This window comes from Candidatus Dormiibacterota bacterium, assembly GCA_035544955.1.
GTDB lineage: Bacteria > Chloroflexota > Dormibacteria > CF-121 > CF-121 > CF-13.
Window position 1 is genome coordinate 56,329 of record DASZZN010000018.1, and the last position, 56,145, is coordinate 112,473.

60 protein-coding genes (2 of these 60 cut by a window edge) are annotated in these 56,145 nt (G+C 65.8%); 27 read left to right on the forward strand and 33 right to left on the reverse strand.

All coding sequences use genetic code 11. From position 1 onward, the window contains the following. A protein-coding gene (locus VHK65_07275) for a response regulator transcription factor (GenBank protein ID HVS05952.1) crosses the window boundary here: on the forward strand, positions 1-8 show its final stretch. Its footprint begins 655 nt before the window's first position; 8 of the gene's 663 nt are visible here — the last part of the coding sequence; its start codon lies off the left edge, out of view; it ends in the stop codon at positions 6-8. Here the strand turns inward: VHK65_07275 and VHK65_07280 are convergent. The 3 genes from VHK65_07280 to VHK65_07290 all read right to left on the reverse strand — a co-directional run bounded on the left by VHK65_07280 (position 5) and on the right by VHK65_07290 (position 5,726). Then, positions 5-3,091, reverse strand: coding sequence for an efflux RND transporter permease subunit (locus VHK65_07280; protein HVS05953.1), 3,087 nt, complete (start codon positions 3,089-3,091; stop codon positions 5-7). The genes VHK65_07275 and VHK65_07280 overlap by 4 nt on opposite strands. A 90-nt stretch (positions 3,092-3,181) precedes the next feature. Continuing rightward, complete coding sequence (locus VHK65_07285) at positions 3,182-4,285, reverse strand: winged helix DNA-binding domain-containing protein (protein HVS05954.1); 1,104 nt, start codon at positions 4,283-4,285, stop codon at positions 3,182-3,184. Between the two features lie 19 nt (positions 4,286-4,304). Next, positions 4,305-5,726 carry a class II fumarate hydratase gene (locus tag VHK65_07290; protein ID HVS05955.1) on the reverse strand — a complete coding sequence of 474 codons (1,422 nt, stop codon included), beginning with the start codon at positions 5,724-5,726 and terminating at the stop codon, positions 4,305-4,307. Between the two features lie 76 nt (positions 5,727-5,802). Between VHK65_07290 and VHK65_07295 the strand changes: the two genes are divergently transcribed. The 3 genes from VHK65_07295 to VHK65_07305 are packed head-to-tail and all read left to right on the forward strand — an operon-like array spanning position 5,803 to position 7,909. Beyond that, positions 5,803-6,246 carry an MOSC domain-containing protein gene (locus VHK65_07295; GenBank protein HVS05956.1) on the forward strand — a complete coding sequence of 148 codons (444 nt, stop codon included), beginning with the start codon at positions 5,803-5,805 and terminating at the stop codon, positions 6,244-6,246. After that, positions 6,246-7,097, forward strand: a complete 852-nt coding sequence (locus tag VHK65_07300) for an amidohydrolase family protein (GenBank protein HVS05957.1) — start codon at positions 6,246-6,248, stop codon at positions 7,095-7,097. Before VHK65_07295 ends, VHK65_07300 begins: the two co-directional genes overlap by 1 nt. Positions 7,098-7,147: 50 nt before the next feature. After that, positions 7,148-7,909 (forward strand): hypothetical protein, encoded by a 762-nt coding sequence (locus VHK65_07305; protein HVS05958.1) that lies wholly within the window; start codon positions 7,148-7,150, stop codon positions 7,907-7,909. On the opposite strand, the gene VHK65_07310 is transcribed toward VHK65_07305, so the two are convergent. Continuing rightward, entirely contained in the window at positions 7,906-8,187 is a 282-nt protein-coding gene (locus VHK65_07310; GenBank protein ID HVS05959.1) for a cupin domain-containing protein, read from the reverse strand. The two genes, VHK65_07305 and VHK65_07310, sit on opposite strands and share 4 nt — an antisense overlap. Before the next feature lie 19 nt (positions 8,188-8,206). Here VHK65_07310 and VHK65_07315 point away from each other — a divergent pair, with 19 nt between their 5' ends. After that, the gene (locus VHK65_07315; protein ID HVS05960.1) at positions 8,207-9,484 is read left to right on the forward strand and encodes an MFS transporter; all 1,278 of its coding nucleotides are present in this window, start codon (positions 8,207-8,209) and stop codon (positions 9,482-9,484) included. A gap of 441 nt (positions 9,485-9,925) precedes the next feature. On the opposite strand, the gene VHK65_07320 is transcribed toward VHK65_07315, so the two are convergent. Then, a complete protein-coding gene (locus VHK65_07320) occupies positions 9,926-10,690 on the reverse strand; it encodes a PIG-L family deacetylase (GenBank protein HVS05961.1) in 765 nt (254 codons plus the stop codon). A gap of 61 nt (positions 10,691-10,751) precedes the next feature. Between VHK65_07320 and VHK65_07325 the strand changes: the two genes are divergently transcribed. Beyond that, positions 10,752-11,129: a hypothetical protein gene (locus VHK65_07325; GenBank protein ID HVS05962.1), complete on the forward strand. Its 378-nt coding sequence runs from the start codon at positions 10,752-10,754 to the stop codon at positions 11,127-11,129. Between the two features lie 220 nt (positions 11,130-11,349). On the opposite strand, the gene VHK65_07330 is transcribed toward VHK65_07325, so the two are convergent. Genes VHK65_07330 through VHK65_07340 form a run of 3 tightly spaced genes read right to left on the reverse strand, consistent with a single transcriptional unit; the run spans position 11,350 to position 13,633 of the window. Then, positions 11,350-12,333 carry an MBL fold metallo-hydrolase gene (locus VHK65_07330; GenBank protein HVS05963.1) on the reverse strand — a complete coding sequence of 328 codons (984 nt, stop codon included), beginning with the start codon at positions 12,331-12,333 and terminating at the stop codon, positions 11,350-11,352. Positions 12,334-12,342: 9 nt separating this feature from the next. Beyond that, the gene (locus VHK65_07335) at positions 12,343-12,690 is read right to left on the reverse strand and encodes a hypothetical protein (GenBank protein HVS05964.1); all 348 of its coding nucleotides are present in this window, start codon (positions 12,688-12,690) and stop codon (positions 12,343-12,345) included. A 46-nt stretch (positions 12,691-12,736) separates the two neighbouring features. Further along, positions 12,737-13,633 (reverse strand): radical SAM protein, encoded by an 897-nt coding sequence (locus tag VHK65_07340; GenBank protein HVS05965.1) that lies wholly within the window; start codon positions 13,631-13,633, stop codon positions 12,737-12,739. Positions 13,634-13,704: 71 nt separating this feature from the next. On the opposite strand from VHK65_07340, the gene VHK65_07345 reads away from it, so the two are divergent. From VHK65_07345 to VHK65_07360, 4 genes are read left to right on the forward strand one after another with little or no spacing between them, the layout of a single operon-like run. Continuing rightward, positions 13,705-14,481, forward strand: coding sequence for an electron transfer flavoprotein subunit beta/FixA family protein (locus VHK65_07345; GenBank protein HVS05966.1), 777 nt, complete (start codon positions 13,705-13,707; stop codon positions 14,479-14,481). Further along, complete coding sequence (locus VHK65_07350) at positions 14,481-15,452, forward strand: electron transfer flavoprotein subunit alpha/FixB family protein (protein ID HVS05967.1); 972 nt, start codon at positions 14,481-14,483, stop codon at positions 15,450-15,452. The genes VHK65_07345 and VHK65_07350 overlap by 1 nt, the downstream gene beginning before the upstream one ends. After that, positions 15,452-16,303 (forward strand): PIG-L deacetylase family protein, encoded by an 852-nt coding sequence (locus VHK65_07355; GenBank protein ID HVS05968.1) that lies wholly within the window; start codon positions 15,452-15,454, stop codon positions 16,301-16,303. The genes VHK65_07350 and VHK65_07355 overlap by 1 nt, the downstream gene beginning before the upstream one ends. Next, positions 16,300-17,061 carry an NAD-dependent deacylase gene (locus tag VHK65_07360; protein HVS05969.1) on the forward strand — a complete coding sequence of 254 codons (762 nt, stop codon included), beginning with the start codon at positions 16,300-16,302 and terminating at the stop codon, positions 17,059-17,061. The genes VHK65_07355 and VHK65_07360 overlap by 4 nt, the downstream gene beginning before the upstream one ends. On the opposite strand, the gene VHK65_07365 is transcribed toward VHK65_07360, so the two are convergent. Both VHK65_07365 and VHK65_07370 read right to left on the reverse strand, forming a co-directional pair. Beyond that, the gene (locus VHK65_07365; GenBank protein ID HVS05970.1) at positions 17,054-17,374 is read right to left on the reverse strand and encodes a hypothetical protein; all 321 of its coding nucleotides are present in this window, start codon (positions 17,372-17,374) and stop codon (positions 17,054-17,056) included. The two genes, VHK65_07360 and VHK65_07365, sit on opposite strands and share 8 nt — an antisense overlap. Next, positions 17,374-18,546: an aminotransferase class I/II-fold pyridoxal phosphate-dependent enzyme gene (locus VHK65_07370; GenBank protein ID HVS05971.1), complete on the reverse strand. Its 1,173-nt coding sequence runs from the start codon at positions 18,544-18,546 to the stop codon at positions 17,374-17,376. Before VHK65_07370 ends, VHK65_07365 begins: the two co-directional genes overlap by 1 nt. Positions 18,547-18,564: 18 nt before the next feature. Between VHK65_07370 and VHK65_07375 the strand changes: the two genes are divergently transcribed. From VHK65_07375 to VHK65_07400, 6 genes are all read left to right on the forward strand, one after another. Further along, positions 18,565-19,734, forward strand: coding sequence for an aminotransferase class V-fold PLP-dependent enzyme (locus VHK65_07375; protein HVS05972.1), 1,170 nt, complete (start codon positions 18,565-18,567; stop codon positions 19,732-19,734). A gap of 46 nt (positions 19,735-19,780) precedes the next feature. Next, complete coding sequence (locus VHK65_07380) at positions 19,781-21,046, forward strand: branched-chain amino acid ABC transporter substrate-binding protein (GenBank protein HVS05973.1); 1,266 nt, start codon at positions 19,781-19,783, stop codon at positions 21,044-21,046. Between the two features lie 40 nt (positions 21,047-21,086). Continuing rightward, positions 21,087-22,013, forward strand: coding sequence for a branched-chain amino acid ABC transporter permease (locus VHK65_07385; protein HVS05974.1), 927 nt, complete (start codon positions 21,087-21,089; stop codon positions 22,011-22,013). Continuing rightward, positions 22,010-23,254 (forward strand): branched-chain amino acid ABC transporter permease, encoded by a 1,245-nt coding sequence (locus VHK65_07390; protein HVS05975.1) that lies wholly within the window; start codon positions 22,010-22,012, stop codon positions 23,252-23,254. Before VHK65_07385 ends, VHK65_07390 begins: the two co-directional genes overlap by 4 nt. Then, positions 23,251-24,039 carry an ABC transporter ATP-binding protein gene (locus tag VHK65_07395; protein HVS05976.1) on the forward strand — a complete coding sequence of 263 codons (789 nt, stop codon included), beginning with the start codon at positions 23,251-23,253 and terminating at the stop codon, positions 24,037-24,039. The genes VHK65_07390 and VHK65_07395 overlap by 4 nt, the downstream gene beginning before the upstream one ends. Positions 24,040-24,103: 64 nt before the next feature. Further along, a complete protein-coding gene (locus VHK65_07400) occupies positions 24,104-24,769 on the forward strand; it encodes an ABC transporter ATP-binding protein (protein ID HVS05977.1) in 666 nt (221 codons plus the stop codon). A 3-nt stretch (positions 24,770-24,772) separates the two neighbouring features. Here the strand turns inward: VHK65_07400 and VHK65_07405 are convergent, their stop codons facing one another. After that, a complete protein-coding gene (locus tag VHK65_07405) occupies positions 24,773-25,555 on the reverse strand; it encodes a cupin domain-containing protein (protein ID HVS05978.1) in 783 nt (260 codons plus the stop codon). Positions 25,556-25,573: 18 nt separating this feature from the next. Here VHK65_07405 and VHK65_07410 point away from each other — a divergent pair, with 18 nt between their 5' ends. Genes VHK65_07410 through VHK65_07430 form a run of 5 tightly spaced genes read left to right on the forward strand, consistent with a single transcriptional unit; the run spans position 25,574 to position 30,453 of the window. Next, the gene (locus VHK65_07410; GenBank protein HVS05979.1) at positions 25,574-26,587 is read left to right on the forward strand and encodes an aldo/keto reductase; all 1,014 of its coding nucleotides are present in this window, start codon (positions 25,574-25,576) and stop codon (positions 26,585-26,587) included. After that, on the forward strand, positions 26,587-27,582 hold the full coding sequence (locus tag VHK65_07415) for an ornithine cyclodeaminase family protein (protein ID HVS05980.1): 996 nt from the start codon (positions 26,587-26,589) through the stop codon (positions 27,580-27,582). The genes VHK65_07410 and VHK65_07415 overlap by 1 nt, the downstream gene beginning before the upstream one ends. Beyond that, the gene (locus tag VHK65_07420) at positions 27,579-28,532 is read left to right on the forward strand and encodes a pyridoxal-phosphate dependent enzyme (GenBank protein ID HVS05981.1); all 954 of its coding nucleotides are present in this window, start codon (positions 27,579-27,581) and stop codon (positions 28,530-28,532) included. The genes VHK65_07415 and VHK65_07420 overlap by 4 nt, the downstream gene beginning before the upstream one ends. Positions 28,533-28,534: 2 nt before the next feature. Then, positions 28,535-29,314: an SDR family NAD(P)-dependent oxidoreductase gene (locus VHK65_07425; protein HVS05982.1), complete on the forward strand. Its 780-nt coding sequence runs from the start codon at positions 28,535-28,537 to the stop codon at positions 29,312-29,314. 35 nt (positions 29,315-29,349) lie between these two features. Further along, entirely contained in the window at positions 29,350-30,453 is a 1,104-nt protein-coding gene (locus VHK65_07430; GenBank protein ID HVS05983.1) for an acyl-CoA dehydrogenase family protein, read from the forward strand. Here the strand turns inward: VHK65_07430 and VHK65_07435 are convergent. After that, complete coding sequence (locus tag VHK65_07435; protein ID HVS05984.1) at positions 30,450-31,541, reverse strand: hypothetical protein; 1,092 nt, start codon at positions 31,539-31,541, stop codon at positions 30,450-30,452. The genes VHK65_07430 and VHK65_07435 overlap by 4 nt on opposite strands. 85 nt (positions 31,542-31,626) lie before the next feature. Here VHK65_07435 and VHK65_07440 point away from each other — a divergent pair, with 85 nt between their 5' ends. Both VHK65_07440 and VHK65_07445 read left to right on the forward strand, forming a co-directional pair. After that, on the forward strand, positions 31,627-32,100 hold the full coding sequence (locus VHK65_07440; GenBank protein HVS05985.1) for a hypothetical protein: 474 nt from the start codon (positions 31,627-31,629) through the stop codon (positions 32,098-32,100). Between the two features lie 125 nt (positions 32,101-32,225). After that, a complete protein-coding gene (locus tag VHK65_07445; GenBank protein ID HVS05986.1) occupies positions 32,226-33,599 on the forward strand; it encodes a CHRD domain-containing protein in 1,374 nt (457 codons plus the stop codon). Here the strand turns inward: VHK65_07445 and VHK65_07450 are convergent. The 3 genes from VHK65_07450 to VHK65_07460 form a co-directional block, all read right to left on the reverse strand. Next, positions 33,596-33,994, reverse strand: a complete 399-nt coding sequence (locus VHK65_07450) for a DUF5655 domain-containing protein (GenBank protein HVS05987.1) — start codon at positions 33,992-33,994, stop codon at positions 33,596-33,598. The two genes, VHK65_07445 and VHK65_07450, sit on opposite strands and share 4 nt — an antisense overlap. A gap of 89 nt (positions 33,995-34,083) precedes the next feature. Continuing rightward, positions 34,084-34,422, reverse strand: a complete 339-nt coding sequence (locus tag VHK65_07455; protein ID HVS05988.1) for a RidA family protein — start codon at positions 34,420-34,422, stop codon at positions 34,084-34,086. Between the two features lie 62 nt (positions 34,423-34,484). Next, positions 34,485-35,312 (reverse strand): enoyl-CoA hydratase family protein, encoded by an 828-nt coding sequence (locus VHK65_07460; protein ID HVS05989.1) that lies wholly within the window; start codon positions 35,310-35,312, stop codon positions 34,485-34,487. A gap of 41 nt (positions 35,313-35,353) precedes the next feature. Between VHK65_07460 and VHK65_07465 the strand changes: the two genes are divergently transcribed. Next, positions 35,354-36,193: an LLM class flavin-dependent oxidoreductase gene (locus VHK65_07465; protein ID HVS05990.1), complete on the forward strand. Its 840-nt coding sequence runs from the start codon at positions 35,354-35,356 to the stop codon at positions 36,191-36,193. A gap of 2 nt (positions 36,194-36,195) precedes the next feature. Beyond that, a complete protein-coding gene (locus VHK65_07470; GenBank protein ID HVS05991.1) occupies positions 36,196-38,286 on the forward strand; it encodes an FAD-dependent monooxygenase in 2,091 nt (696 codons plus the stop codon). Positions 38,287-38,309: 23 nt separating this feature from the next. On the opposite strand, the gene VHK65_07475 is transcribed toward VHK65_07470, so the two are convergent. After that, entirely contained in the window at positions 38,310-38,927 is a 618-nt protein-coding gene (locus VHK65_07475; protein ID HVS05992.1) for a cupredoxin family copper-binding protein, read from the reverse strand. Here VHK65_07475 and VHK65_07480 point away from each other — a divergent pair. After that, positions 38,866-39,900: an adenosine deaminase gene (locus tag VHK65_07480; protein ID HVS05993.1), complete on the forward strand. Its 1,035-nt coding sequence runs from the start codon at positions 38,866-38,868 to the stop codon at positions 39,898-39,900. The two genes, VHK65_07475 and VHK65_07480, sit on opposite strands and share 62 nt — an antisense overlap. Here VHK65_07480 and VHK65_07485 read toward each other — a convergent pair. From VHK65_07485 to VHK65_07545, 13 genes are read right to left on the reverse strand one after another with little or no spacing between them, the layout of a single operon-like run. After that, positions 39,873-40,280 carry a DUF3830 family protein gene (locus tag VHK65_07485; GenBank protein HVS05994.1) on the reverse strand — a complete coding sequence of 136 codons (408 nt, stop codon included), beginning with the start codon at positions 40,278-40,280 and terminating at the stop codon, positions 39,873-39,875. The genes VHK65_07480 and VHK65_07485 overlap by 28 nt on opposite strands. Beyond that, complete coding sequence (gene pucL, locus VHK65_07490; GenBank protein HVS05995.1) at positions 40,273-41,100, reverse strand: urate oxidase; 828 nt, start codon at positions 41,098-41,100, stop codon at positions 40,273-40,275. Before pucL ends, VHK65_07485 begins: the two co-directional genes overlap by 8 nt. Continuing rightward, the gene (locus VHK65_07495) at positions 41,097-41,516 is read right to left on the reverse strand and encodes a 2-oxo-4-hydroxy-4-carboxy-5-ureidoimidazoline decarboxylase (GenBank protein HVS05996.1); all 420 of its coding nucleotides are present in this window, start codon (positions 41,514-41,516) and stop codon (positions 41,097-41,099) included. The genes pucL and VHK65_07495 overlap by 4 nt, the downstream gene beginning before the upstream one ends. Then, the gene (locus VHK65_07500; GenBank protein HVS05997.1) at positions 41,516-41,824 is read right to left on the reverse strand and encodes a hydroxyisourate hydrolase; all 309 of its coding nucleotides are present in this window, start codon (positions 41,822-41,824) and stop codon (positions 41,516-41,518) included. Before VHK65_07500 ends, VHK65_07495 begins: the two co-directional genes overlap by 1 nt. Next, a complete protein-coding gene (locus VHK65_07505) occupies positions 41,821-44,010 on the reverse strand; it encodes a molybdopterin cofactor-binding domain-containing protein (GenBank protein ID HVS05998.1) in 2,190 nt (729 codons plus the stop codon). The genes VHK65_07500 and VHK65_07505 overlap by 4 nt, the downstream gene beginning before the upstream one ends. After that, a complete protein-coding gene (locus VHK65_07510) occupies positions 44,007-45,320 on the reverse strand; it encodes an 8-oxoguanine deaminase (GenBank protein ID HVS05999.1) in 1,314 nt (437 codons plus the stop codon). The genes VHK65_07505 and VHK65_07510 overlap by 4 nt, the downstream gene beginning before the upstream one ends. Beyond that, positions 45,317-45,787: a (2Fe-2S)-binding protein gene (locus tag VHK65_07515; GenBank protein HVS06000.1), complete on the reverse strand. Its 471-nt coding sequence runs from the start codon at positions 45,785-45,787 to the stop codon at positions 45,317-45,319. The genes VHK65_07510 and VHK65_07515 overlap by 4 nt, the downstream gene beginning before the upstream one ends. Further along, positions 45,778-46,656: an FAD binding domain-containing protein gene (locus VHK65_07520; protein HVS06001.1), complete on the reverse strand. Its 879-nt coding sequence runs from the start codon at positions 46,654-46,656 to the stop codon at positions 45,778-45,780. The genes VHK65_07515 and VHK65_07520 overlap by 10 nt, the downstream gene beginning before the upstream one ends. 10 nt (positions 46,657-46,666) lie before the next feature. Continuing rightward, positions 46,667-47,905 (reverse strand): Zn-dependent hydrolase, encoded by a 1,239-nt coding sequence (locus tag VHK65_07525; GenBank protein HVS06002.1) that lies wholly within the window; start codon positions 47,903-47,905, stop codon positions 46,667-46,669. After that, complete coding sequence (gene hydA, locus VHK65_07530) at positions 47,902-49,278, reverse strand: dihydropyrimidinase (GenBank protein HVS06003.1); 1,377 nt, start codon at positions 49,276-49,278, stop codon at positions 47,902-47,904. The genes VHK65_07525 and hydA overlap by 4 nt, the downstream gene beginning before the upstream one ends. Positions 49,279-49,282: 4 nt before the next feature. Next, the gene (locus tag VHK65_07535) at positions 49,283-50,185 is read right to left on the reverse strand and encodes a haloalkane dehalogenase (protein ID HVS06004.1); all 903 of its coding nucleotides are present in this window, start codon (positions 50,183-50,185) and stop codon (positions 49,283-49,285) included. Positions 50,186-50,208: 23 nt separating this feature from the next. Beyond that, positions 50,209-50,412 (reverse strand): hypothetical protein, encoded by a 204-nt coding sequence (locus VHK65_07540; protein HVS06005.1) that lies wholly within the window; start codon positions 50,410-50,412, stop codon positions 50,209-50,211. Then, the gene (locus VHK65_07545) at positions 50,409-51,773 is read right to left on the reverse strand and encodes an AMP-binding protein (GenBank protein ID HVS06006.1); all 1,365 of its coding nucleotides are present in this window, start codon (positions 51,771-51,773) and stop codon (positions 50,409-50,411) included. Before VHK65_07545 ends, VHK65_07540 begins: the two co-directional genes overlap by 4 nt. 59 nt (positions 51,774-51,832) lie before the next feature. Between VHK65_07545 and VHK65_07550 the strand changes: the two genes are divergently transcribed. Beyond that, positions 51,833-52,627, forward strand: a complete 795-nt coding sequence (locus VHK65_07550; protein ID HVS06007.1) for a tryptophan 2,3-dioxygenase family protein — start codon at positions 51,833-51,835, stop codon at positions 52,625-52,627. Here VHK65_07550 and VHK65_07555 read toward each other — a convergent pair. The 4 genes in view from VHK65_07555 to VHK65_07570 are tightly spaced (at most 27 nt apart) and all read right to left on the reverse strand, a layout consistent with a single transcriptional unit that may run on beyond the window. Then, the gene (locus tag VHK65_07555) at positions 52,624-53,070 is read right to left on the reverse strand and encodes a hypothetical protein (GenBank protein ID HVS06008.1); all 447 of its coding nucleotides are present in this window, start codon (positions 53,068-53,070) and stop codon (positions 52,624-52,626) included. The genes VHK65_07550 and VHK65_07555 overlap by 4 nt on opposite strands. Continuing rightward, positions 53,070-54,302 carry a kynureninase gene (gene kynU / locus VHK65_07560; protein HVS06009.1) on the reverse strand — a complete coding sequence of 411 codons (1,233 nt, stop codon included), beginning with the start codon at positions 54,300-54,302 and terminating at the stop codon, positions 53,070-53,072. The genes VHK65_07555 and kynU overlap by 1 nt, the downstream gene beginning before the upstream one ends. Before the next feature lie 27 nt (positions 54,303-54,329). Further along, entirely contained in the window at positions 54,330-55,604 is a 1,275-nt protein-coding gene (locus VHK65_07565) for a GNAT family N-acetyltransferase (GenBank protein ID HVS06010.1), read from the reverse strand. Then, positions 55,562-56,145 carry the 3' portion of a cyclase family protein gene (locus VHK65_07570; GenBank protein ID HVS06011.1) on the reverse strand. Its footprint extends 202 nt past the window's final position, so the window shows 584 of its 786 coding nt (coding positions 203-786); its start codon lies beyond the right edge, outside the window; the stop codon is at positions 55,562-55,564. The genes VHK65_07565 and VHK65_07570 overlap by 43 nt, the downstream gene beginning before the upstream one ends.

Genomic DNA, 56,145 nt, shown 5'->3' on the forward strand with positions numbered 1-56,145 from the left:
ATAGCTAGGCGATTCGGCCGCTGGGCGGCTCGACATCGAGGTCACGGATGGCGGCGATCGCTCCGACGCGCCCGCGCCGAGCAATCAGGCTGTACACCACCGGCACGACGACCAGGGTGAAGACGGTGGAGGTGATCAGGCCGCCAACGACCACGACGGCCAGCGACTGAGAAATCAGTCCACCACCGCCGCTGGTGCTCAGGCCGACGGCCACCGGGAGCAAGGCGACCACCGTGGCGACCGCGGTCATCAGGATCGGCCGCAGGCGGGTGGCCCCCGCAAGCAGCAAGGCGTCGTGCGTCGGCTGTGTTTCTCGGGCGCGCTCGGCGAAGTCGATCAAGAGGATGGCGTTGCTGACAACGATGCCGAAGACCATCAGCACCCCGAGCAGCGCGGGTAAGCCGAGCGCGCTGCGCGTGACGAGGAGGGCCGCGATGCCCCCGATCAGGGCCAGCGGCATGCTCACCAGAATCACGAACGGCGTGACGACCGACCTGAAGAAGATGACCAGGATGATGAAGACGATGGCGACGGCGATGCCTATCGCCTCGAACATCGACTGGAACGACTGGTTGATCTCTTCGCTCGTCCCTCCGGTGTCGAGCTTGACCCCGGCCGGAAGCGGCACCAGCTGAACCAATGCCGTCGCCCGCTGCGAGATGCCGCTCGTGTCGGTGCCGTTGATGACGGCGCTGACCGCGACCAGCCGCGTCCCATCACGCCGGTTGATCGAGTCCGGCGCCGTCTGGTTCGTGATGGTGGCGACATCCTTAAGGGCCGTTCCTGGTCCGACCGGCAGGCCGCCCAGACGATCGATGGTCACCGCCGCGGGATCCATCCGGAGGCTCACCGGCGGCCCGTTCCCGCCGAGGTTGCCTAGCGGCACGGCCGACAGAGCCTGTGAGACGAGCTGCGCGACCAGTCGCGGGCTGAGCCCGTGGGCCGACGCCTTCGCCGGATCGACGTCGACGGTGAGCTGTGGCTTGACCGCCGACAGGTCAGACTGGATGTTGCTCACCTCGGAGTCCTGCTGCAACTTGGCCAGGATCAGGTCGGACGCCTGGCGGAGGGCCTGGTCGTCCTGCCCGCTCGCTCGTGCCTCGAAGCGGTTCGAGCTCGGGCCGAACGACGCGATCGCCAGTTGCGCGTTGCCAATCCCATAAAGCGTGTCGAGCGTCTGCTGCAGTCGGTTGACGACTGCGCCCGACTGGCGCTTATCCTTGGTCAGCAGCAGCAGCCGCGCGTGGTTCGTCGAGAAGCCGGCGGAATAGCCGCCGTAGTCGCTACTGGCGACGGTGACCTGCACGAGCTTCACACCGGGGTCGGCCATGGCCGCCTGCTCGAACGACTTCATCTGTTCGACAGTCTGCTCGCTGGTCGTTCCAGGCGGCAGAGCAACCGTGCCCTGCAGCTGGTCGGTGCTGCCGAAGTCGAAAAAGTTCTTGGCCACGAGCGGCGAGGCGACCACGCCAACGGCCAGTGCAAAGAGCAGGGTCGCGGCGACCACCACGACGGTCTTCGTCAACCGGGAGGAGAGCGCCCACCCCAGCAGTGGCTCGTAGACCCGGTGGGACCAGTCCCGCCGGCCTGGCGCGAGCGCCGCCCGCCGCTGCAGCAAGAAGCTCACCAGCACCGGGATCAGCGTCAGAGCGACGAGCAGGGAGGCCAGCAGAGAGATCGTGACCGTAATCGAGAAGGGCAAGAAGAATTTGCTGATGATTCCGCCGACGAGGGCGATGGGAAGGAAGACGGCGACGGTGGTCAGCGTGCTCGAGATGACCGCCTTGGAGACCTCGCTCGCGCCGTTCAACGCCGCCAATCGAGGCGGCTCGCCCTTCTGCAGATGGCGATAGCTGTTCTCGAGAACGACGATGGCATCGTCGATGATCCGTCCGACGGCAATCGTCAGGCCCGCCAGCGTCAGGATATTGAGCGAGAAGCCGCCCACAGCCGTCCCGAGCAGCGCCACCAGAACGCTGGTCGGCAGTGAAACAGCCGTCACAAGCGTCGCCCGGATGCTGCGCAGGAAGAAGAAGATGGCGAGGATCGCGAAAAGCGCGCCCAGCAATCCCTCGAGCAGGAGATCGTTGAGGGATGCGCGGATCCCGGTCGCGGTGTCCTCGATCAGCGACAGCCGGTCGCTCGGGTCGAGGTGCAGGGCTGCCACCCGCGAATGGACGTCGTTCGACAGACTGATCGCATTCCCGTTCGGGTCGCGAATCACCTGGATGCTGAGGGAGGGCAGTCCATCCGTCCGCGTAATGCCATTCACCGGCGCCGGCCCCTCCTGCACGGAGGCGACCGCTCCCAGTGTCACGATCGACGGGGAGGCGGATCTGGCGCTCGGCGCAGCCGTGCCCACGGGGAGCGCTCGAAGATCGGCCGCGGTGTGCACCGTACTAACAACCTCGACAGGCAGCACGCGGCTGCCGCCCAGCGACTCGCCCGCCGGCACGTCGACCTGCGCGGCCTCCAAGGCCTGGGCCACCTGGAACGGTGCGAGTCCGTTGGCGGCGAGCTTCACCTGGTCGAGCGTGATGGCGATCGCGTTCTGCTCGCCTCCCACCACCTTCACCTGTGCGGCGCCCTGCGCCCCCTGAAGGGCGGGCGCAATCACTGTTTGTGCCTCGTGCGTCGCTCGGCTCAGGTTGCCATCGGCCGCTGCCAGCGAGTAGATGATGCTGGGAGCCGCGCTAAAGGAGAACGTTTGCACCAGCGGCTTGCCCACTCCGGCCGGGAGCTGCACCTGGCTCAGCCGCTGATTGACCGCATCGAGGTCGTCCTTGGTGTTCGAATCCACGTTGAACTGCACTACGACCTCGGAGAAACCCTGGCTCGACGATGCGAAGACGTGCTGCGCCTGCGGCAACCCGTTCAGCGCACCGGAGAGCGGAACACTGATATCTCGGTCGATCACCGCCGGATTTGCACCCGGGTCGCTGGTCACGATGAAGACGCTGGGGAAATCGACCGAGGGGAGGAGCTCCTGGTTGAGCCGGAAAATGCTGAAGATCCCGGCTCCCATGAAGAGGACCGCGAAGAGGATGACAACCGGCCGGTTGCCCAGGCACCAGGCGATGATGCGTCTCAAGCGCTCCTCCTCTTCGGGACTACGGTCGAGCCACCAAGTCTAGATCAGCACGCCCCGCCGTTTCTTGTGGAGCGGTATACCTATTTTTCCTCAAACCTGGCGCTGCGTGAAATTCACCATCAGGTGCAGGTCGAGGAACCGGCCGATATCGTCGACTTCCATCTCGATGCCGGCACGGACGGTCGGACCAATCGGTCCGAAGGGTTCGACGGTGACCTGGCCGCCTCGAAGGCCGGACTTGCGCAGGCTCCAGGCCGCCACGGCCCGGCCGTTGACGACGACCGCGGGGTGAAGCCATCCGCCACCGCGCTGCAGGCGACGCTGCAGGGGTCGGGGCACCGCGAGATCGCGTCGCCGATAGGCGAGCAGGTAAGTGTCGAACGCCGGCAGCAGCCGGATGTCGGTCTTGTGCGGCCTTTCCTCAAGCTTCAAACGCTCTTTGAGCAGGAGGCCGGGCTGTCCCTGCAGCGTGACCTCGACAAGACTTGCGCTGGCTCCATTGACGGCGGATCGCGCGTCGTCGATGGGTAGGCCCGACCAGGTGCTCAGGTCCTCGACCGTCGCCGGCCCGCAGGCCGCGACGTAGCGGCGCGCTAGCTCGGACAAGGCGGCCTCCCGGGAGGGCAACCGGTCCTGAGCGACCCAATCGTCGAGCAGCACATAGGTTGACTCGCCGTCGTCGCGATCGGGGCCGAGGCAAACGATGCCCTCAAGGGCGGCGAGCCCGATCAGATGGATCGGCGCCTGGGTCTTCGGATCGAGCGAGACCTGCCGGCTCCGTAGGTGAGCGGCCAGTTCGTATCGCGTGAGCGGGCCGGAACCCGTCAGGATCTTTCGGATCGCCGCGATACCCCTGCCTTTCAGGTCGTCGTCGAGGCCCAGCTGCGCGTGGCGGGTGCGGCGGGCTCGGGCAAAGATCGGACCCAGCAGGTGAAGCAGCCAGCGAACATCCTTCGCCGCGACGACGTGCAACGTGCCGCGCATCAGCCAGGTGCGGACGATCGAGCGGTCGCTGTCGAGGGCGCGCACCACCTTGCCCGCATCGAGCCCCGCGCTTCGAGCCCGCATGCCGAGCGTCGTCGCGCTCCAGTGCTGCGCCTGCAGGCCGACCACGTCGTGGAGGATCGTGGCCGGCGTCGCCCTTGTGGTTGCGCTATGAGTTAGCCGCTGAGCCGTAGCCCGCAGCCACAGCACGCGGCTGTCGGAGAGGACGTTAGCCGCCGGCGGGTCCTGCCTCGAGGCCGGGCTCCGTCATGCGCGAGGGATCCAGCAGGCGGTCCAGCTCCTCTGGTCCCAGCTTCGTTTGCTCGCGCGCCACCTGGCGAATCGTCTTGCCCGTCGCAAGCGCCTCTTTGGCGATCTTCGCCGCGGCGTCGTACCCGATCGCCGGCGCAAGCGCGGTTGCGAGCATCAGCCCTTGCTCGACCATCTGCGGACCCCGCTCGGTGGCCTTGATGCCTACGATGCATTGCCGGGCCAGGTTCTGGGCGGAGGCGGAGAGCAGGGCGATCGATTCGAGGAGTGAGAAGGCCGCTACCGGGATCATGAGGTTGAGCTCGAAGATGCTTCCTGACTGCGCCGCGACCTCGATCGTCTGATCGTTGCCCAAGACCTTTGCCACCACCATCGTCATCGACTCGATGATCACTGGATTGACCTTGCCCGGCATGATCGAGCTGCCTGGCTGCACTTCCGGCAGGGTGATCTCGCCCAGTCCGGCGCGCGGGCCCGAGGCGAACCACCGAATATCGTTGCCGATCTTCCAGAGGCTGACGGCGACGGTGCGAAGGGCACCCGCGGTCGACAACACCGCGTCCAACGTGGCCTGCGCCTGGAAATGGTTGTCGGTCTCTCGCACCAAGAAGCCGGTACGCCGGGTCAGATGCGACAGGACTCGCTGCGCGAACTCGGGGTGGGCATTGATGCCGGTGCCAACCGCGGTGCCGCCGAGCGGCATCTCGGCCAGCTCCTCCGCGGCGAGGCTGACCCGTTTGACCGATCGCTCGACCTGGCCGGTATAGCCACGAAACTCCTGGCCGAGGCGAATGGGAGTCGCGTCCTGAAGATGCGTCCGTCCGGTTTTGATCACCGGAGTGAACGCCTTGGCCTTCTGGTCGAGCGCATCCTTCAGGTAGGTGAGCGCCGGCACGAGCTCTTCGTGGATCGCGACCAGCGCCGCCAGGTGCATCGCCGAGGGGATGACGTCGTTACTCGACTGGCACTTGTTGACATGGTCGTTGGGGTGGACCGGCTGACGCGAGCCGAGCGGTTGACCGAGGATCTCGTTCGCCCGGTTGGCGATCACTTCGTTGGCGTTGGTGTTCGTCGACGTTCCGGAGCCGGTCTGGAAGACGTCCACGACGAAGTCCTTGTCGAACTTGCCTTCCTCGACTTCCTCGGCAGCCCGTTGGATCGGGTTGGCGATACGAGTCTCGAGCAACCCCAGCTCGGCGTTGACAAGCGCGGCCGCGCCCTTGATCTGAGCCAGCGCGCGGATGAAGCGGCGCGGGAGCCGCAGGTTGCTGATCGGGAAGTTCTGCTGGGCGCGCTCCGTGCTCGCCCCGTAATAGGCACCGGAGGGGACCTTCACCTCGCCCATAGAGTCGCGTTCGATTCGAGTTCCCTCCTCAGCCATCGACGTCATCCTAGCAACCGTTTGCCCGCGATCCTTCGCCTCATCGGAGCCTGAGCAATCGCGTAATCTGTAGGCCGTGCAGCCCCGCATCGTCTCGATCCAGCTCTGTCCTGGTCACCGGGAACCGATGAAGCCGGTGGCCACTGCGAACGTGATCGAGGGCCAGGGGCTCGAGGGCGACAAGCACGCGGGCGGCGCTCCCGACCGCCAGGTGCTCCTCGCGGATAAGGAGGCGCTGGACGCGGTCAACGTTCAACCGGGCACGATCAAAGAGAACCTGACCGTCGAAGGGCTCAATGTCATGGAGCTTCCGCCGGGCAGCCGGCTGCACCTCGGGGCGAGCGCGGTGCTGGAGATCACAAAAATTTGCGAGCCCTGTTTCCGAATGGACGAGATTCGCGACGGCTTACGCCAGGAGCTCGTAGGCCGGCGGGGCATGGTTTCGCGCGTGGTCCGGGGCGGGTCGATCCACGTCGGCGATCCAATCACAGTCGAAGAAGCACAGCCGATCGCTTCCTAGTGATCCGCGCGGTCGACCTGCACGTTCATCTGCCGCTGAAGGAGTGGCTCGATGGCAGCATGGGCCCCTACCGTGAGGCGGCGGCACGCTACTTCCGGAGCGAGGTCCACGAGCGTAGCGTCGATGAGCTCGCTGTCGAGTATGCCCAGGAGGAAGTCTTCGGTATCCTGCTCGCCTGGGATGCAGAGACGGCCACCCACCGGCCGCCGCTTTCCAACGACCTCGTCAGCGGGATCGTCAAACGCCATCCCAAACGATTCGCCTTCTTCGCCTCGGTCGATCCCTGGAAGCCAAACGCCGTCGAGGAGCTGGTACGCGCCGTCAAAGAGCTGGGGGCGAAGGGTGCCAAGTTCCATCCCTCGATGCAGGACTTCTATCCGAGCGACGAGCGGCACTTCAAGCTCTGGGAGAAGGCTTCCGAGCTGAAGATTCCGTGCCTCTTTCACACCGGCACCAGCGGCATCGGCGCGGGCCAGCCGGGCGGCCAGGGCATCAAGCTCGACCCGGCCAGGCCGATCCACCTGGACACGGTGGCGGCCCGATTCCCGGAGCTTCCCATCATCGCCGCCCATTTCGGCTGGCCCTGGCACCTGGAGCTGATCGCCATGGCGCTGCACAAGACCAACGTCTACATCGAGCTCTCCGGCTGGTCGCCGCGCTACTACCCCGATGAGTTGGTGCGCGAGATCGGAGGCCGCTTGCAGGATCGGACCCTGTTCGGCAGCGATTACCCCTTCATCAAGCCGGCGCGCGTCCTCGAAGAGCTGGACGCCCTCTCACTCAAGCCCGAGGCCAAGGTGAAGATCCTGCGCGAGAATGCCGCGCGCCTGCTAAAGCTGGAACTCCGCTAAAACCCCGTTGTACTGGTACGGTGGACGCTCTTCCGCTCGCCTCCGACCCCATGGGATTATTTGGGGTCCTGATCTTCATCGTCGTCATCCTGCTGGTTTTTGCCGTCTCCATCGCCACCACGTTGGGGCCGATCGCTCTGGTCATCGCCGCGATCGTCAAATCGTTCAGGAATTCGGCTCCAACCGGTTCGCCCGGGTTCGGGCCGCCGGGAACGAGCTTCACCGTGTCATCCGAGCGGCTGATCGCCGTGGACCCCGCGTCTCCAATGGCGCAGGCGTTCGGCGCGACGCTCCAGCAGGCCCTTGGCCAGCAGCTGGGGCAAAAACTGGGGCAAATGGTGGCGATGGCTGCGGCGCAGCATCCACTCGAGCTTCAACTGGCACCGATCGTCATGGCCGTTGAGGCGGCGCGGCGCCAGGGCAACGCGGCGCCGGTCCGGCCGTTCTTGACTGACCAGTTCGCCGCTCGATTTCCCTCCCAGGCAGGGCAGGGTGGCGTCCTTGGAGCCATCTCCCACATGGAACTCGCGAAAAAGGCCGGGGTGGCCACGGCAGACCATCTCCTCCTCCGGATCGATCGTGGCAGCATAGCCGTCCGCAGCGAATACTGGAGTTTCCAGCGGGACACGTCGGCGGTGCCCGATGGAACGCCGGTCGTATGTCCCAAATGTGGCGCGCCGACCGCCGAAGACCACGCGGGGACCTGTCGCTTCTGCGGCGCGACGTTCTCGACTGCCGCACCGACCCTGCCGCAACCGACCCGCTGGCTGCTCGACGATATCAGCAACGTTCCGCCGGCCGTTGCCGCCTAGCGCGGCAACGTTGCTTTCGCCTGACCCTCCCAGCAGCTAACGCCCTCCTCGCCGACCACCGCGCCATGTGGCGTCCCGGCCGGCAAGTCCAGGCGGTCTCCGGGCTTCATGACAATCGCCGGCTTCCCCGCGGGCGTGAAGGTGATAGAGCCATTTTCAACGTAGAGGATCTTTCGGTAGGGATGATTGTGAACGGCATACTGGGCCCCCGGCCCGTTGCTCCACCGGTAACAGTGGTCCGCCTCCGCCCTGAGCTTCTGTTCCACGCTGTCGCCCATCACTGCATAATGCACGTGGATGCCACGCGGCTACGCGCGATACGTGCTCGGCGTCATGGTCGGCATCAATTTCCTCAATTACCTCGACCGCTATATCCTGCCGGCGGTCGCAACCAGGATCCAGGCCGAGTTCCACCTCACCGATAGTCAGGTTGGCCTGCTGGGCAGCGCCTTCCTCCTCGTCTACGCGGTCGCCACGATTCCCTTTGGTATCTGGGCCGACCGGGGCGTGCGTAAGACGGTGGTCGGCATCGGCGTCACGATCTGGAGCCTGGCCACGCTCTTCACCGGCCTGGCCCGCAGCTATCTTCAGCTGTTTGTGGCTCGCGCGGTGTTGGGAATCGGGGAAGCGAGCTACTACCCGGCAGGCACCGCGTTGCTCGGGGACTACTTCAAGAAAGACGGACGAGCACGCGCCATGTCCGTCTGGGCGGCGGGAACCGCGGTTGGCATCGCCGTCGGTTTTGCCGGCGGCGGGATCGTCGCCAGCACGCTCGGTTGGCGAGCCGCGTTTTACATGACCGCCGTTCCGGGCCTGGTCTTCGCCGTCCTGGCCTTCGGGCTCCGCGAGCCGATGCGGGGCGCTGCCGAGCCGCGGGGCCCGCAGACCCAGAAGCCACCGCCGATCACCCTCACCACATTCGTCCGGCTCCTGCAGATCCCGACGTTACGCTCCACCATCGCGGCCGAGACCGCGCTCTTCTTCGTACTGGGGGGTGCCGCGTTCTGGCTCCCGACCTATCTGAGCCGACGCTTCGGCCTGGGAACCGCAAGCGCCGGGACGCTGGCGGGTGGCGTCCTCGTGCTCGGCCTGCTCGCCGGTTCGCTTCTCGGTGGGGTGATCGCCGACCGGCTGACGAAGGCGCGACAATCGGCCAGCAACCTGCCAGTCGGGATCGCGGGCTTCCTTGCCGGCGCCGTGTTCGTCGCCCTGGCGCTGCTGATGCCGAACCTGGCGCTGTTCATCCCGATGTTCCTCCTGGGTGCAGCGTGCCTCTACCTCTATAACGGCCCGTACACCGCGATCAAACAGAACGTCGTGCTACCGACCGTGCGAGCAAGCGCCGTGACGATCTCGCTTCTGATCGAACATCTTCTTGGAGATTCCTACGCACCTTTCGCCATTGGCAAGCTGTCCGACGCGCTTAACAGCCTGCAGCTGGCGCTGCTCATCCTGCTGCCGCCACTGCTGGTAATCGCGGCTGTCTTTGCCGCGATGGGCCTCCGACATGAAGACCTAGACGGTCGCGCGATGGAAACCCAGTGGGCAGCGAGCAGTGTCGGAGCCGAGCCATAGGGGTGGGTTGATGCCATCGAAGCTTGGCGCCCGCGCGCTACTCATGCCGAGCAGGACGGTCCTGGTTGAGGGCTCCAGGGCCGCGCTTAGGCAGCTAGCCGGATTGATCAGACCGAAGTCAGCAGTTACAGCTGCGCTAGATAGCCCGCCGTCCGACTCGCCACACGGCACCTGGCTGGCACTCGTGTCGATAGAGCCGGATGACAATTTCTTGTTGGTAACCACGAGAGGCGGTAGCGTGGTTTTCGCTGGAGATCAGCGCTCGCGCGACTTGTTAGCGCAGAACATCGAGGCGTTCGCCGGCGAACTATACGATCCCACCGGTCATATGCACATCGAATACTTTCCGGAACATTCGTATATAAGACGTGGATCCGCTCCACTAGTTATCGCACCGGGGGGCCGAATAACTACGAACGGTTCGTGAACTCAGCCGCGAACTCAGGCCTCGACCCCATCGAAGAGGTCGTTCTCAGTTAGACCTGGCGCAGCGCCAACAAGTGAGAAGACCTCCATGTCGCCCTGACCTTCGATGAACTTCTGTAGCGGCGCCCACTCCTGCGTCTGCGTCCGGTGATGAGCGAAGGCGCGTAGTTTCGCCTCTTCAAACCCCCGGATCGAGATACGAGTCGTTATGGGGGGCTGCGGCGGGAGCTGGAGCGATTCGACGGTCATCGTGGTGGCGGTCTGGAAGTAGAGCTTGCTCGGTGACCAGGATGAGAGGCCGAGCGCGAGCGCCTCGAGCTCGTAGGCCGAAGGATCGCCGCTCAGCGTGCACGCCTGCACCGTCATGCGGCTGACGACCTTGTGGTCGGGATGACCATAGGTGCCCTCAGGCCCGAAGGTGACGACAACCTGCGGCCGGTGGCTGCGCAGGCAACCCACGATGTCGCCCAGCAAGCGCTCCCGGACCGCCTCGACCTCCTCAACTTTTTCCAGGGCTCCATCCGGGTAGTCGAAGGTTTCCAGGAATGCGACGCCCAGTTCGCCCGCGGCGTCGCGGAGCTCGAGCTCCCGGACGTCCGTCAGCCGGCGGAGGTCGCCCGCCGCCCGGCCACTCCAGAGCCCAGCCCCGCCGCGTGTCATGGTGACGAGGCTCACAGTTGCCCCCTCGGCGCTGTAGCGTGCGATCGTCGACGCGCACCCGAAACACTCGTCGTCCGGGTGCGGCATCACGATCATCAAGCGCTGGCCGTCGCGGCTCATTCCGAGCCAGTGTAGGGTGGCGGCGGCCGCTGACCCGAATTGCCCAACCGATAATGAGCGGATGTCGCACAGCGCCCTGCTGATCCTTCACAACGGCTTGTTTCGCGCCGGGCTCCTGATCACCGCCTTCATCGCCGTGTGGGGCCTCTTCACGTTTTTCCGCAAGCAGACGCCCCCTGGCAGCTTCCGGGCGACCCTGGTGCTGACCGAGCTTCTCTTCATCGTCCAGGGACTGGTCGGGATCGGGATGTTCGCCGGGGGGTCCCGTCCCAGTGACCAACTTCACTGGCTCTACGGCCCGTTGCTGGTGATCGTGTTCCCGGTCGGAGCGAGTTATCTCTCGGGGCGGGAGAGCCGTCGCGAGGGGCTCGTCTATGGCCTCGCCGCGCTCTTCATGTTCGGCTTGGCGATCCGTGCCTACATGACCGGGCATGTCTGACAGTCGGGAGAAAACGAGAGAGGGGCCCTTTCGGACCCCTCTCGTTACCGCTTGTTAGCGGCTCTTACGGGTCGCCTTCTTGGCCTTCTTCGTGGCCTTCTTCCTGGTCGCCATGCGTCACCTCCTTATCGCGTGAGCGGCGAACCGCGCACCGCGTTGTGCGCATACCGGAGATAACGCTTAGTCCAAAACGATCTTGCAGATTCGAAATGCAGCCACGCTAAAAGAGGCGCAGTTGGTCGACGGCGGCCAGAGGTTTCGCGCGCAACCCGCGCCGTCGCAGGTGCATCGCGAGCTCTTCGTCGAAACCCAGCACGGTGTACGTCATGCTCGCTCCGACCTGCTCCGCGTAACAACACAGTTCTTCGAAGTCCGCGTGGTCGGAGAGCGGGAAGACGGCGTCGACATCGAGGCGATCCTTGAGGCTTCGGTCCATGGCCCAGCCGGTCAGCGCCGCCGTTTTGAATTCACCAAGCTGGTCGGCAAGGGTAGCGCGGCGGGCGGATGGCGGCATGATCACCACTGCGGGTCGAGGTCCGGGCTCGCCCAGCTGTTGATATGGCGGGAAGTCACAACCGAGCTCTCGATACACTTCCGTCACGCTGAATGACGACGGGTGAAGAGCGATCGCCAGGTCGGCAGCGGCGAGCGCGGATAGGATTTCCTGTCCTTTCCCCAGGGAGTAACCAAGCAGTACGGGTGTCGCCCCGCCGTCGAGGACCGTCTTACACCATGAAACCATCGCCGCTATCACCTCGCCTGCGTCGGGGAAGCGGTAGTGGGGCTTGCCAAAGGTGCTTTCCAGGACCAGCACGTCGGCCGGAACAGGCTTCGCCGCCGTGCTGGTGAAGCCGCTCCGCGTCTTGAGGTCGCCGGTATAGAGGATGCGGCCGAAGTCGGTATCCACCAGCGTCTGCGCGGAGCCGAGGACGTGCCCGGCTGGGTAGAACGTGACGGCGCAGTGGTCGAGCGCGACGGACTCGCCATAGGGGATCGCCTCGACGCTGCCGCGGAGGGGCCGCCGCCGTCGGTGGGTGACGAGCCGGCGGGTTGCGGGTGTGGCGTAGGCGAGGGGGTGGTCGGCGACGTGGTCACTGTGGGCGTGGCTGATGATCGCTCGCGGTCGCGGCTGCCTCGGGTCGAGCCAGAGATGTTGCTCGGGGAGGTAGACGCCGCTCTCCCACAGGATGGGGTGCGAAATCAAGGCGGGTCGCTACTCGGTGGCGGCGGCGCTGCGTTCGAAGAGTTCGTCGCGAAGCGCGCAGTAGGTGCAGAACCGCTGGCCCGGCGGTCCCGCGAAGACGCTGGTCCGGCCACAGTTCGGGCAGGTCTCTTTGGCTTCCGCGTCAGCAGTGGTCTCGGGAAGCTCGACCAGGGTAAGCACTTCGGCCGACTCGGCCTCGACCGGCTCAGCCACCGCCACCTCTTGGCTCACGGCCACCGCTTCGCTCGGTGTCGGCTCGGCCACCGCTGCCGGTGGCGTCTCTAGTGGTGGTGCTACTGCCGGGGCGGTCTCAGCCTCGTTGTGTTGCCCGAACAGCCGGGTCAGCCAGCGGAGCACTCGCGGCTACGGTAGAACATGCGCTCGCCGAAGTCAAATACGACCACTAGACGGCTAATCCGAGTTGGAGCGGCTCCGGCGGCGGCTCGGCCCGCCACGCCCGCCGATCACCCACGGCGTAGCGGCGTTTGAGGGCGCTGACCGCCCCGATCACGGGCGCCTTGACGGCGGCCGGCGCATACGCTCCGGGGAAGAGATCGCGGTAACGGGCAAGCAGATAGGGATACTCCCTCGCCAGGAACTCCATGAAGTGCTCCTTCGTCCCCGGCTTCAGATAGACGATGTTCGCCCAGACGAAGCAGGCGCCCGCTTCCGCCGCCGCCGCGACCGTCGCTTCCAGCTGGGCGAGCGAATCGGAAAGCCCCGGCAGCACCGGGGCCATGCCGACTCCGGCCTCGATGCCGGCGTCGACCAGTGCCTTGAGGACCTTGAGTCGCTTGTGCGGAGGAGGCGTCCCCGGCTCGGTCTTCGCCCAGACGGCCTCATCGACCGTGGGAACGCTGAAGCAGACGGTCGTCTTCGCCTGCCGGGAGAGGTCGACCAGGAGGTCGATGTCTCGGAACACCATCGTTCCCTTGGTGATCAGACCGACTGGCGTCTTGAAATCGCGGAAGGCCTCGAGGCACCGGCGCGTCAGGCGGTAGGAGCCTTCGATCGGCTGGTAGGGGTCGGTCGCCGTTCCGAAGGCTACCGTTTCGCGCTTCCAGCTGCGCCCGGACAGCTCGCGGCGGAGCAACTCGGGCAGGTTGACCTTGACGCCCACCCTCGCGCTGAACCCCGCCCCTGGGTCGCGGTCCGCCAGCTTCGCATGCGCCCGGGCAAAGCAGTAGACGCAACTGTGAAAGCAACCCTGGTACGGGTTCAGCGACCAGTTGAAGCCCATGTGCTGCACCCGGTTGATTGCCGACTTCGACGTGATCTCGAAGTACTCGGTTCGTGGCATTGGGGTACTCAATCATAGTACAAACATCTGTTCGACTGGGCGCTGTTTATCCATAATGGATGTAGCCACCTATGAACGTCCTCGTCTGCATAAAGCAGATTCCCGATCCCAACGCGCCGGGCAAGCTCGACCCTCAGACCAAGCGGTTGGTCCGCGAGGGCGTCGACCTGGTCCTCGACCCCGGTGATGAGCACGCGGTCGAAGCGGGACTGCAGATCGTCGAGAAGGATGCGGGCGAGGTCACGGTCATCTCGATGGGCCCGCCCAAGGCGGTCGACGCCATTCGGCGCGCGCTCGCCATGGGCGCACACCGCGGCATCCTGGTCACCGATACGGCACTGGAAAACTCCGACGCGATCAGTACCGCCCGCGCCATCGCGGCCGCGGTCAAGGGTCAGACGTACGACGTGATCATTTGCGGCACCGAGAGCACTGACGGCTCTTCCGGGGCGGTCCCCGCACAGCTGGCCGAGTTCCTCGCGCTGCCGCTCCTCAGCTTTGCCAAGAAGCTCGAGGTCGCCCAGGGCAAGGCCGTGATCGACCGGCAGACCGACGACGGCTACGACGTGGTAGAGGCGCCCCTGCCCGCCGTCGTGACCGTAACGGGCGGCATCAACGAGGCGCGCTATCCCGCGCTCCGGGGGATCATGCAGGCGAAGAACAAGGAAGTGAAGCAGGTCGGACTGAGCGATATCGGCCTGGACGGCCAGGCCGGCAAAGCCGCCCTGACCCAGGAAGTCGTCGACGCGACGCCGGCCGAGGCGCGCAAGGCCGGGGAAATCGTCGAGGACAAGGGCGACGGGGCCAAACGCGTCGCCGATTTCCTCAAAGAGCTGAAGGTCATCTGATGGCCGGCGTCTGGGTCTTCGCGGAGACCGTCGACGGCACGCCGAAGCCCGTCGTGCTCGAGCTGCTGACGAAAGCGCGCTCCCTCGGGGACATGACCGCTGTCGCGCTCGGCCCGGGGGCGTCGAAGTCGGTGGAAACGCTCGGGAAGTACGGCGCGAAGAAGGTTTACGTCCACGAAGATGGCGCCTTTCGGGACGTCCTTGCCACGCCGGCGGTGGAGCTGCTGGCGCGTCTGCTTGCCAAGGACAAACCCGACCTGGTGATCTTCGGCATGACCTACGACGGTCGCGACGTGGCGTCTCGCCTCAGCGCACGGCTCGGAACGGCCCTGATCGCCAACGCTACCGACATCGGCGCCAAAGACGGCGGTTGGGCCATCGTCTCGCCGATGTTCGGCGGCAGCCTGCTGGTGACAACCGTGCCAAAAGCCAAGGGTCCGACGCTGGTCTTGATACGGCCGAAAGCGGTCACGGCGGAGCCGGCAGCCTCCGCCGGAGCGCCACAGGTGGAGACGTTGACCGATCCGGTTGACACCAGCAAGCCGGTCGCCCGGGTCTTGCGGCGTGAAACCGAAAAGGCGAGCGGTCCCAAGCTGGAGGATGCCGCCATCATTGTGAGTGGCGGACGCGGGCTCGGTGCGCCGGAGAACTTCAAGATGCTCGATGAGCTCGCCGCCGAGCTGGGTGCGGCGGTCGGTGCCAGCCGCGCGGTCGTCGATGCCGGCTGGAAACCCTACTCATTCCAGATCGGCCAGACCGGCAAGACTGTCAAGCCGACGGTGTACATCGCGCTCGGCATCTCGGGCGCCATGCAGCACACGGTCGGGATGAAGGGTGCCAGGACGATCATCGCCATCAACAAGGACCCGGAGGCGCCGATCTTCAAGATGGCGGACCTTGGCGTCGTGGGCGATGTCCACAAGATCGTGCCGCAGTTGATCCAGGAAGTCCGCTCGCGCAAGGGCAAATAATGGCGAGCGACCTGAGCCTCCTTGCGGTCGAGCCGCACCCGGACGACGAATCCATCGGGATGGGCGGAACGCTGGCTCGCTACAGCGCGGAGGGTGTGCGGACGACGCTGGTCACCGCGACTCGTGGCGAGGTCGGAGAGATCCTCGATAAAGACCTCGACCCCAAGGATGCTGCGCCACGGCTCGCGACCATCCGCGAAGTGGAGCTGCGCAACGCGGTCAAGATCCTCGGCATCAACGAGCTCGTCTTCCTCGGTTACGAGGACTCGGGCATGGCCGGCCTACCCCGGAATCGGGAGCCGAAGACCTTCTGGCAGGCCGATGAGGAAGAAGCGATCGGCCGGCTGATCCAGGTCGTGCGCCGGGTCCGTCCCCAGGTGATCGTCACCCAAAACGAGTTTGGTGGTTACGCGCATCCCGATCACATCAAGACTCACCGAGTGGCCATCGGCGCCTTCTTCTACGCCGCCGACGTGGAGCGCTTTCCGGGTGGCGAGCCGTTTCGCCCGAGCAAGCTCTACTACTCCGCGTTTCCGAAATCGGTGATGCGGCAGATTGCCGAGGCGATGGAACGGGCCGGCGTGGAGAACCGCTTCTCCAGCGACGGCGAGCCGCCGCCCTTCGCCGTCTCGGACGACCGCGTCACCACGTGGCTTGACGTGAGCGCGTTCGTCGACAAGAAGCTCGCCGCGATGCGAGCCCATCGGACCCAGATCCCGGAAGACAGCTGGTTCCTGAAGCTCAATGAGGCGCTCGGCCCCAAAGCCTGGTCTATGGAGACATTCGAGCGGGTGCGCAGCTCGGTGGACGCGCCCATTCCCGAGGACGACCTCTTCGCCGGCCTACGATGACCACGGCCACTGAGGCCGCGGTCGCCCAGGCCGCAGCGCTGTTGCTCAACGCGCGTTCCGGCATCGCCTTCACCGGTGCGGGCGTCTCGGTGGAGAGCGGCATCCCACACTTCCGCGGCGAGGGCGGGCTGTGGACGAAATTCGATCCCTACAAGGTCGCCCACATCGATACCTTTCGGAAAGACCCTTCGCAGTACTGGACCTACAGCCTCAACCATCGGCGTCCCGACGCGCAGCCCAATCCCGCCCATCGCGCACTCGCCGAACTGGAGCGCCGGGGCTACCTGCGCGCAGTCATCACCCAGAACACCGACGGCCTGCATCAACGCGCAGGGAGTCGCGAGGTGATCGAGCTTCATGGCTCGTCGCACGCGGTCGTCTGCCTCGATTGTGAGGCACGCTTCCCACGAGACCAGGCGGACCGGCTGAACCGCGAGCACTGCCCACCGAGCTGTCCGTCCTGCGGCGGCCGCTTCCTCAAACCAACCGTGGTCCTCTTCGGCGAGGCCCTCCCGATGGCGGCGCTGCGAGACGCGCAGGCCCTGGCGATGGCAGCCGACGTGGTACTGATCGTCGGCAGCTCGCTGCAGGTGTACCCGGCGGCTGGCATTCCACGATTGGCTCGCGAGCACGGCGCCGATTTGTGCATCGTCAACGCCGAGGCCACCCCGTTCGACGACGTCGCCGCCACGGTCATCCATGGCAAAGCCGGCGAGGTCCTTCCCGAGATCGTCAGCCGGATCGGGGCCGCTAGGTAGGTTCCGGCACGGGAAACGTCTGGCCGCAGGCGGGACAGACAACGATGGTCTGCTCTTTCGGCGCGCTGAACAGCTCCTCGCAGCTCGGGCACGCATACTCGCGGGCCGGGCTTTCCTCAGCCTCGCGATCGGCAGCCATCGCACCGGGGACCTCACCCAGGTCGACCACCGGGCTACCACACTCGGTGCACCGATACAGCGGGGCGTCGGCGGCCTTGTACTCGAGGTAGCGCCCGGAGCTGTCGACAAAAACGGAGGCATTCCAGAGCTCGAACCGGTTCGTGCTGCAGCGGTTCGGGCAGGCGAGGTACATCAGGAAACCCGCTGCAGCTTCTTGAGCCGGTCAGCCGCGCGTCGCAGGGTGTCCATCTTCTTGGGAAAGGAGAACCGGATCTGCCGGCGGCCGCGCTCCGGGTCCAGGTAGAAACTGCTCCCCGGCACCGTGGCGAGCCCGATGTCGCGCACCATGCGGCGGGCAAGGCTCACGTCGTCCTCGCCGAAGCCGCTGACGTCGGTCATCACGTAGTAGGCGCCGTCTGGCGGATAGGATTTGAAACCGGCGTCGTCCAGGATCTCGAGGATGAAATCCCGCCGCTCGCGATAGGCGTCGAGCAGGTCGACGTAGTACTGGTCCGGGAAGCGCAAGGCTGTCGCGGCCGCGACCTGGAGGGGGTGCGGCGCGCCGACGGTGACGAAGTCGTGGACCTTGCGGATCGCGCTGGTCATCTCGGCGGGCGCGATGGCATAGGCCAGCCGCCAGCCGGTCACGCTGTAGGTCTTGGACAGGCCGTTGATCGTCACCGTGCGATCCCGCATCCCATCGAGGGTGGCGATGCTGACGTGCTCGCCGCGGTAAACGAGGTGCTCGTAGATCTCGTCGGTGATGGCGATCACGTCGAACTCCTGGCAGAGTCCGGCGATGAATGAAAGCTCGTCGCGGCTGTAGACCTTGCCGGTCGGGTTGTGTGGGGTGTTGATGATGATCGCGCGCGTTCGCGCGTTGAAGGCCCGCCGCAGCTGGTCCCGGTCGAAGTGCCAGTCAGGCGGTACGAGCGGGACAACCACCGGTGTTGCTCCCGACAGAATGCAATCCGGCCCGTAGTTCTCGTAGAAGGGCTCGAAGATGATGACCTCATCGCCAGGGTCGACCAGCGCGAGGATGGTCGACAGCATCGCTTCGGTCACACCGCAGCAGACGGTGATCTCCGTCTCGGGATCCACGGTCATTTGCCGGAAGTGCTTCGTCTTGGCCGCGATCGCGTCCCGCATGACCTTGGCGCCCCAGGTGGTGGCGTATTGATTGAAGTCCTTGCGGATGGCGTCGACCGCCGCCTCCTTGAGTTCGGCGGGTGCAGCGAAGTCGGGGAATCCCTGTGCCAGGTTGAGGCAGTTCTCGCCATGCTCGGCGATACACAGTCGCGTCATCTCGCGGATGACCGACTCGGTGAACAAGCCCGACTTGCGGGAGATCATGGCGCGCGGCACGACACTAGAATGCCAGAAGTGTCGCGCCCAACCGTCCAGGACAACGGCGTCGCGGCGTTCCGCAAACAGTTCCCTATCTTCGACCAGAAGGTGTACCTGAGCAGCTGCTCGCAGGGTGCGCTGTCGAGGCCGGTGGAAGCCGCCATGCACGAGTTCCTGGAGTCCTGGCACACCCACGGCAATCCCTGGGAGATCTGGGTGGGGCGGATGGAGGAGCTACGAGTCGAGTTCGCGCGGCTGATCAACGCCGAGCCGGCCGAGGTCGCGGTCACCTTCTCCGTGTCGACCGCCCTCAATTCCCTCGCCAGCGCACTCAGCTACAAAGAGCGCCCCAAGGTCGTGACCAGCGACTTCGACTTCCCGACCGTGGGCCATATCTGGCTGGCGCAGCAGCGCCGGGGCGCCCAGGTTGCGTTCGCGAAGGCGACCGGGACCCGCCTGCCCCTCAGCGCCTTCGAGGACGAGGTCGATGACCGGACGGCGCTGGTTTCCACCACCCAGGTTTGCTACAAGAACGGGTTCAAAAACAACATCAGCGCACTGGCCGAGCTGGCCCACGAGCGAGGCGCCTATCTCCTGATTGACGCCTACCAGAGCATGGGAACGCAGCCGATGGACGTCAAGGCACTCGACGTCGACATCCTGGTGACCGGTGCGCTGAAGTACCTGCTGGGCGCGCCAGGTGTGGCCTTCATGTACATGCGGCAGGAGCTGATCGACCGCTTCGAGCCGAGCGACTCGGGCTGGTTCGGGCAGGAGAACGTGTTCGCCTACGACGTCCACCACCTGCGCTACGCGGCGACCGCTCGGCGGTTCGAGACCGGGTCCCCGCCGGTGCCCAATGTCTATGCCTCACTGGCGGCGCTGCAGCTGCTCGCCGCCGTGGGGCTCGACGTCATCCAGGCGCACGTCCAGGCACTGACCGGACGGTTTATCGACGGTGTGCGCGAGCGCGGACTCGCCCTCCTCACGCCGGAGGCGCCGGCCGACCGGGGTCCGCTGGTCATGGTTCGATCGACCGACGCGCCCAAGCTCGTCGAGGCGCTGGCTCGCGAGAGCATCCTCTGCTCGACCCGCGACGGCTCCCTACGGGTATCGCTGCACTACTACAACACCGCCGCGGACGTGGACGCGGTCCTTGATGCGATCGACCGGCATCCCGACCTGCTTGTCCAGGCGCCGAATTAGAAAGGGTTAGAGCCGCCGGTCGGCGGTTGCTCTCCGTCGTCCAAGCGTGTATAAAGAGCGCACGAATTTAGGTCTTCGACAAAGGAAGAGGAGGTCGACAGGGAGGATGGTAAAGCCAAGGATTCTTGTTCTCGCTGCCATGGCCAGCGTGGGGCTGGCGGCATGCGGGAGCAGCACAACCGGAACCGCGCCCAGCAAACCCGACAAGGTCCAGATCGCGGCGGAAGGACCCTTCACCGGCGACGAGGCCTCGATCGGGGCAGGAGCCTTGCGAGGTATCCGGCTTGCGGTCAAGGATTTCAATAACAGCGGCGGCGTTCACGGGACCCAGGTTAACCTCGTTCCTTGGGATGATCAACACAACTCCCAGACAGCGACGACGTTCCAGGCCCAGGGCTTTTCGGATCCCACCATTCTCGGCGTCGTTGGCCCGATGAACTCAAGTCAGGTCTTGGCGACTGAACCGGGTCTCCAGAGTGCGAATCCGCCGCTGCCATTTGTAACGGAGTCGGCGTCGGCCATCAAGGTCACGGAGGGCGGCTACACCGTGGCTCATCGCGTCAACGCTCGCGACGACAAGCAGGCAGCCCTTGACGGGCAGTTCATGATCGACAAGGGCGCTAAAAAGATCGAGATTCTCGACTCAGGGACCGACTACTCCCGACCTCTTGCGGACGCCGTTGAAAGCTACCTAAAGGCGCATGCATCGACCGTTCAGACAAAGCGTGACGTCGCCACCAATGGCCAGACAAACTTCACGACTGTCGTCACGAACATGAAGGCATTCAACGCCGACTGGGTGTTCTTCGCCGATGAAGGCAGCGAGACTGCGCCGCTGGTTCAGCAGATGAAGCAAGCGAAGCTCAACATTGGCCAGAACATCAACTTCCTCGGTACGGACGGAGAGGACGACTCGTCGATCATCACCAAGTCTCAAGGAGCTTACCTCGGCGCGTACGCCTCGAACGTGACCGCGGATCCGCAGAGTGTGTCGACGGCAGCCAGTTTCGTCGCCGGCTATAAGGCGGAGTACGGCGCCAACTCAATCAGCGACGCGGGGCCATTTTACGGCTCGGCCTACGCTGCCACGCAGGTGCTGCTCCAGGCTATCGCCAATGCACCGGTCAATAACGGCAAGATCTCGCGCAAGGACGTCCTGAGCCACCTGGGCAGTGACACCTTCAACACGATCCTTGGGCCGATCAAGTACGACAGCAAGGGCGATGTCACTAACGTAACCATTGGTATCTTCCAGGCGCAAGGCACCATCGCCGCGCCTACGATGGTCGCCGTGAAGTCTCTTAGCGGGTAAGCAGTAGCCGGGGGACGGGTAACCGTCCCCGTTTCCGACAATGGATTACTTCCTGCAGAACTTTCCGCAGCAGCTGGTTAACGGGCTGGAAGCAGGAAGCCTCTATGCGCTCATCGCCCTGGGCTACACGCTGGTCTATGGCATCCTGGAAATGCTCAACTTCGCGCATGGCGACGTTTTCATGGCGGGCGGCTTCCTTGCGGCAGGCGTCGCGGTCCTCTTCGTCCACAATGGCGTCGCCTCCATTCCGGCGGCCCTCGTTGTGGCCCTCATGGTCTTGGCGGCCATAGGAGGAAGCGGACTCCTCGGGGTCGGCATCGAGCGGATCGCCTATCGACCCCTTCGAAATGCCAACCGTCTCGCGCCGCTGATCACGGCGATCGGCGTCTCCCTGTTGCTCGAGAGTGTCGTCCAGGTGCAGATCAGCCCCGCGCCGGTGCTGGTGCCGAGCAACTCGCTGACGCCGCAAGTCGTGTTTCAGGTTGGGAACGTCGCGACTCCATTCATGGGCGCCACGCTGTTCGTCGCCGCGATTCTTCTCATGGTCGGCCTCGATCTGTTCGTCTTTCGCACCCGGTTTGGCAGCGCGATGCGGGCCACCGCGCAAGATCGCGAAGCGGCCACCTTCATGGGCATCGACGTCGACCGGGTCATCGTGGTGACCTTCCTCATCGGGTCGGCATTGGCCGGGGTTGGCGGGATCCTCTTCGGCCTCCGCTTCTCAACGGTGAATTTCTTCATGGGCTACCTGCTGGGGATCAAGGCCTTCACGGCTGCGGTGATCGGCGGGATTGGAAATCTCCGGGGTGCTATGGTCGGCGGTCTGTTGCTCGGCGTTCTGGAAAGCATGGGCGGCGGTTTCATTAGCAGCCAGTACCAAGACACGTTCGCCTTCCTGGCGCTGATCCTGGTGCTTCTGGTTCGCCCTCAGGGACTCTTTGGCCAGCCACTGACGGACCGCGCGTGAGCGCGCACGTCGCTGACGCTGAACCAGTGCACTGGCTCAAGCGCTTATGGGAGTCGGGACCGTATGGGTGGAACCGGGCGCTAACCAAACCGCAGGCTCTATTCCCGCTGCTGATCGTCGCTTCTGCCGTGCCTCTTGTGTTGCAGTACGTAGAAGATAACTCGGCCTGGACCGGCGCGGAGTTCTGGATCCGCATTCTGACCACCTGCGCCATGTACGCATGCCTGGCGGTCGCTCTCAATCTCGTTGTTGGTTATGCGGGACTCCTGAATCTCGGCTTCATCGCGTTCTTCGCCATTGGCTCCTACGCCTACGCGTTGGTCGCGAGTGATCAGCTCCATCAGCATCTGCCCCTTTGGTCGGCTCTCGTCACGGTGGTTGCGGTGACGCTCGGCTTCGCACTTCTCGTCGGGATCCCATCACTTCGCCTGCGCGGGGACTACCTCGCGATTGTCACCCTCGCCTTCGGCCTGATCATTCGAGAGATCACGATCGATCTCGACCGCCCTCCGGTGCTGGCGGGCCATCAGTTCGGGCCGAGTGACTTCAACCTCACCGGTGGTACGGCCGGCATTCACATGGTCGATGCTCTCCGGCTGCCATCCTGGGTGCCCTTAATCCACGGCGCCGCCCTTCAATCGCGGACGTACTACTGGATCTTTCTGGGATTCCTCGCCATCAGCGTTTTCTGCCTGCTTCGATGGCGTGGATCTCGCACCGGAAGGGCCTGGGTCGCAATCCGCGAAGACGAGCTGGCTGCGCGCGCCATGGGGGTGAACACTTTCAAGTATCGGCTGCTGGCCTTTTGTACCAGCGCGGTCATGGCGGGTATCGTCGGCTTGATCGACGCGGCCTATATCCACAATGCTTTCCCCGGCAGCTTCGACGTGCAAGGGACGGTGTTGGTGTTCATCATGGTCGTGCTGGGCGGCCTTGGCAGCATTCCAGGCTCGATCGTCGGCGCGACGCTGGTTACCATCCTGCCCTTCGTACTCCAGCAGCTTGTCCTCTACAAGTACGTGGTTTTCAGCATCGTTCTTATCGTGCTGATGATCTTCCGGCCGCAGGGACTGCTTGGCATCGTTTCCATTCGGCCGCGCGCCGCCATGGGAGGCACCGTCGAGCTGCTCAGCGCCGAGTCTGCAATCGAGGCATCCGAGCTTCCTGCCGTGACGGATCGCGACGCGGCCGACCTGGAAAGCGCCTCGGGCGCGATCGTGGCACCGGAGCCGAAGCCATGAGCGACGGCACGCCCGTCCTACAAATCCGAGGATTGAAATGCCACTTCGGCGGATTGACTGCCGTCGATCGCTTCGACGTCGATGTCAACCAGGGTGAGATTGTCAGTCTCGTCGGCCCAAACGGTGCCGGCAAGACCACCGTGTTCAACCTGATCTCCGGCATTCTGAAGCCGACCGCGGGGTCCGTGCGGTTGCTCGGCCGCGAGCTTGTGCGCCAGCCGGCACATCGGATCACGCGTCATGGGATCGCCCGAACCTTTCAGAACATCCGCGTGTTCCCGCAGCTCACCGTGCGGGAGAACATTTTGCTCGGCACCCACCACTGGACCCGTAGCGGCATGCTGGGCTCGGTCACGTTCTGGCCTACGACCATGCGAGCGGAGCGGGCCGCCCAGGCGGAGGTGCTCACCGCAATCGATCTCTTCCGCGAACGGCTCGAGGCGCGGCTCGACGACCCGGCGTTCAGCCTTTCGTACGCCAACCGTCGGCGTACGGAGATTGCCCGGGCGCTGGCCGCGCGGCCGAAGCTGCTACTACTAGATGAGCCGGCTGCCGGGATGAACCCGTACGAGCGCATCGAAATGGCCGGCCTGATTCGTTCCATGCGCGACCGCGGGCTTACGATTTTCCTGATCGAACACCACATGCCGCTGGTGATGGAGATCTCGGATCGCGTCGTCGTCATGGACCACGGCGCGAAGATCGCGGAGGGCTTGCCCAAGGAGGTTCGCAGCAATCCAAGAGTCGTCGAAGCCTACCTCGGCCGACGGGCAGCGTCCGGCTAACGCGGCTCCGCCCAAAGCGGACGTCGTCCTGCGCCTGCAGGCCGTCGAGGTGCGCTACGGACCGGTGCCTGCGCTCCGCGACGTCAGCATGGAAATCCGGCGCGGCGAGATCGTCTGCTTGCTCGGCGGCAATGCCTCCGGCAAGTCGACCACGATGAAGACCGTCATCGGCTCGGTGCGGCCGGCGAAAGGGTCGGTATGGTACGAGGGCGAGGACATCACCAACTGGAACACCTCGCGTCGCGTCGCGCACGGAATCGCGATCGTTCCCGAGGCCCGGCGTATCTTTCCTCGTTTGACCGTGCTGGAGAACCTGATGATGGGCGCGTTCATCCGGAACGACCGGGCCGAGATCGACAAGGATCTCGAGAGCGTCCTGGAGATGTTCCCGCGGCTTCGGGAGCGGCGCGCGCAAAAGGGGGGCACGATGTCGGGCGGGGAGCAGCAGATGCTGGCCATGGCGCGGGCGCTGATGTCACGCCCCCGCTTCCTCTGCATGGACGAGCCATCGATGGGACTTGCGCCGGTGCTGGTGGAGCAGCAGTTCGAGACCATCCAGCGCCTGAACGCGACCGGGATCACGATCTTCGTGGTCGAGCAGAACGCCACCATGGCGCTGGGCATCGCCAACCGCGGCTACGTGCTGCAGAGCGGCCGCGTTGTCCTCGCCGGCACGGCAGCCTCACTGCTTCAGAACCCGCAGATGCAGCGCGCCTATCTCGGAATGTAGCGGTTAGCGGCTCGGAGGAAGCTTGGCTTCGGGAGAGCCCGCAGGCGAGAAGGCGCCTAGCACCTTCATGTCTTCGCGGCCGGTGTTTTCCAGGGTGTGCCGAACGCCGATGGGGAAGAAGACCACAGAGCCGGCGCGCAAATCGCCGACCGGAGCGTCCTCGATCCAGAGCCGCCCCGTCCCGGCCAGGATATAGACCGCCTCTTCATGGGGGTGGGCATGGAGCGGCGCCCGCCCCGTGGGAATCACGCCCGTGAACTGGGTCATCTGGCGGCATCCGACCTCGGGACTGACCAACACCCGGAAGCTGCGTTCACCCATCAGTGTGGGCGTGACCTGACGTTCGTCCATCATCGTGGGAGCCACACCCCTTTCGTTGAGACTCGAGGATTTCAGGCCGGATAGGTCCAGTCGCGGCATCGCCGGATGAATGTCACCGAGGTCGATGGGTGGCGCCATCGCGCCCACGATGACCAGCGGCGTCGCCCCGGTGTTCACGTAGGTATGCTCGGCGCTGTCGGGGATGAAGACCGCCTGCCCCCCGCCGACCTGGTGCCTCGCTCCCTCCACGTGGACCTCGCCAGCGCCCTCGAGGACGTAGAGGGCTTCCTCGGCGCCGCTGTGAACATGGCTCAGAGCGGAGTCGGGTTCGAGCACCAGCCGGTACGCCATGACATGCTGGGCCCCGAGATCCCGATCGACCGTCCATTGCAGGATGCCGCCCTCCAGGGGAAGGCTGGCAATCTCTGACTGATGGCGAAGGCGCGCCCCCTGCTGCACCGACATTCGCTGCCGATGATAGCAATGGCCGAAACGCTTACCATCTCGACGAAGGGAATGCAGTACCGCGCGTTCGGACGGACCGGGATGAAGGTCTCGGTGCTCGGGCTGGGCTGCGGGGGATTTGGCGGCGTTGGGTCGGCGCCGGAACTGTTCGGGAAGGGGGAGGACAAGGCGACCGCCTTTGCCTTGATGGACCGCGCCTGGGATGCCGGCATCAACTATTTCGACACGGCCGACAGCTACGGAGGTGGGGTCTCGGAGACGATCATCGGCGCCTGGTTGACGGAGCGCAAGGTGCGGGACCGCCTGGTGCTCTCCACCAAGGTCTTCTACGCAATCGCCGAGGGCCCCAACGACCGGAGTCTCTCACGACGCCACATCATGCAGGCGGTCGAAGGCAGCCTCCGTCGGCTCCAGACCGACTACCTCGACCTGTACGTCATCATGGAGCCTGACCCCGCCACGCCCGTCGAGGAGACGCTGCAGACGATGAACGACCTGATGCACGCGGGAAAGGTGCGGCATGTGGGCGCTAGCAACATCACGGCCGCGCAACTACGCGAGTCGCTGGCCGCCAGCGACCGGTTGGGCGTGCATCGGTACCAATCGGTGCAGAACGGCTATAGCCTGCTGGAACGCGCCATCGAGGCCGAGGTCCTGCCGCTTGCGATCAACGAGCGGATGGCCGTCACACCCTACAGTCCGACGTCCGGCGGCCTGCTGACCGGCAAATATCGGTTTGGGGAGCGGCCACCAGCGGGGTCGCGCGTCGACCTTCGACCGCAGCCCTACGGGAACCTGATGACCGCTGGCAACTTCAAGGCGATCGACGCCCTGCGCGCTGCCGCCGCAGAGCGCGGCCTGGACACCGGAACGCTGGCTCTGGCCTGGGTCCTCAGCCACCCGGCGGTCACGTCGGCGCTGATCGGCCCGCGCACGGTCGACCAGTTCCGGCCGTGGCTCGAGGCCGTCGACGTGCATCTGACGAGCGACGGGCGCGAGGCGCTGGTCTCACGGATGGAGGCGGCGGCCTAATGGAGGTTCTGGTCCTCAATGGCGAGCAGGTCGCGCAGCTGATGCCGATGCCGGAATGCATCAAGGTGATGCGCGACGCCCTCGCGGCGCTGGCCCGAGGAGAGGCGCTGGTTCCATTGCGGACGGTGATGCGCGTGCCCGGGGTCAGTGGCTTTCTTGGCTTGATGCCCGGTTACATCTCGCCGCGCGAGGGACAGGAAGGCGCGCTCGGCCTGAAGGCCGTGTCCGTCTTCCCCGGCAATGCCAGCCGCGGCATCGATACCCACCAGGGCGCGGTGCTCCTCTTTGAAGCGGACACCGGACGCCTGTCCGCGCTGCTGGACGGAGCGGCCATAACCGCCATCCGCACGGCGGCGGTGTCGGGTGTGGCGACTGACGTGCTCGCCCGGCCTGACGCCAGCGAGCTGGCGGTCCTGGGCGCCGGCGTGCAGGCACGAACCCACATCGAAGCGATCGCCGCCGTCCGGCCGCTCCGTCGCGTCCGCATCTGGAGCCGCAACCCGGAACACGCCGCCGCCCTGGCATCGGAGCTACGCCGGCGCTTCGGGTTCCCGATCGAGGCCGCGCCAAGCGCCGAAGCAGCGGTCCGTGAGGCCGATCTCGTGGCAACCGTAACCGCAAGCCCCCAACCGATCCTCAAGCGCGAGTGGCTCAAGGAGGGCGTTCACATCAACGCGGTCGGATCCTCGATACCGACCTCGCGCGAGATCGACACCGCCACCATGGTGGCCTCGCGCCTATTCGTGGACCGTCGCGAGTCGGCGCTTGCGGAGGCCGGTGACCTGCTGATCGCGATGCGCGAGGATGCAGTCACGGCTGACCACGTGCAGGCCGAGCTGGGCGAGGTCATCATCGGCAAGAACCCGGGCCGCCGGTCGCCCCGCGAGCTGACGCTGTTCAAATCGCTCGGGCTCGCGGTAGAAGATGTCGCCTCCGCCGCCTATCTGGTTCGCCGGGCGCGTGAAACGGGGACCGGTCAGAAGGTACACATGTGAAGGCGACCGGGTTGGACATCGACGAAATCCGCCGCGCACGGCCGGTGGTGGCCCAGGCCGGCATCCGCACCCCGCTGGTACGGCTCAACGTCTGGGATGCGCCTGCTGAGATCTATCTCAAGCTGGAGAACCTGCAGCCGATCGGGTCCTTCAAGATCCGCGGTGCCGCCAACGCGATGAGCGCGAGGTCGAAGGCGGAGCTCGCCAAGGGCGTCCTGGTCGCGAGCGCCGGCAACATGGCGCAGGGGGCCGCGTGGAACGCGCGCCGGCTCGGCATTCCGTGCACGGTGATCGCGCCCGACTACGCGCCGGACACCAAGGTACAGGCGATCGAGCGGCTCGGCGGCCGCGTGATCAAGGTCCCCTTCGACCGCTGGTGGCAGACCTTTACCGATCGAAGTTATCCCGGAATCGATGCCGTCTTCATTCACTCCTTCGATGACGATCACGTGATGGCCGGCAACGGCACCATCGGCCTCGAGCTGCTCGATGACCTTCCCGAGGTTGATACGGTCCTGATTCCGTGGGGCGGCGGCGGGCTAGCGGGCGGCATTGCCACCGCGCTTCGCGCGCTCAAGCCATCGGTCCGCATCTACGCGGTGGAAGCCGAGACCGGCGCGCCGCTCAGGGCATCGCTGAAGGCCGGCTCGCCGCAGGTGGTCGATTACCAGCCGTCGTTCGTCGACGGCATCGGCAGCAAGACGGTGTTCCCGAACATGCTGGCTATGGCACGGGAGCTACTCGACGGCTCGTTCACGACGAGCCTCGATGAGATCGCGGCGGCCCTGCGCCTGATGGCGGAACGCAATCGGGTGATTGCCGAGGGAGCCGGCGCCGTCGCCCTCGCGGTGGCGTTATCGGGGAATGCGGGGAAGGGGCGCATCGCCTGCATCGTTTCGGGCGGCAACATCGACCTGCCCAAGCTGACCAAGATCCTGGGCGAGCACTGACGTTGGCGGAGCTGACCGGCCGCGTTGCTCTGGTTACCGGCGGGGGCCGCGGCATCGGCCGCGAGGCTGCCCTAGCCCTGGCATCGGCCGGCGCGGATGTCGCGGTAGCGGCTCGCTCCGGCAATGAGCTGGCCGACACCGTGGCGGCGATCCGTGCCACGGGGCGGCATGGCGAGCCGTTCGTCTGCGACGTCACCGATCGGGCGCAGGTGGACGCGATGTTCGCCCAGGTCAAAAGCACGCTCGGCGAACCGTTGATCCTCGTGAACAACGCCGGAATCGCGGGCAGCGCCAAGCTCACCGATACCACCGACGAGATGTGGGATCGGATGCTGCGGGTCAACGCGACGGGTGCCTTCTACTGCACGCGAGCGGCGCTGCCCATGATGCTCCAGGCGAAGTGGGGGAGGATCGTCAACATCGCCTCGATCGCCGCCAAAGTGGGTGCGCCCTACATCGCGGCCTATGCCGCCTCGAAGCATGCGCTGCTGGGCCTGACCCGCGCGGTGGCGGCGGAGGTCGCCACTCGAGGGATCACCGTCAACGCGGTCTGCCCTGGCTACGTCGATACCAAGATGACCGATGCCTCAACGGCGAACATCTCGAAGCTGACCGGGCGCACCGAACAGGATGCCCGAAAAATCCTCGAAGGGTTCAGCCCTCAGGGACGTCTGATGACCGTCAAGGAAGTGGCCGCCTTTACGGCCTACCTCTGCTCGGAAGCGGCCCGGGGCGTCAACGGCCAGGGCATCGTCATCGATGGGGGCGCCGTGCAGGGATGACGGACAGGGAGCGCTTGTCCGGCGAGGCGACCGCGATGGCCCGGAAACTCGCGCCGGTCGCTGCCTCTGGGGAGGAGGGACGGGTCAATCGGCGCCTTATCCACGACCTGGCAGAGGGAGGATTGTTGCCGCGGCTGTTTCCGCAACGTGCCGGCGGGACGCGCGAGGGCGACGTTTCCGCCATCGATCTCTGCGTCGTTCGCGAGGCACTGGCCCGGGAATCGACTGCGTCCGAGAACGCCATTGCAATTCAGACCCTGGGCGCCTATCCCATCGTGCTGGCCGGCTCCGAGGAGCAAGCCGGACGGTACGCGGCACCGGTGGCGCGCGGCGAGGCCGTCGCCGCCTTCGCGCTGACCGAGCCTGAGGCCGGGACCGACGCCGGAGCGCTTGCGCTGCGTGCGGAGCGTGACGACAAAGGCTATCGGCTGTCAGGCACCAAGGTTTTCATCTCGAACGCGCCGGATGCGGACGTCTACACGATCTTTGCCAGGACCACGCCCGGGGCGGGAACGAAGGGGATCACGGCCTTCATCGTGAATGGCGACGCGAAGGGGCTGAGTGGATCCACGCTTCACCTGCTCTCGGCCCACCCGATCGGCCGGCTCGAGCTGGATGGCGTGTTCGTGTCGGAGCAGCAGGTCCTGGGCGAGGTCGACCGGGGCTTCAAGCTGGCGATGCGGACCCTCGACTTATTCCGGCCGAGCGTGGGTGCTTCCGCCATCGGGATGGCGCAGGCCGCACTCGACGCCGCCGTCGGGCATGCCTCCACCAGGCAGGCCTTTGGGCGAGCCATCAAAGAGTTCCAGGCCGTTTCCCATCAACTCGCCGAGATGGCCACCCGCCTCGAGGCGGCCCGGGCACTGGTGTACTCGGCCGCGGAGGCGTATGACCGAGGAGACCAGCATGTGGCGCGGCGCTCGGCCATGGCGAAGCTATTTGCCACCGAGACCGCGCAGCAGGTGATCGACGTCGCGATCCAGGTGCATGGCGCGGTCGCCCTCGAACGTGGGCACCTGCTCGAACACCTCTACCGTGAAGTCCGCGCACCTCGCATCTACGAGGGGACGTCGGAGATCCAGCGGGAGATCATCGCCCGGGACCTCTTTCGAGCCCGCAGCGAACCGCGCGTCACTTAAACGCCGATCGCGCAGGGGCAGGGCCAGGTAACCGACGCGTTTCGGATGACGATGCGGGAGTTGCCGTCGGCGTCCACCGCGATGAGGTCGCTGTTGTCGCCCGAAGGACTGGTCACGCCAATCATGATGTCGTTCGAATTTGGGCGGGCAAGCATTGTGACCGCCACCCCGGGACGACGCCAGACCACCTTCTGGTCCGACCAGGTCGCGACCTGGACTTCGGCAGATCCTCCAGTTCCGACGTCGACGACGATCCGAGTTCCGTCCGAGCTGAAGCCACGAACGCTCCCTTGCAGGGTCGCTACGGATTTGCCCGTGGGGACCTCCCGAATAGTGGCGGTGCCATTGAAGATGCCGTTTTCGGCGACATAACGTGCGTCGGGAGATGCGGCGACCAGCACCCAGTCGCCTCGCGGCCCCGTCTCTAACTGGCCTCCAAGGTTGCCGAGCGGATAATCACGTTCGAACTCGATGGCGCCGGTCGTAAGGTTTACAACCTGGATCTCGGCCGTGATCAGGTAGCGGTTTGCACCAGGGGGCCAGTGGGGAGACAGCCCTCCGGCGACGATTGCCCGGTTGTTCTTGAGGGAGCACGCCGCGACTCCGGGTTGCGATCCTGGTTTGCCAACAGCGGCGACAATCCGGCCAGTCTCGCCTGGGGCACCGACCCACAGTGAGGCTTTGCCGGCGTCGGGGCCACTCCCAGGCGGAAAGACGATGCCGCAGAAGTGCTGGCCATCGTCAGCCCAGGTTCCTAAACCATAGGAGCTTGCGTCGGCGTCCAGTGCTCCGAGAGTGTGACCACGCCAGTCCTCAACCACGATGCGATCAGTTGACCGGAAGAACCTGGAGCCGTCAGGCGAAGGTATGCCGAAACCCTGTGCGGATACCGATCCTCGAACCTTGCCGGACCAATCCATTTCGAGCATCCGCGGCGCGTTCGGATCCTGCATGTAAATGAGGTCGCCCGGAGGGGCAGCCGGCCCGGGTGAGTGAGTTGCGGACGCCGCGGATGGCGTGACATGGGCCAAAGCCTGCGGCTGGCAGGCGGCCAGAGCGAGCGCGATCAAGAGTATGGCCTGTCGCATGATCGATTGAAGGTCGGAGCCGCCCAGAAATTACGGAGCGAGACAGTAGCCGGAAGGAGGAACCCACGCGACCCGTTATTCGTAGATGGGACGTCTCTCGACCGTTGCAGCTCGGTGGCCGAGGCTGATCTACGGGCTGCTTCCTCTCGCTGTGGTGGGCCTGGTCGTTGCGCTGGGTGCTCCGCCGAGCGCGCCCGTTCATCCGCATCTCTCGAAACAGTCCGTCATCGACGCGGGACTCCAGGGATACGACCACAAGGTGTTTTCCCGGGTGGAGGCAAAGCTGATGTACCGTCGCGATTTGCAGCGCGCCGATCCGGAATTAGGCGGCGGCAACCGTGACGAGCTCATCTGGGTGGTCGCGGTCTCAGGAAACTACGGACTGTCGCCCAGCTTCGGCTGTTGCTCCGTGCCACGTGACTACCCTGGCTACAACACCTGGGGACTGGCCATCTTCGTTGATGGTCCCGGGGCGGCACATGCCAATGAGTTCGAGGTTTCATATCATGGCGACTGGCCGCCTTTCTTCGATCGGTTACCCGATCTCGCCACGGCCTAGTCTCGAGCGGCCATGCTGTAACCCCTGTCCGAAGAAACCGAGATAGGGTTCGACTTCGGCGGGCAGTTGGGGTAACGTCCAAGGCGTCGCGTCAAGGCGCTTGGGGTTGTGGAGGAGGCATTCTGATGAGGCGACTTTTGGCGATCGCCAGTGTGCTCGTTGTTTCCGTATTCACGACGGCTTCGGCTACGGCTTCGCGGCAGGGTCCGGCGATTGCCAACCTCACTGGGACCCAGGAGGTCATTACGACCGGGACGTCGACGCCGGGAACCTCGCTGGCGAGCGGCCTCGCTACGTTCCGGCTCAGTGAAGACGGGCAGGCCCTTCGGTATCGCCTGAGCGTCTCCCACTTGACCGGGGCCTTCGCGGCGCACATCCACCTGAACGGCGCCGGGGTCAATGGTCCAGTGGTTGTCTTCCTTTTCAATTCCGCCCAGCCAACAGGCGAAGTGAATGGTCTCCTCTCACAGGGGACGATCCGGGCTACCGACTTCGTCGGCCCATTGTTCGGCCATCCATTTTCAGAGCTCCTTACGGATATCCGCAACGGTGACGCGTACGTCAACGTCCATACGCTGCCCAACCACCCGGGCGGCGAGATCCGCGGACGGGTGCTTGCAAACGCCGGCGAAGACGGTGGCTTCGCCGCGCACCTGACCGGAACGCAAGAAGTCATCACGACCAGCACGTCCGCACCGGGGACGTCCCTGGCAACTGGTATGGCGACCTTCCAGCTCAGTGAAGATGGGCACGCGCTCCGCTACCGCTTGACGGTGTCCCACCTGACCGGGGCCTTCGCGGCGCACATCCACCTCAACGGCGCCGGGGTCAACGGGCCCGTCGTGGTCCCCCTCTTCAATTCGGCTGTGCCGACGGGCGAGGTCAACGGCCTGCTCTCACAGGGGACCATCACTGCAGCTAGCCTGGTGGGGCCGCTCTTTGGCCATCCGTTCTCGGAGCTCCTGACCGACATTCGCAGCGGCGATGCCTACGTCAACGTGCATACCCTGCCCAGCCATCCGGGCGGTGAGATCCGAGGGCAAGTGGTTTCGGGAGACGAAGGGTTCAAGGCGTCGCTCACGGGCACTGGCGAGGTCATCACCAGCGGCTCGTCGACACCGGGCACCTCGCTGGCCACCGGACACGCCATCTTCTGGATGGACGAAAACGGACGTGCCGTGCATTTCCGGCTGGAGGTCCACAACATCACCGGTGTCTTCGCATCGCACATCCACCTGAACGGTTCCGGCGTGAACGGTCCGGTTGTCGTTTTCCTCTTTAGCTCGGCCACGCCAACCGGAACGGTCAACGGTCTCCTGTCGCAGGGCACGTTTACGGCTGCGGACTTTAAGGGACCGCTCGCCGGCCATCCACTCGCAGAGCTCCTTACCGATATCCGAAGCGGTGACGCGTACGTGAACGTCCACACGCTGCCGAATCACCCGGGTGGCGAGATCCGTGGCCAGATCATCATGCGGGCGGATCAAGAGGGCGACTAGTCGATCGACGCATGGAGAGGGCTTGCGCTCGAGGCAAGCCCTCTTCTCGCTCGCAGATGTCGCTGCTCGCCGACGGCGTAGGCCTCGCGTAGCCACTGGCTGACCCGATCGTCGAGTTGATCCGGCGTTTCGATCCGGAACTGGTGGACATGGTTTCCGGGCGAGATCGTCTGGATGGCGCGAAAGCGCGGGTCTTCCAAGCGGCGGGCGAGGACCACGTGGCCGTCGAGCCACCGTCGCTTGAGCATCACGGCCGCGAAGCTCATTCGAACCTGGAACGCAATCCGGGTCTTTTCCGGGACAACGGTCACCGGCCCGCAGCTTCGCACCATCGTCGCGAAGCGTCGGTAGAGCGCGACCACCTCGGGCGATTTCCCGGCGAGATGCTCGGTCAAGGTACGGCGAGCGCAAGTGTGCGATTGATTGCGGTTGGCGAAGCGTCGACCGCAGCGCGGACACCGCCAGAGCGACCGCATGGACGGGCTCAGGCGGTGACGGCGATCCCAATCAGCTCGACCATGGCCTTGGGATCGAAGAGCCGGCGGACCTCGAGTAGCGCCATCGCCGGGTAGTGGCGGCCGAAATGCCGCCGATAGGCTTGCCCGATTTCCTTCGACTGGCGCCGGTATTCGTCGACGTCCGTCACGAAGATCTGCAGGCTGACCAGGTCCTTCGGACGAGCGCCGGCCCCCTCCAGGGCCAGCACGACGTTGCCGGCGGCCACGTCGAATTGCTCGGCCATCGTGCCGGCCACGAGACTCCCGTCGGGCCGCTGTGCTGTCTGCCCAGCCAGGTAGACGGTGCGGCCGGTCTGGGCTACCACCGCGTGAGAGAAACCCATCGGAGGCGGGAGGGTTTCCGGATTGCGGATCTCGTGGGGGCTCTCTATCGGCCGGTCCAATTCGGTTGCCGCCCTTCGCGGAATGCCGCGTAAAACTCCGCATGGTCGACGCTCTTCATCAGCAGCGCCTGGGTCATGCTGTCCAGCTCGAGCGCGGCGCCGAGGTTCATGTCCAGTTGTTTCGAGATCAGCATCTTGGTCGCGGCGTAGGCCAGCGCCGGGCCTTGCGCGAGCCTCCGGGCCACCTCGGTCGTGGCCGCGCTGAGCTCGCTATCGTCCACCACGGCGTTGGCGAGCCCGACGGCGAGGGCCCGGTCGGCGGTCACCTGCTCGCCGAGTAAGAGCAGCTCGCTGGCGCGGCCCAGGCCGATCAACCGCGGGAGCAGGTAGGCGGAGCCCATGTCGCCACCCGATAGCCCGACTCTCGTAAACAGAAACGAGAACGTGGCCGAGCGGGCGAGGAGGCGAAGGTCGGCGGCGAGCGCGATCACCGCGCCGGCCCCGGCCGCGACCCCGTTGACCGAGGCGATGATCGGAAGCGGGCAGTCGCGCATTCGCTGGGTGACGGTTCCGGTCATGCGGGTGAAGGCCAGTAAGTCGCGCGGATCCAGCTTCTGGAGCTCGCCGATGATCTCGGTGACGTCGCCACCGGAGCTGAAACCGCGGCCCGTGCCGGTGATGACCAGCACCCGGACGTCCTCGCGCTGCGGGAGATCGGTCAGCAGGTCGCGGAGATCCGCATAGACCTCGAAGGTCAGAGCATTCAGTTTCTGCGGACGGTCGAAGGTGAGCGTGGCGATCCCGTCGTCGACGGCGAAGCCGAAGTGGTTCCACGATTGTGGCGGGGCCGCCGACCCACGGAACGCTGTCATCCGCAAAAACTTATCATCTCCTCCGAAGGAGCGACGGATACATGAACATCGGGGTCGGCCTGCCGACCTCCACGTCGGGAATCGGCGCCGAGCTCCTCTTCGAGTGGGCGAAGCGGGCGGACGCCGGTCCGTTCAGCACTCTGGGGGTGGTGGACCGCGTCGCCTACCAGAACTACGAGCCCTTCACCGCGCTGGCGGCAGCGGCTGCGGTAACCAGTCGAGTCCGGCTGGCCACCATGGTCGCGATCGCGCCGCTTCGTAATACGGCCATCCTCGCCAAGCAGGCCGCCTCGCTGGATGCGCTCTCGGGTGGGCGGCTCACCCTTGGCCTGGCGGTTGGTGCCCGCGGCGAGGATTACGCGGCCTCCGGCATCGACAGCCGCGGACGTGGTCGCCGCTTTGGCGAGCAGTTGGAAGCCATCCGCGACATCTGGGAAGAGGGGAAGATCGGGCCAACGCCGAAGGCGCCCGGTCCCCGCATGCTGGTCGGCGGTTCCAGCGGCGAGGCGTTGGCCCGGATGGCGCGCTACGGAGATGGTTACATGCATGGAGGCGGACCGCCACGCGCTTTTGCCGGCGCCGCAGCCAAAGCGCTTACCGCCTGGTCCGATCTGGGCCGGCCGGGAAAGCCTCAGTTGTGGGGGATGGGTTATTTCGCGCTCGGCGATGGGACCGTGCAGGCCGGCGCCGAGTATCTCCGGCATTACTACGCCTTCACGGGACCGTTTGCCGAGAAGATCGCGGCGGGAAACCTGACATCGCCCGGCGCCATCGCCGACTTCATCCGGGGTTACGAAGACGCGGGCTGCGATGAGCTGGTGCTGTTCCCCACGGTGTTCAACCTCGAGCAGATCGAGCGCCTGGCCGAGGTGATCCGCTAGCGGTGCGCTACGCCGTTCTCGGCGGCGGACCCTCAGGACTTTACTTCGCGCTGCTGGCGAAAAAGGCCAACCCGAGCGACGAGGTCCTGGTGGTGGAGCGCAATCCACCCGACGCCACCTTCGGGTGGGGAGTGGTCTTTTCCGAGGAAACGCTTGGAGCGCTACGGGATGCCGACTACGAGACCTATACCGAGATCGGCGAGAACTTCGCTCGCTGGAATGCGATTGATATCTATTACCAGGACACGAAGGTCCGTTCACGCGGGCATGTCTTTACCGGGATCTCGCGCAAGGTGCTGCTCAATATCCTTCAGCGGCGCTGCCGGGCGCTCGGGGTACGGCTCGAGTTCGAGCACGAGGTCCGCGATCTCGGCGAGTTCGAGGGCGCCGATCTCATCGTCGGCGCGGATGGCATCAATGGCCTCGTTCGCCGGACCTACGCGGAGTTCTTCAAGGCACAACTTGCCGTGCATCCGACGAAATACGTGTGGTTTGGAAGCGATCTTCCGCTCGACGCCTTCACCTTCATCTTCCGTCGCAACCATCACGGCCTGTTCCAGGTCCACGCCTATCCCTTCGATGCCCGCACCTGCACCTTCATCGTGGAGTGCCCGGAGGAAGCCTGGCGCCGTGCCGGCCTGGAATCGGCGAGTGAGGCCGACAGCATCGCCTACTGCGAAGCCCTTTTCCAACCGGAGCTCCATGGGCGGCGTCTGATGTCGAACCGCTCGCTCTGGGTCAACTTCGCCACGCTGCGCCAGGAAAGCTGGCACCACGGCAACGTCGTGCTGCTCGGTGACGCCGCCCACACCGCTCACTTTTCTATCGGGTCCGGCACCAAGCTGGCGATGGAGGACAGCATTGCGCTGGTTGATGCGTTGCGCCGGCATCGCGACCCCGCCGCGGCCCTCAACGACTACGAGATGGAGCGCCAGCCGGTGGTCGAGCGGTTCCAGGAGGCCGCGCTCGAAAGTTCCAGCTATTTCGAGCATGTCTCGCGCTATACGCGCTTCGACCCACGGCAGTTCGCCTTCAACCTGCTGACTCGTAGTCGGCGGATTACCTACATCAACCTGACACAGCGCGACCCGGAGCTGGTGCGCACCGTGGATTCCTGGTTCGCCGCCGCCGCGAGCGGGTCGCCAGACGGTGCTTTCCGGCTGAGCCCGCCCCCAATGTTCACACCGTTCCGCATCGGAGAACTGACCATCCCCAATCGTGTGGCGGTCGCCGCGGGGTCGGACCTCGAGGCAGCCGCTCGCCTGGGGGCGGGCCTGGTGATCACCGAGTTCGTGAGCGTGACCGAGGACGGCCGCATCACACCTGAGACGCCGCTGATCGACCGGGCCCAGCAGGACAATCTGCGATCGGCGGTCGAGCGGATACACCAGGCCGGTAGTCGCGTAGCGCTACAGCTCGGTCATGCCGGCCGCCGGGGCTCGATGCGGCCACGCTCGCAGGGTGTCGACCGGCCGCTACGTCACGGCGGGTGGCGACTGATGGCGGCCTCGCCCATCGCGTACACGCCTCACGCTGCGCTGCCGAAGGCGATGACGGGGCGCGACATCGAACATGTGGTGAAGGTCTTCGCCCTAGCGGCAAAGGTGGCAGCCGGCTGCGGTCTCGATGCATTGGAGCTGAACTTCGCGCAGGGATATCTCGTCGCCGGGTTCATCTCGCCGCTCACCAATCGGCGCAGCGACGAATACGGCGGTTCGCTCGAGAACCGCATGCGCTTTCCCATCCAGGTCCTCGACGCGGTCCGCGTGGCCTGGGAGCGCCCGCTTTTGATACGGATCTCAGCCAGCGACTGGGCCGATGGCGGGTTGACCCCGGATGAATCGGTTGAAATCGGTGCGATGCTGAAAGCCCATGGTGGCGACCTGGTCCACGCGGTGATGGGTCAAACCGTCTGGGAGAGCCGCCCCGACTACCGGCGCCTCTTCGCGGTCCCGGCCAGCGACCGCATCCGAAACGAGGCGGGCATCCCGACGATCGCTTCCGGCAACATCACGACCGCCGATGACGTCAACACCATTCTGGCAGCCGGTCGCGCCGACCTCTGCGTCCTGGAGCTGTCGGCTTCCGGGTAACGTCGATCGAGGCGTCCCGGTGACTAGACGGTCACGATGATCGTTCCGGTCATGCTCGGATGGATCCGGCAGTGGTACGCGAAGCTGCCCCTGGCCATGAACGTGAAGGCGAAACTCCGACCCGGTGCCAGATCTCCCGAATTGAAGAGGCCGCCGTTTGCGGTGACAGTGTGGGTGACCACATCACGATTCATGAACGTGACGCGGGTTCCCGCACGGACGCTGAGGCTGGACGGTGTGAACGCGAAACTCATGATGTTGACCACAGCGGCCATCATCGGAGGCGCTGTCGGTCGCGGCGTTGGAGCCGGCGTCGGCCGCGGTGTTGAAACCACCGGCTGCGGCGTCGGCGCCGGCGTGTCGACGGGTGTCGGCGAAGCGGTCGGCGACGGCGTTGAGCTCGCGGCTGCCGCGGATAGAGATGGTGGCGGAGAAGATTGGCTCGTCGCCTGCGTGCCGCAGGCTGTGAGCACGCATACCGCGACGATTGCCAATAGCTTTGGTTCCATGGGCGCCTCCGTCGAGAAAATCAGTTGGAGGTTGATACCCGCGGACGTTACGACCGTATGATGCGGGGAAATGGCTGGCGACCTCGTGACCTTCGCCAGAGAGTTGCCCAAGGCCGAGCTGCACCTGCACATCGAAGGCACGCTCGAACCGGAGCTGATGCTCGAGTTGGCGCGGCGCAACGGTATTCAGCTGCCCTACGCCTCGGTGCAGGAGGTCCGCCGCGCCTACGTCTTCAGCGACCTCCAATCGTTTCTGGACATCTATTACGCGGGCTGCCGCGTCCTCCTGACGGAGCAGGATTTCTACGACCTGACCTGGGCCTACCTCCAGCGGGCGGCCACCCAGGGCGTGCGCCATGCCGAGATCTTCTTCGATCCGCAAACCCACACCGATCGAGGCGTGCCGTTCGAAACGGTGATCACCGGCATCCATCGCGCGCTGCAGGACAGCCGCGCTCGGCTCAACCTCACGAGCGGGATGATCCTCTGCTTCCTGCGGCACCTGAGCGCCGCGGCGGCGATGGAAACGCTGAACGCGGCGCTGCCCTACCGCGAATGGATCCTGGCCGTTGGTCTCGACTCGTCGGAGGTCGACCATCCACCCGCGAAATTCAAGGATGTTTATGACCGCGCTCGCGAGGCCGGCCTGCTGGCGGTCGCGCACGCGGGCGAGGAAGGACCGCCGGCGTACGTGTGGGAGGCGCTCGACGTCCTGAAGGCGCGACGGATCGACCACGGGGTGCGATGTGTCGAGGACGACCGATTGGTCGGCCGCCTGGTCGAGGAGCAGATTCCGCTGACGGTTTGCCCGCTCTCCAATGTGAAGCTACGGGTCTTTCCGAACTTGAGGGCCCACAATCTCAAGCGGCTACTGGACCGTGGTTTGCTGGTGACAGTCAATTCCGATGACCCCGCCTATTTCGGCGGCTACGTGGCGGACAACCTCGCGGCCTCCGTTGTGGCCCTTGGTCTCAGCCGCGAACAGCAGCTGACGTTGGCGAGGAATTCGTTCGTTGCGTCATTTCTCAAAGAGGATGAGCGACGCCCCTACCTCGACGAGGTCGATCGGTTCGCCGCTCAGCCCTCGGTGAAGACGATCTCCTGAGCGCCCTCGTAGAGAACGCGCCGGCCGAGTTCGGCGAGCAGTTCGCGCCCTGTCTCGATGGTCGCGAAGTGGTTGCCAGCAAGGGGTCCCGCCTTGCTAGCGAAGCTGGTCGAACCGTAGGGGAAGAGGACCTCGGTCTCGCTGATCCCGCCGGGATACAGAAGCAGCTGTCCCGCGGCGGGATAGCTGGTGTGGTGTTCGTAGACCAGCCCGGTCTGCAGGTCTCCCAGTGGAATCCACGCCGACTCGCCGCTCCAACGCGCCTGTACCAGCTGGGCGCGCAGCGGCAACAGGCGCCGGAAGGCGGCACACGTCTTGGGCGCGGCGTCAGTCTCCCAGCGCGCCGTGAACCGCAGGGAGCCGACGGTGATCTCAAGCATCGCGCCTAAGGGTAAGTCCGATAAAGCCGTGCGCGGGCTTTGGATCGCTGAAGACTCGAGTCGCGGGGTCCGCCTCGGAGACCTTCGAGGTGTCCCAAAGGCGGTTCTGCGCCTCGAAGGTGACCTCGGCCATCCCGCTGAATTGGTCGAGGAGGCGAATCCCCATTTCGTGCACCAGGTGCTGGATCGACATGCTGACGAACCCATCGAAGGTCGCGGTCACCGCATCGCGCACTGCCTCCGAGGCGATGTGGGCGGGGCCGTCCATGACGCCGTCTTCGGCGCGGCCGTAGCGCCAGTGCACATCGAGGTAGATGAAGAGCGGCCGGTCCGCGACTTCCGGCAAGGTCGTGTAGGCGTCGCGAGCAAAATCCTTGAAGGCGCTGCCCGTCAGCTTGACCAGCCGGAGGTTGCGCCGGCCGCAGCGGAGCGCACGCAGCCCGTCTCGTCCGATTTCCAGCTCCACTGACCCGTAATCATCCTCCAGTGGGCTCAGCAGTTTCGGGCTGTGTTTGGCAAAAGGAATCTCCTGGACGAAGAGGCGCAGCCATTGCATCTGCGGATAGGTCGTAAGGAGGCGGCGGCCGAGGAAGGCGGCGAAGCCCTCGTGGGTCGCGCCCGGGTACTCGAGCGCCATGGCATACACGAAGTTCTTCATGGTGTCGGTCGCGACCACCTCGCGGTTATCGCCCTCGGTGTAGGCCGGCAGGAAATTGTCGCCGAAGACGTCGATGCTGACCCGGCCGGCCAGCAGCCCACGGACCTGGTGCGTCCGGTAGAAGGAAACGTTGTGCTTGCCGTAGCGGATGTCGGCTTTCACGAGCGCAACCGGTCCTCGGCGATGGCCACGATGGCGCGCAGGCCCTCCTCCATCTCTTCCTCGCGCGATCGGTGCAGACGCTCCTGCAGCACGTCGACGATCTGACCCTTCGGGCGGCGATTGACGAAGACGACGAAGCGGAACCCGAAGCGCCGCTCGTAATCCGCGTTGAGTCGGTCTAGCTCTGGGACCGAACTGGCACCCTGCTCCTGGAGCGAACGGTGCGAGAGGTGGCGCGGGTCCGCGCCGATCCGTGGATGGGCATTGAGCGTTGCCACTTTTTCCGCCTCGGTCAGCGTCGGCACGATGGCGCGCATCCCTGCAATCACCTCCGCTGTCGAGTGATAGGGGCCGCCGGCACGAACTTTCTCGGCCAGTGGCGTCGACCCTTCGAGGGCTTCCTCGATCGTCGTCATCACGTCCCGCGGTAGGTCGTGCAGGAGTAGGGTGCGATCAGCAGCGGCACGTGGTAGTGTCGCCCTTCGCTGAGCTGGAGCTCGAGGGCGATCGTCTCGAAAAGGTGCGGGGTGGCGCCCCAGTAGGCGCCGACCTCAACCAGCAACCGGTATGACCCGGGATTGATCCCGCCGCCACTCAGGTCGGCGATCCGTCCCTCGCTATCGGTGGTGAGCGAGCGCGTACCCAGCGTCACGCGGACGCCCGCGGCCGGCTGTCCCGAGGCGACGTCGAGGACGTGGGTGGATACCGTCGCCAGCGCGCTCACAACCCCACCAGGTCATCGGGCTTGACTGGCGCGCGGCGCAGCTCGCGGCCGGTGGCGTGGCGCAGGGCGGCGACCACCGCCGCGGGGACGACGACCGTCGAGGGCTCGCCGACACCCTTGGCCCCGTAGGGCAGGCCCGGCTCGGGCTCCTCGACGATTTCCGAAACCACGGGCGGCATATCGAGGATCGTAGGGATGAGGTAGTCGGTGAACGACGCATTCTTCACCTGGCCGTCGACCAGCGCGACCTCCTCCATCAATGCCAGCCCCAGGCCCTGCGCCGCGCCGCCCTCGATCTGGCCGAGGACGCTCTGCGGATTGAGCGCGCGACCGACGTCCTGCGCCACCGCGAGCTGCACGACGCGAACCAGGCCCAGCTCCACATCAACCTCGACCACGGCGCGCGCCGCCCCGAACGCGAAGGTTACGTGCGGATCGCCCTGCCCGTTCGCATCGAGCTTGCCGGTCGGCCGGTGATGAAAGACGCGGGTCGCCTCGACCGGTCGACGCAAGGCCTGCAGCCCGCCGTTCCGCTCGATCGCCGCATGCACCGCCTGGCAGGCAAGCTGGACGGCCCCGCCGGTCATCATCGTCTGCCGGGAGGCCGAGCTGGAGCCGGCGGATCCGATCGCCGTGTCAGGCCGGCGGAGGACGACGCGATCGATGCCGAGCTCCGTGCGGACGATTTGCGTCACGATCGTATCCAGCCCCTGGCCGACCTCGACCGCGGCCGACTTCACTTCGGCGATGGGGCCCTCCTTGTCGATCGAGACGCGGACCCATGCCTCAGAGGAATCGTCGAAGCCCTCGCTGTAGCCGAGGTTCTTGTAGCCGACGGCAACCCCGACCCCGCGTTTCAGCGCTTCACCGTGGCCGACGTTGCCGGCGCCCCCGGGCAGAAGCATCGGGTCCCGGTCGAGTGCCGACTCCTCGGGCGGAAAAGGGAGCTGTTGTAACCGCTGAAGGCACTCGCGCACCGGGGCTACGCCGGCAATTGGCTGACCGGTCGGCAGCACCGAACCGGAGTGCACCGCGTTCTTGAGGCGGAGCTCGATCGGATCGAGGTTGAGCGCCGCGGCCAGCTTGTCCATCTGCGCCTCGTAGGCAAAGCACGCCTGCACCGCGCCGAAGCCGCGCATCGCGCCGCATGGCGGGTTGTTGGTGAAGAGCGCCGTCCCCTCGAGCCGCGCGTTCGGGACCTCATAGGGCCCTGCCGCAAAGGTCGTGGCGTTACCGATGACGGCTGGCGACGTCGAGGTGTAGGCGCCACCGTCGACCAGCAGGCGAGCCTGGACGTTGACCAGCGATCCGTCTCGGGTCGCGCCGTGCCGCATCCAGACCCGTGAGGGATGCCGATGCACGTGCCCGAAAAACGATTCCTGCCGGCCGTACGCCATCTTGACTGGCCGCTTCGTTCGTAGCGCCAGCAGGCAGGCATGGATCTGCATGCTGACATCCTCGCGCGCGCCGAAGGCGCCACCCACGCCGGAGAGGTGCAGCCGCACACGTTCAGGTGAGAGATCGAGGCAGGGCGCCAGCTGTTCGAGATCCGCGTGGAGCCACTGGGTGGCGATGAAGAGGTCGACGCCGCCGTCGGCGGCAGGAACAGCGAGACCCGCTTCCGGGCCAAGCGGTGCCTGGTCCTGCATCCCGGTCTCGTACATGCCTTCGACCCAGACATCGGCCGGCGCGTTGGGGTCGCCGTGGACGATCGTCAGGGTCCGCACGATGTTGCCCTGGGGATGGACGGAGGGCGCCGTCGGTTCGAGTGCCCGCTCCATGTCGGTGACGGGGGTCAGGACCTTGTAGTTGACGGCGATCTTCTTCAGCGCGGCCCGCGCCAGTTCCGGATCCTCGGCGGCAAGGATCGCCACGGCCTCGCCGGCGTAGCGAACGACATCCACGGCCAGCACGGGCTGGTCCTGCACATCCAGCCCGAAGGTTTTCTTGCCGGGCACGTCGGCGTGGGTCAGCACGGCGCTCACGCCTGGCGTCTCGAGGGCCGCCGACGTATCGATCGAAACGATCCTGGCATGTGGATGCGGGCTGCGAAGGGTCGCGCCCCAGAGCATCCCGTCGCGGTGGAGGTCGCTCGCGTACTCGAACTCTCCCTTGACCTTGGGGACGCCGTCGACCCGTCGGACCGACTGACCAACGCCGCCCTGGCGGCGGAGGTTGACACTCATGCCCAAATCATGGTGGCCTCGCTGAGGTTCACCAGCTGTCCGTCATGGACCACGGGCTGTCCCTCGACGAAGAGGTGCTGCACCGGTCCCGGGTTGCAGAAGACGAGGGCCGCGACTGGATCTGCTTCCGCACCGCGATGCGGAAGTCCATCGATCGGAAAGAGCGCGATATCGGCCCGCTTGCCGACCTGGATCGAGCCGACGTCGTCGCGGCCGAGGCACGCCGCCCCGCCGCGTGTCGCCACTCGCAACGCCTCGCGCGCGGTCATCGCCGCCGGCCCCTTGCGTCCCCTGGTGGTCAGCAGCGCCTGCCGCACCTCGCCCAGCATGTTGCCGCTGTCGTTCGAGGCGGAGCCGTCCACCGCGAGGCCGACCGCCACCCCCGCATCGAGCATCTCTCTCGCCGGCGCGAACCCCGATCCCAGCCGCATGTTCGAGGTGGGGCACCAGGCGACCGCGGTCCCGGTGGCTCCCATGCGGCCGATGTCGACGTCGTTGACGTGCACGCAGTGGGCGAGCCAGACGTCCGAGCCGAGGAAACCGAGATCCTCGAGCAGCTCGAGCGGCCGGCGCTTGAAGGTTGCCTGGCAGTACGCCTCCTCATCGAGTGTCTCGGCGATGTGGGTGTGCAGGCGCACGTTGCGGCGCCGAGCGAGCGCCGCCGACTCGCGCATCAGCCGCTCGGAAACGGAGAAGGGAGAGCACGGTCCAACCGCGATCCGCCGCATCGCGCCCGGTGCAGGATCGTGGAAGCGCTGGATCGCCTCATCGGTCGCCGCAAGAATGGTGTCGATGTCCTCGACCACCCGATCCGGGGGTAGGCCGCCACTCGACTGGCCCAGGTCCATCGATCCCCGGCAGGGGTGGAATCGCAGGCCGAGCTGCTCCGCGACTTCGATCTCGGCCTCGAGCAGGCCGATGACGCCCGAAGGGAAGACATAGTGGTGGTCGGTCGTCGTCGAGCAGCCGCTGAGCGCCAGCTCGGCGAGGCCGACCTCGGCGGCGGTGCGCTCCCAGTCGGCGTCGATCGTCGCCCATATTGGGTAGAGCTCGCGGAGCCAGTCGAACAAGCCGCCCTGCTGGGCATGGACCCGCGTGAGCGTCTGGTAGAGGTGGTGGTGGGTGTTGATCAGCCCCGGCAGTGCGACCAGGCCGCGGCCGTCGATGACGTCCGGTTGGTCCCGAACTGGGGGGCGTCCCTGGCCAACCCAGCTGATGACACCCCCGTCGATCAGGACGGAGCCGTTCTCCAGCTCCGTGCCGTCGTCGTCCATGGTGACGACCACCCGGCAACCGTCGAGCAGGATCATGCGCCGGCTCGCAGGCGGGCAGCCGCCAGCTCGACCGCGTCGACGATCTTCTGGTACCCGGTACAGCGACAGATATTTCCGCTCAGCGCCTCGCGCACGGTGACCGGGCTGGGGTCCGGGTCTTGCTGCAGCAGGTCGGCCACGGCCACCACGAAGCCGGGCGTGCAGAAGCCGCACTGCACCGCACCCGCCTCGAGGAACGCCTCCTGGATCGGATGGAGCTTGTCGCCATCGATGAGGCTCTCGACGGTCCGCACCTCGCGCTCGTGCGCCTGGGCCGCCAGCACGAGGCAGCTGCAGACGAGCGTGCCGTCGAGCCAGACCGAGCACGATCCGCACTCACCCTGCTCGCAGGCGTTCTTCGAGCCGTAGAGACCGAGCGCTTCTCGAAGGAAGACCAGCAGGCTGGTTCCTGGCCAGACCTCGGCCTCCCGCCAGTCGCCGTTGACGCGCGTTCTCACAACCACGTCGGCAGTCTCCGTTCGGCGAGCGCCCACCCGATCGCTCGCCGCGCCAGCACGCGGCACCCGTGGCGCCGGTAGGCGGCGGTCCCGCGCACGTCGTCGAGCGGTTGCGCCGCGGCGGCGACCAGCTCGGCGAATTCGTCGGCCCATTGCTCGCTGAGCGGTGCCGACCGGTCGTCCCACGTCCCTGAGGTCGTGAGTGCTGCGGCCACGCGCTCTTCCGCCTGAGTCGCGCGCAAGATGGTTGGCCCGACCGAGCCGAGCGCCACGTTGACGCGCCGGCGCTCCTCGTCGATGACCAGGCAGAGGCCGGCCACCGCGATGACCATCGCGTTGCGTGTGCCGATCTTGGAAAAGCTGCCCGGGCCGCGAAGCCGTCGCCAGCGGGCGCCGATGATCAGCTCGTCGGGCGCAATCGCGGTCTTCTTCGGGCCGGTGAGAAAGAGGTTCCAGGGTAGTGAGCGTTCGCCGCGGGGGCCGCTCTTCAGCACCACCTCAGCGTCGTACGCCGCCAGCACCGGGAGCGCATCCCCCGCGGGCGAGGCGGTCCCAAGGTTGCCACCCACGGTGCCACGGTTGCGGATCTGCGGCGAACCCACAGAGCGCGAGGCCTGCATCAGCGGCTTGAACGCCGGCATCTCCCTGACGATGGTCGCGTAGGTCACGCCCGAACCGAGGAAGACATGGCCGCTCTCCTCCCGCCATTGGGTCAGCTCGGCAACCCGGTTGAGGTCGAGCATCGCCGGCGGGCGCAGGCGGCCAAAGTTCAGGTCGACCATCAGGTCGGTCCCGCCGTTGAGGGGGACGGCCTCCGGGCGCTCGGCCTTCATCGCGAGCGCTTCATCGAGCGAGTGGGGCAGCAGCACCTCCATGGCGGTGCGACTACTTTATCCGCGCCGCCACCGTCCGGACTCCTCGAAGGAGCGCCCGCGCGCCCAGAACCAGGTGCTCGTCGGAGGTTGTTTCCCGCGGCGAGTGGCTGACGCCACCCACGCTGGGGACGAACAGCATGCCGCTGGGAACGTGATGGGAGAGCACCGCGGCGTCGTGCCCGGCGCCGCTCGACAACCTTGCCGACTTCCGCCCCAGCTCGGTGCAGGCCTGCCCAAGTGCGTCCATGACGGTGGCATCCATCGGCGCCGGCGGCACCGAGGACAAGAGTTCCACGTCGACGCGGCATCCCTCCTCGGCGCCGATACGTTCGAGCCGGCTCGCGAACGCCCGGACGGCTTCCCCCAGGACACGCTCATCGAGGTGGCGGACTTCGAGCGTGAACTGGGCGCGCCCGGGGATGACGTTGACGCCTCCCGGGTGGAAGCGCATCGATCCGATGTTGGCCACCGCCTCGACGTCGACGCCCTGCACGAGGTCGCGCAGCTCAGACGCGGCGCGCGCGGCAGCCCGCCCGGCGTCATGGCGCAGCCGGAACGGGGTCGTCCCCGCGTGATTTTGCGTGCCGTGGATCTCGATCCGCTGGCGGTGGACGCCGACGATGCCGGTGACCACCGCGAGGTCGATCCCGTCCGCCTCCATCCGGGGTCCCTGCTCGATGTGCAGTTCGACGAATCCCTTGATCGACGTCAGGTGCTCCTTGACCTCGAGCATCCGGTCGATGTCGCGGCCGGCCGTGGCCAGGACCTCGCGGATAGGGACGCCCTGCCAATCGAGCCCTTCACGGAGTCGTTCGACGTCGAGCTCGCCGATCAGCGCCAGGCTGCCGATGAGGCCGATCTCGAAGCGAACGCCCTCCTCGTCGGCAAAACCGACGATCTCCACCTCCTGCGCGAGCGGATCACCAGATTCGGCAAGGGTGCGAAGGACTTCGAGCGCGGCGATGGCCCCATACGCGCCGTCGAGCCCGCCGCCGTGGGGGACGCTGTCGAGGTGGGAGCCGGTGAGTAACCAGGGTCCGGTCGTGCCCGGCATATGACCGAAAACGTTCAGGGCGGCGTCCACGCGTGGCTCGATCCCCGCCTGGCTCATGCGTTCCGCGAACCATCGCCGTCCGGCCAGATCGTGATCGGACCAGGCGAGCCGGTCGACGCCACCGTCGGGAAGCCCGCCGATGCCGGCCAGCGTCCGCAGGTCGGCCAGCAGCCGGTCGCCGTTAATGTCGCTCAAAGCGGCACCATCTCCGGGTCGAACGTCCGGCATTTCAGGAAACGGCCGAAGCCGCGGTCGCCAACAATGGCGCCGTCTCGGTAGATCACCTGACCGCGACAGATCGTGGTCCGCACCTTGCCGGTGACGGTCAGGCCTTCATACGGTGAAAACCCCGCGCGGCTGTGCAGTTCCGAGGCGGAGAGGACGCGTCGTGGCCGTGGGTCGAAGAGGACGAGGTCGGCGTCGGAGCCGGGTAGCAGATCCCCCTTTTGCGGCCACAATCCAAAGATCTTCGCCGGGTTAGTGCTGAGCAGGCGGACCATGTCCGGGCGCGAGAGCCGTTGCGGCACCACGCCGAAGCTGTGCAGCAGCAGCAGCGAGGTCTCGACGCCAGGGATGCCCGGGCTGATCGCACGGAAGTCGTCGATACCGGCTCGCTGCGACAGCGAGAAACCGCAATGGTCGCTGCCGATGGTCTGGATCGCGCCGCGCGAGAGCCGCTCCCAGAGTTGTGCCTGGCTCTCGGGATCGCGAAGCGGCGGCGTCATCACGTAGCGGGCCGCATCCGGCTGGTCGTACCGGGAGTCATCCAGCACGAGGTAATGGGGGCAGGTTTCGGCGATCGCCTGCACGCCGCTGCGGCGGGCGTCGCTGATGAGGTCGACCGCCAGCGGCGTCGACAGGTGCACGAAATACACGGGGCTGCCGGTCGCGCGGCTGAAGAGCAGGCCGCGACCAACCGCCTCGGCCTCGGCGATGCCCGGGCGAGCCAAGGCGTGGTATTTCAGCGATCGTTTCCCCTCGTCGACCAGTTGTTGCGACCTGCCTTCGACGATGGCATCGTTCTCCGCGTGGACCTGGACCAGGAATCCGGCCTCACCCGACCGCTCCATCAGCCGGTACCAGGTCCAGTCGTCGGCATAGAAGATCGTGCCGCGGTAGGTCGTGTAGATCTTCGCGCTGGTCACCCCCGCCTCTACCAGCCCGGCCAGGTCGCGCTCCCAGCCCGGTGGAAGATGCGCGATGTTGAGGTGGATCGCGTAGTCGATGTGCGAACGGGCCTCGATCAGGTCGAGTCGCGATTGGAGCGCCTGGGCAAAGCGCTGGCCCGCTTGCTGCGGGGCGAAATCGAGAAAGGTGGTGACGCCCCCCGCCGCCGCCGACCGCGAGCCGCTCTCGAAATCGTCGGCGGTACGCGCCGTCCCGGTGTCGAGCAGTAGATGCGTGTGCGGGTCGACGACGCCGGGCAAGACGAGCAGGCCGGTCGCGTCGATGACGTCGGCGTCGCCCGCGATGCCCTCGCGGACTCCGGCGACTTTCCCGTCGCTAATGAGGACATCGGCGGTACGCTCACCGTCGGCGGTGACCACCGTTCCGCCACGAATCAGCATGGGCTCAGCGTTGCTGTCGAGACAACCAATCCGCGATCACCCGACCGACCTGATCCCCCTGGTCCTCTTGCAGGAAATGCCCGGCGTCCCGAATCACCGTCAGGTCTTCTGCCGTCCGGAACAATCGCTGGAAGGCACGACCAACCGGTTCCAGCGGCAGCACCATGTCGCCGTCCGCCCACAGCACCAGGGCGGGGCGCTGGTCGCGGACCAGCCGCTGCATAACGGCGCGTCCTTCTGACGCGCCAGGCGCCGCCGGTTCTAGCGGGATCAGCTCTGGGAAACGCCGTGCCCCCGCCTTCGAAGCCTCGTTTGGAAAGGGCGCCTCGTAGGCAGCCAGCACCTCGGCCGAGGGCGGCGTCTTGCAGCCGCCTCGAATCAGTGGTCGGATTGGAACGTCGGGGCGCGCGGCGACGAAGGCCCGAAAGCGTAGCCATTCGTCACTCATCTGCTGTTCGCCGGTGAACACCCCAGTGTCCATCAGAACCAGGCGGTCCACCGACTCCGGTCGTTCGTTCATCGCGACCCGTAAACCGATCGGTCCACCCCAATCGTGCATCACCAGCGTCACCCCATGAAGGTCGAGGTCGTCGATCAGCGAGACCAGGGCCGCGGTGTGGTTGGCGTATGAGTACCAGGTGGGATCCACGGGTTTGTCGGAGCGGCCAAAACCCGGAAGATCCGGCGCGATACAACGAAAACCGGCTTCGACGATTGGCGGGATAACCTTCCGCCAGAGATACGACCAGGTCGGCTCGCCGTGCAGCAACACCACGATCGGCCCCCGGCCAACATCGATATGGGCGAGCCGCATCCCCTGCCACTCACGGAATTCCGGTGGGTAGGGAAAGTCGAGGATACTGTCGAAGCGCTCGGCGGGCGCACGGAAGAACTCTGCCGCAGACACCCGCCGCTGGTCGCCTGCCGTGCTCAGGCGCCGATCTCGTACAGCTGGCCGGGGTCGAGGTCGAGGCCGTTGACGACCTGCCAGAGCGCGGCCACGGCCTTCAAGGCGTTTCGGCGTTCGAATGGAGCCAGGTCTTTGCCGTCCTTCAGCACGCGGACCAATCCCTGGTAGCACTCGACCAAAGAGCGCTCGGACTCGCTCAGCTCGACACCCATCGCGTTCTTCATGCCGTTACCCTCCGCTCGCCGGCCGTGCCGATGACGATGCGGTCATCCTGGAGCCGTTTCGCCTTGAGCTCGAAGCGCGGCAGGCTGCCATTCTCGACTCGCTTGCAGCCGAAGCGGAGACCTTCATGCGCCTGCGAGAGCGACTTGGCGAGCTCGCTCACGATGCGGTCGGCGTTGACGCCTTCCCGCTCCGGAATCTCGACCAATACTTCGATCTCGTCCTGGCGACCGTCGGCGGTGTAGAGGTGGATGCGGAACTCGTCGATCTCCTTGTACTCGCGGACGATCGCCTCGACCGCGCGGGGATAGACGTTGGTCCCACGAACCAGTTTCATGTCGTCGACCCGACCGCGAATGCCGCCCTCATAGAGATCGAAGGTGCGTCCACAGGTGCAGCCGCTGGCCGGTACCCTGACGACGAGATCGCGGGTCCGATAACGCAGTACCGGGATGAACCCCCGGCCAAAAGACGTGATCAATCGTTCACCCAGCTCGCCGTAGCCGACGGGCTCACCGGTCTCAGGGTCGACGACCTCCTCGATGTAATGGTCCTCGATGATGTGGGTGCCGCCGGGCTGCTTCTCGCACTCGAAGATCATGATGGTGCCCACCTCGGTCATGCCGGCGGTGTCGGCGGCTTTGGCCCCCCATTCCTCCTCGATCAGGTGTTTGGTTGCCGGGATGGACCCGGCCGGCTCCCCCGAGAGGATGAGGCGCTTGACCGGGCTGGCGGCCAGGTCGACGCCCATCGTTTTCGCCTCCTGCGCCATCCGCAGCGCGTAGGTCGGCGTGGAACAGACCACGGTCGCCTTCATGGATAGGATCTGCTTGACGCGCGCCTCGGTCGTCATGTTGCCGCCCGGCAGCACCAGGCAGCCGATCTTCTCGCAGGCATAGTGGGCGCCCCAGAAGCCGACGAAGGTCCCGTAGCTGAAGGCGAAGAAGACGATATCGCGCGGCCGAACGCCGAAGCCCCAGAAACCGTAGCACCACATCTCGGCGATCCATTCCCAGTCCTTCATGCTGTCGAGCACCTGGAGCGGGATGCGGCCAGTCGTCCCCGAGGTCAGGTGGTAGCGGATCGCGACCTCCTGCGGGGCGGCGAGCAGCGGGCCATAGGGCGGGTCTTCCAGCTGTGCCTGCATCCACTCGTCGCGGGTCATCATGGGAATCCGCCGGAGATCCTTGAGACTCTTGATCGATTCCGCGGTGACGCCGGCGGCTTTGAGCCGCTTCGCCTGCCAGGGGACGCGCGCCTCCGTCCAGGCGACCAGGTTCTTGAGTTTGCGGACCTGCAACGCCTCGATCTGGTCGCGCGGCATGGTCTCGTGCCGGGGGTTCCAGTAGGGTGATTCGTGCACGCATCCCCTCCTTTCTTCGGACTCGTTGTAACACTTTTTTGGAATAAGCTGGAGCCGACTTGGCCACCGCCGGAAAACCGACGCAAGAAGGCGCTCCCTACCGTCTCGGCGGAATGGGCTTTCAGGACGCCTCAGGTCGCCGCCTGAGCTACGAATCGTATCTTCATATCCCGGAACTTCTCGCCCTGCAGAGCGGGTTGACCGAGGCCCACGACGAGTTGCTCTTCATCGTGGTCCACCAGGCATACGAGCTCTGGTTCAAAGTGGTGATCGACGAACTCGAAAGTGTTCGCAGCGCCATCGAGACCGAGGATCTGCGCGCCGCGAGGCACTCCCTCAACCGGGTCAAGGTGATCGAGGACCTGCTCGTGGAACAGGTCGCGGTTCTGGAAACGATGGCGCCCCAGGACTTTCTGACCTTTCGCTCCGAGCTGGCGCCGGCCAGCGGTTTTCAGTCCGTCCAGTTTCGCGAGATCGAGTTCCTGTCGGGACTGAAGGACGCTGGGTACATCAAGGCGCTCGCTGGGGAAGGAGATGCACGTGCCCGGCTACAGCGTCGCCTGGATGAACCATCGCTCCACGATGTGTTTTCTGCGTTGCTGAAACGCCGCGGCGTCACGGTGAGCGACCTCTATCGCCAGGGCGACCGCAACGCGGACCTGCTTGAGCTGGCCGAAGCGCTGCTCGACCACGATGAAGGGTTTCGGCTCTGGCGGCTGCGTCATGTCGAAATGGTCTCTCGCCAGATTGGCGACAAGCCCGGCACCGGTGGATCAACCGGCGTACGGTACCTGCAATCGACGCTGAGCAAGCGCTTCTTCCCCGAACTCTGGGAGGTCCGTTCGCAACTCTAGCGGCCGTTGGCGAAAAGACGGGTGAAGTAGGCGATACCGAGCGGCACCAGCAGCGCGAGCAACGATGTCACCACCGCCAGGGTGTCGGGGAGATGGCTCGGGTTACTCATCCCGATGTAGGTGAAGATGGCCGCGCCGATCGAGGTGGCGAGGACCACGATCGTGGCGATGATGGTCGCCCACTCCTGGTGCTGGAGGTAGATCGCGATCGATCGCCGGGCGGCCAACCGCAGCAACCAGGAAGCGGTCAGGCCGTTGAGCACCAGCGAGCTGATCAAGGCGCAGACAGCGATGCCGACCCGGAACTGCGCCAGGTTTCGCATCACAAAGGCCGCGCCGTTGACGACGAGGATGCCGATCGGTGTGATGATGCCGATCGCAACCAGTAGGATCCGGCTGCTCAGGTAGCCGCGTAGGAGACGATCGCCCTGCTTGTCCGTCATCACGTCACGGGAAGGCGGTTGGCGTACTCGGGCCGGTTCCAGGCTCGCGAGGTCAACACCTCACGAAGGGAGCGCACCGCGTCGAAGACGTCGACATAGCGCGTGTACAGCGCGGCAAAGCCGAACCGCATCAGGTCCGGGGCGCGGAAATCACCGACTACGCCGCGGTCGATCAGGGCGCGCATCACGCGGTAGGCCTCCTTGTGCCGCAGCGAAACCTGCGAGCCGCGCAGCTTCGCTTCGCGTGGCGACGCCACTTCGACACCGAGATCGCGGCAGGTTTCTTCGACCTGCTTGATGAACAGGTCGCCAAGCGCCATCGACTTGCGCCGGGCCTCCTGCTGGTCAACCCGCAGCCAGAGGTCGACCGCCACCTCTAACGCCAGCATGCTCAGGATGGGCGGCGATCCCGCGAGTTGCCGGGTGATCCCGGCGGCCGGGCGATATTCTGGCTCGAAGGCAAAGGGCGCCGCGTGCCCCATCCAGCCCGCGAGCGGCGACTGAATCGCATCCTGCAGGCCCTTGGCGACGAAGAGGTAGGCCGGCGCACCCGGGCCGCCGTTCAAGTACTTGTAACCGCAGCCCACCGCGAGGTCGACCTGGGCGGCATTCAGATCGATCGGCACCGCACCGGCGCTGTGCGAAAGATCCCAGAGCACCAGGGTGCCCACCTTTTGGGCGGCCGCGGTGATATGGCGCATGTCGTGGATCTCTCCGCTGGCGTAATCGACGTGGGTGAGCATCAGGACGGCGACGCTGCCGTCGAGCGCTTGCTCGATCTCGCTCCGCTCGACCACGCGCAGGGCGTGGTTGCCACCGAGGAAGTCGATCAACCCCTGGGCGACATAGAGGTCGGTGGGAAAATTCGATGCCTCCGTCAGGATGAAATGGCGGCCCGGCTGAACGCGCAGCGCCTCCGCCAGCAGCTTGAACAGGTTGACCGAGGTGCTGTCGGCGACGATCACTTCGCCGGCTTTGGCGCCAATCAATCGGGCGATCTTGTCTCCGATGCGCGCCGGGGCCTCGATCCAGTTGGCGGCATTCCAGCTACGGATCAGCCCGCTTCCCCATTCCTCGGCGATCACCTGCGTCATGCGGGGCAAGGTCTGGCGTGGTAATGCCCCAAGCGAGTTGCCATCGAGATAGATGACGCCTTCTGGCAGGACGAACTCGTCCCGTACGGAAGCAAGCGGGTCCTGCCGATCGAAGGCCAAGCAGGTCTCGCGGTCCACGGAGCGATTATCCCGCCTCGGCGACCTCTAGAAGTGGCTGGGACACCAGGGCGCGCGGTCGGTGGCGAACATCCCGTCGGCACGGGCGACGGCCCCCGGACGGAGCTCATTAATGCGGCCGGCCTCGAAAAGCGCGCGAAACCGATTGCCCCCAAGGTAAACAGCGGCGAGATCAGCAGCGTCGAGTTCGAGATCGAGTGTGCCGCCGGTGGATTTGCACTCGGCGCCAGCCGGCCCGCCGACCAGCTCGTAGGACCCATCGTTCCATGGACAGAACGTATCGCGGACGCGCAGCCCAAGGCGGCCCTCGGCGGAATAACGGCGACCAGTTAGGGCGGCGGCGACATCCACCAGGCGCAACCACACGCCATCTTCGATCCTGGTCTTCGGCTGCCGCGAGTCGGCCAGCAGGAATCGAAGGGGCTCGTCCACCGGGCGCATCTCCGCTGAGACCCGCGCCATCAAGTCCACGTCGAGCACGTGGCGCCAGAGCGCTGCGTAGGCATCGGCCGTTGTCGCGATCAACATCCCGAGTCGTAGCGTCCCGTTTGGGCCGGACGCATCCCATTCCAGCTTGATTCGGTAAATCGCGAAGCCCGTCGGATTCCCGTCGGTCTGGTGGAGCACGCGATACTGTGGGCTGGCGCCTTCCCTGGCCAGGTCGAGGTCGGCCAGCATGTTGTGCATCCAGCGTTCATCGAGTCCGAGCATGCCCGGTTGGTTGTGCCGGGCCAGCGCCCAGACGCGGGTGAAGGCGCCAACCGCCGTCGGGACGTCCACCATCGAGAGGCGCCCGCTGGTGCTGACCTTCCTGGCAAAGGAAGTGTGGCGGCGCTCGATCTCCACCGCGGCCTGGTAGGTCGCGAGGCCGTAACCAAAACGCCCATAGATCGGCGCCTCCGACGCATACAGTGCCGCGAGCGGCTCACCCCGCTCTCGCATGTCACCGAGCTGGCGGCGCATCATGGCCGTCAGCAGCCCGCGCCGGCGATAGGTGCTGAGCACGCTGACACGCGTGACGCCGCCGCAGGTCAACGCACCTCCAGGAACCGTCATCTCATAGGAGAAGATTCCCGCGGTGGCAACCATGTTCATGCCATCGAAGAACGCCAGCGTGCGGTCGAACTCGGTGATCTCCCTGGAGAGCATCAGCTCCTCATCGGTTGGGAGCGCCGCGCCAAAGGCGCGCCGCATCAGGGTCGAGTACGCCCGCTGCTCCTCCAGCGTGACCGGCCGGAGCTCGAGACCGGACGGCGCGCTTATCGCTGAACCAGTGCCAGGGCCCGGCAGGGGCTGCCCGATCCTTTCACCAGCTTGAGCGGGGCCACCACCAGCACCGCGCCGGTCGGCGGCAGCTTCGACAGGTTGGCCAGCTGCGTCAGCCCGTACTTGTTGGCGCCGAGCAAGAACTGGTGGCAGGGGAACGGCGGGTTGAACGAATGGGCTGCGCCCGCGTCGGTGCCAACCGTTTCCACGCCCACGCCTACGAATGGGCTTTCGTTCGCCAGCCACTGCGCCAGCTCGATATCGATGCCAGGGGTATGGGGACCGGTCTCGTTCGCGTTGAGGAAGGCATTCTGGTCATTGGCGCGGGCATCCCAACCCGTGCGGTAGAGCAGCCAGGAGGCCTTGGGCAACCCGCCATGCTGCCGCTCGAATGCTCGGATGTCATTCAGCGTCAAGAGGTAGTCGGGATTCGCCTGTGCCTCCTTCGACTTGTCGATCACGACCGCCGGGCCGATCAGGCGCTTGACCGGAACTTGCGAGACGTCGTCCTTGTCTTTGCCGGTGACCCAGTGGATCGGCGCGTCGAAGTGGGTGCCGGCGTGCTCACCGCCCTCGA

Excerpts from the sequence above, each read along its gene's own strand:
- VHK65_07290 (HVS05955.1), bottom strand. The coding sequence starts at position 5,726 with ATGGCTGAGGAGGGAACTCGAATCGAACGCGACTCTATGGGCGAGGTG.
- VHK65_07305 (HVS05958.1), top strand. The coding sequence starts at position 7,148 with ATGGGATTATTTGGGGTCCTGATCTTCATCGTCGTCATCCTGCTGGTT.
- VHK65_07310 (HVS05959.1), bottom strand. The coding sequence starts at position 8,187 with ATGGGCGACAGCGTGGAACAGAAGCTCAGGGCGGAGGCGGACCACTGT.
- VHK65_07315 (HVS05960.1), top strand. The coding sequence starts at position 8,207 with ATGCCACGCGGCTACGCGCGATACGTGCTCGGCGTCATGGTCGGCATC.
- VHK65_07320 (HVS05961.1), bottom strand. The coding sequence starts at position 10,690 with ATGAGCCGCGACGGCCAGCGCTTGATGATCGTGATGCCGCACCCGGAC.
- VHK65_07325 (HVS05962.1), top strand. The coding sequence starts at position 10,752 with ATGTCGCACAGCGCCCTGCTGATCCTTCACAACGGCTTGTTTCGCGCC.
- VHK65_07340 (HVS05965.1), bottom strand. The coding sequence starts at position 13,633 with ATGCCACGAACCGAGTACTTCGAGATCACGTCGAAGTCGGCAATCAAC.
- VHK65_07345 (HVS05966.1), top strand. The coding sequence starts at position 13,705 with ATGAACGTCCTCGTCTGCATAAAGCAGATTCCCGATCCCAACGCGCCG.
- VHK65_07350 (HVS05967.1), top strand. The coding sequence starts at position 14,481 with ATGGCCGGCGTCTGGGTCTTCGCGGAGACCGTCGACGGCACGCCGAAG.
- VHK65_07355 (HVS05968.1), top strand. The coding sequence starts at position 15,452 with ATGGCGAGCGACCTGAGCCTCCTTGCGGTCGAGCCGCACCCGGACGAC.
- VHK65_07360 (HVS05969.1), top strand. The coding sequence starts at position 16,300 with ATGACCACGGCCACTGAGGCCGCGGTCGCCCAGGCCGCAGCGCTGTTG.
- VHK65_07365 (HVS05970.1), bottom strand. The coding sequence starts at position 17,374 with ATGTACCTCGCCTGCCCGAACCGCTGCAGCACGAACCGGTTCGAGCTC.
- VHK65_07385 (HVS05974.1), top strand. The coding sequence starts at position 21,087 with ATGGATTACTTCCTGCAGAACTTTCCGCAGCAGCTGGTTAACGGGCTG.
- VHK65_07395 (HVS05976.1), top strand. The coding sequence starts at position 23,251 with ATGAGCGACGGCACGCCCGTCCTACAAATCCGAGGATTGAAATGCCAC.
- VHK65_07405 (HVS05978.1), bottom strand. The coding sequence starts at position 25,555 with ATGTCGGTGCAGCAGGGGGCGCGCCTTCGCCATCAGTCAGAGATTGCC.
- VHK65_07410 (HVS05979.1), top strand. The coding sequence starts at position 25,574 with ATGGCCGAAACGCTTACCATCTCGACGAAGGGAATGCAGTACCGCGCG.
- VHK65_07415 (HVS05980.1), top strand. The coding sequence starts at position 26,587 with ATGGAGGTTCTGGTCCTCAATGGCGAGCAGGTCGCGCAGCTGATGCCG.
- VHK65_07430 (HVS05983.1), top strand. The coding sequence starts at position 29,350 with ATGGCCCGGAAACTCGCGCCGGTCGCTGCCTCTGGGGAGGAGGGACGG.
- VHK65_07435 (HVS05984.1), bottom strand. The coding sequence starts at position 31,541 with ATGCGACAGGCCATACTCTTGATCGCGCTCGCTCTGGCCGCCTGCCAG.
- VHK65_07440 (HVS05985.1), top strand. The coding sequence starts at position 31,627 with ATGGGACGTCTCTCGACCGTTGCAGCTCGGTGGCCGAGGCTGATCTAC.
- VHK65_07445 (HVS05986.1), top strand. The coding sequence starts at position 32,226 with ATGAGGCGACTTTTGGCGATCGCCAGTGTGCTCGTTGTTTCCGTATTC.
- VHK65_07460 (HVS05989.1), bottom strand. The coding sequence starts at position 35,312 with ATGACAGCGTTCCGTGGGTCGGCGGCCCCGCCACAATCGTGGAACCAC.
- VHK65_07465 (HVS05990.1), top strand. The coding sequence starts at position 35,354 with ATGAACATCGGGGTCGGCCTGCCGACCTCCACGTCGGGAATCGGCGCC.
- VHK65_07480 (HVS05993.1), top strand. The coding sequence starts at position 38,866 with ATGGCTGGCGACCTCGTGACCTTCGCCAGAGAGTTGCCCAAGGCCGAG.
- VHK65_07475 (HVS05992.1), bottom strand. The coding sequence starts at position 38,927 with ATGTGCAGGTGCAGCTCGGCCTTGGGCAACTCTCTGGCGAAGGTCACG.
- VHK65_07485 (HVS05994.1), bottom strand. The coding sequence starts at position 40,280 with ATGCTTGAGATCACCGTCGGCTCCCTGCGGTTCACGGCGCGCTGGGAG.
- VHK65_07495 (HVS05996.1), bottom strand. The coding sequence starts at position 41,516 with ATGACGACGATCGAGGAAGCCCTCGAAGGGTCGACGCCACTGGCCGAG.
- VHK65_07505 (HVS05998.1), bottom strand. The coding sequence starts at position 44,010 with ATGAGTGTCAACCTCCGCCGCCAGGGCGGCGTTGGTCAGTCGGTCCGA.
- VHK65_07510 (HVS05999.1), bottom strand. The coding sequence starts at position 45,320 with ATGATCCTGCTCGACGGTTGCCGGGTGGTCGTCACCATGGACGACGAC.
- VHK65_07520 (HVS06001.1), bottom strand. The coding sequence starts at position 46,656 with ATGGAGGTGCTGCTGCCCCACTCGCTCGATGAAGCGCTCGCGATGAAG.
- hydA (HVS06003.1), bottom strand. The coding sequence starts at position 49,278 with ATGCTGATTCGTGGCGGAACGGTGGTCACCGCCGACGGTGAGCGTACC.
- VHK65_07540 (HVS06005.1), bottom strand. The coding sequence starts at position 50,412 with ATGAAGAACGCGATGGGTGTCGAGCTGAGCGAGTCCGAGCGCTCTTTG.
- VHK65_07555 (HVS06008.1), bottom strand. The coding sequence starts at position 53,070 with ATGACGGACAAGCAGGGCGATCGTCTCCTACGCGGCTACCTGAGCAGC.